Annotated in this window: 51 protein-coding genes and 3 tRNA genes (1 of these 54 cut by a window edge); 13 read left to right on the top strand and 41 right to left on the bottom strand. The window is 73.9% G+C overall.

Annotated features, from left to right (window positions below):
• The 6 genes from proS to ACFYVJ_RS20645 form a co-directional block, all read right to left on the bottom strand.
• A protein-coding gene (proS, locus tag ACFYVJ_RS20670) for a proline--tRNA ligase (RefSeq protein ID WP_388893399.1) crosses the window boundary here: on the bottom strand, positions 1–39 show its 5' end (the start). Its footprint begins 1389 nt before the window's first position; only the first 39 of its 1428 coding nucleotides appear in the window; its start codon is at positions 37–39; its stop codon lies off the left edge, out of view.
• Between the two features lie 77 nt (positions 40–116).
• On the bottom strand, positions 117–1661 hold the full coding sequence (ffh, locus tag ACFYVJ_RS20665; RefSeq protein WP_388893397.1) for a signal recognition particle protein: 1545 nt from the start codon (positions 1659–1661) through the stop codon (positions 117–119).
• 100 nt (positions 1662–1761) lie between these two features.
• Complete coding sequence (locus ACFYVJ_RS20660) at positions 1762–4794, bottom strand: [protein-PII] uridylyltransferase (RefSeq protein ID WP_388893395.1); 3033 nt, start codon at positions 4792–4794, stop codon at positions 1762–1764.
• Positions 4795–4818: 24 nt separating this feature from the next.
• Entirely contained in the window at positions 4819–5157 is a 339-nt protein-coding gene (locus ACFYVJ_RS20655) for a P-II family nitrogen regulator (RefSeq protein WP_027771544.1), read from the bottom strand.
• Positions 5154–6488: an ammonium transporter gene (locus ACFYVJ_RS20650; protein ID WP_388893393.1), complete on the bottom strand. Its 1335-nt coding sequence runs from the start codon at positions 6486–6488 to the stop codon at positions 5154–5156. Before ACFYVJ_RS20650 ends, ACFYVJ_RS20655 begins: the two co-directional genes overlap by 4 nt.
• A gap of 254 nt (positions 6489–6742) precedes the next feature.
• Positions 6743–8263 (bottom strand): hypothetical protein, encoded by a 1521-nt coding sequence (locus ACFYVJ_RS20645; RefSeq protein ID WP_388893391.1) that lies wholly within the window; start codon positions 8261–8263, stop codon positions 6743–6745.
• Positions 8264–8666: 403 nt separating this feature from the next.
• On the opposite strand from ACFYVJ_RS20645, the gene ACFYVJ_RS20640 reads away from it, so the two are divergent.
• A complete protein-coding gene (locus ACFYVJ_RS20640) occupies positions 8667–9356 on the top strand; it encodes a bifunctional DNA primase/polymerase (RefSeq protein WP_388893389.1) in 690 nt (229 codons plus the stop codon).
• Positions 9357–9468: 112 nt separating this feature from the next.
• On the opposite strand, the gene ftsY is transcribed toward ACFYVJ_RS20640, so the two are convergent.
• From ftsY to ACFYVJ_RS20620, 4 genes are all read right to left on the bottom strand, one after another.
• A complete protein-coding gene (ftsY, locus tag ACFYVJ_RS20635) occupies positions 9469–10677 on the bottom strand; it encodes a signal recognition particle-docking protein FtsY (RefSeq protein ID WP_388893387.1) in 1209 nt (402 codons plus the stop codon).
• Between the two features lie 82 nt (positions 10678–10759).
• Complete coding sequence (gene smc / locus ACFYVJ_RS20630; RefSeq protein WP_388893385.1) at positions 10760–14332, bottom strand: chromosome segregation protein SMC; 3573 nt, start codon at positions 14330–14332, stop codon at positions 10760–10762.
• A 243-nt stretch (positions 14333–14575) separates the two neighbouring features.
• Positions 14576–14776, bottom strand: coding sequence for a hypothetical protein (locus ACFYVJ_RS20625; protein WP_018839639.1), 201 nt, complete (start codon positions 14774–14776; stop codon positions 14576–14578).
• 288 nt (positions 14777–15064) lie between these two features.
• A complete protein-coding gene (locus ACFYVJ_RS20620) occupies positions 15065–15346 on the bottom strand; it encodes an acylphosphatase (RefSeq protein WP_388893382.1) in 282 nt (93 codons plus the stop codon).
• A 145-nt stretch (positions 15347–15491) separates the two neighbouring features.
• Between ACFYVJ_RS20620 and ACFYVJ_RS20615 the strand changes: the two genes are divergently transcribed.
• The gene (locus ACFYVJ_RS20615) at positions 15492–16469 is read left to right on the top strand and encodes a CAP domain-containing protein (protein ID WP_388893380.1); all 978 of its coding nucleotides are present in this window, start codon (positions 15492–15494) and stop codon (positions 16467–16469) included.
• 28 nt (positions 16470–16497) lie between these two features.
• On the opposite strand, the gene mutM is transcribed toward ACFYVJ_RS20615, so the two are convergent.
• From mutM to recG, 8 genes are all read right to left on the bottom strand, one after another.
• On the bottom strand, positions 16498–17352 hold the full coding sequence (mutM, locus tag ACFYVJ_RS20610) for a bifunctional DNA-formamidopyrimidine glycosylase/DNA-(apurinic or apyrimidinic site) lyase (RefSeq protein WP_388893378.1): 855 nt from the start codon (positions 17350–17352) through the stop codon (positions 16498–16500).
• Between the two features lie 7 nt (positions 17353–17359).
• The gene (rnc, locus tag ACFYVJ_RS20605; protein WP_388893376.1) at positions 17360–18265 is read right to left on the bottom strand and encodes a ribonuclease III; all 906 of its coding nucleotides are present in this window, start codon (positions 18263–18265) and stop codon (positions 17360–17362) included.
• Between the two features lie 18 nt (positions 18266–18283).
• Positions 18284–18457 carry a 50S ribosomal protein L32 gene (gene rpmF / locus ACFYVJ_RS20600; RefSeq protein ID WP_018844671.1) on the bottom strand — a complete coding sequence of 58 codons (174 nt, stop codon included), beginning with the start codon at positions 18455–18457 and terminating at the stop codon, positions 18284–18286.
• A gap of 2 nt (positions 18458–18459) precedes the next feature.
• On the bottom strand, positions 18460–19140 hold the full coding sequence (locus ACFYVJ_RS20595) for a YceD family protein (protein WP_388893374.1): 681 nt from the start codon (positions 19138–19140) through the stop codon (positions 18460–18462).
• Between the two features lie 116 nt (positions 19141–19256).
• Positions 19257–20441 carry an ATP synthase F0 subunit B gene (locus ACFYVJ_RS20590; protein WP_388893372.1) on the bottom strand — a complete coding sequence of 395 codons (1185 nt, stop codon included), beginning with the start codon at positions 20439–20441 and terminating at the stop codon, positions 19257–19259.
• A gap of 24 nt (positions 20442–20465) precedes the next feature.
• Positions 20466–20945 carry a pantetheine-phosphate adenylyltransferase gene (gene coaD, locus ACFYVJ_RS20585; protein ID WP_388893585.1) on the bottom strand — a complete coding sequence of 160 codons (480 nt, stop codon included), beginning with the start codon at positions 20943–20945 and terminating at the stop codon, positions 20466–20468.
• A gap of 122 nt (positions 20946–21067) precedes the next feature.
• Entirely contained in the window at positions 21068–21643 is a 576-nt protein-coding gene (gene rsmD / locus ACFYVJ_RS20580) for a 16S rRNA (guanine(966)-N(2))-methyltransferase RsmD (protein ID WP_388893370.1), read from the bottom strand.
• Between the two features lie 150 nt (positions 21644–21793).
• Complete coding sequence (recG, locus tag ACFYVJ_RS20575; RefSeq protein WP_388893368.1) at positions 21794–24061, bottom strand: ATP-dependent DNA helicase RecG; 2268 nt, start codon at positions 24059–24061, stop codon at positions 21794–21796.
• Positions 24062–24225: 164 nt separating this feature from the next.
• Here recG and ACFYVJ_RS20570 point away from each other — a divergent pair, with 164 nt between their 5' ends.
• Both ACFYVJ_RS20570 and ACFYVJ_RS20565 read left to right on the top strand, forming a co-directional pair.
• On the top strand, positions 24226–26100 hold the full coding sequence (locus tag ACFYVJ_RS20570) for an HSP90 family protein (RefSeq protein WP_388893366.1): 1875 nt from the start codon (positions 24226–24228) through the stop codon (positions 26098–26100).
• Entirely contained in the window at positions 26097–29159 is a 3063-nt protein-coding gene (locus ACFYVJ_RS20565) for a tetratricopeptide repeat protein (protein WP_388893364.1), read from the top strand. The genes ACFYVJ_RS20570 and ACFYVJ_RS20565 overlap by 4 nt, the downstream gene beginning before the upstream one ends.
• Before the next feature lie 107 nt (positions 29160–29266).
• Here ACFYVJ_RS20565 and ACFYVJ_RS20560 read toward each other — a convergent pair whose 3' ends face one another.
• Positions 29267–30982 (bottom strand): DAK2 domain-containing protein, encoded by a 1716-nt coding sequence (locus ACFYVJ_RS20560; protein ID WP_388893362.1) that lies wholly within the window; start codon positions 30980–30982, stop codon positions 29267–29269.
• A 222-nt stretch (positions 30983–31204) separates the two neighbouring features.
• On the opposite strand from ACFYVJ_RS20560, the gene rpmB reads away from it, so the two are divergent.
• A complete protein-coding gene (gene rpmB, locus ACFYVJ_RS20555; protein ID WP_018839653.1) occupies positions 31205–31390 on the top strand; it encodes a 50S ribosomal protein L28 in 186 nt (61 codons plus the stop codon).
• 152 nt (positions 31391–31542) lie between these two features.
• Here rpmB and thiD read toward each other — a convergent pair whose 3' ends face one another.
• Both thiD and ACFYVJ_RS20545 read right to left on the bottom strand, forming a co-directional pair.
• Complete coding sequence (thiD, locus tag ACFYVJ_RS20550; protein ID WP_388893360.1) at positions 31543–32391, bottom strand: bifunctional hydroxymethylpyrimidine kinase/phosphomethylpyrimidine kinase; 849 nt, start codon at positions 32389–32391, stop codon at positions 31543–31545.
• On the bottom strand, positions 32384–33358 hold the full coding sequence (locus tag ACFYVJ_RS20545; RefSeq protein WP_388893358.1) for a thiamine-phosphate kinase: 975 nt from the start codon (positions 33356–33358) through the stop codon (positions 32384–32386). The genes thiD and ACFYVJ_RS20545 overlap by 8 nt, the downstream gene beginning before the upstream one ends.
• 137 nt (positions 33359–33495) lie before the next feature.
• Here ACFYVJ_RS20545 and ACFYVJ_RS20540 point away from each other — a divergent pair, with 137 nt between their 5' ends.
• Positions 33496–33729, top strand: coding sequence for an Lrp/AsnC family transcriptional regulator (locus ACFYVJ_RS20540; RefSeq protein ID WP_018839656.1), 234 nt, complete (start codon positions 33496–33498; stop codon positions 33727–33729).
• 23 nt (positions 33730–33752) lie between these two features.
• The gene (locus ACFYVJ_RS20535) at positions 33753–34340 is read left to right on the top strand and encodes a DUF3515 domain-containing protein (protein WP_388893356.1); all 588 of its coding nucleotides are present in this window, start codon (positions 33753–33755) and stop codon (positions 34338–34340) included.
• A 57-nt stretch (positions 34341–34397) separates the two neighbouring features.
• Here the strand turns inward: ACFYVJ_RS20535 and ACFYVJ_RS20530 are convergent, their stop codons facing one another.
• From ACFYVJ_RS20530 to ACFYVJ_RS20520, 3 genes are read right to left on the bottom strand one after another with little or no spacing between them, the layout of a single operon-like run.
• Positions 34398–35567: a D-alanine--D-alanine ligase family protein gene (locus ACFYVJ_RS20530; protein ID WP_388893354.1), complete on the bottom strand. Its 1170-nt coding sequence runs from the start codon at positions 35565–35567 to the stop codon at positions 34398–34400.
• A gap of 32 nt (positions 35568–35599) precedes the next feature.
• The gene (locus ACFYVJ_RS20525; protein ID WP_388893352.1) at positions 35600–36640 is read right to left on the bottom strand and encodes an NAD(P)H-dependent glycerol-3-phosphate dehydrogenase; all 1041 of its coding nucleotides are present in this window, start codon (positions 36638–36640) and stop codon (positions 35600–35602) included.
• Complete coding sequence (locus tag ACFYVJ_RS20520; RefSeq protein WP_388893350.1) at positions 36637–37383, bottom strand: lysophospholipid acyltransferase family protein; 747 nt, start codon at positions 37381–37383, stop codon at positions 36637–36639. Before ACFYVJ_RS20520 ends, ACFYVJ_RS20525 begins: the two co-directional genes overlap by 4 nt.
• Positions 37384–37539: 156 nt before the next feature.
• Here ACFYVJ_RS20520 and cofC point away from each other — a divergent pair, with 156 nt between their 5' ends.
• Both cofC and ACFYVJ_RS20510 read left to right on the top strand, forming a co-directional pair.
• A complete protein-coding gene (gene cofC / locus ACFYVJ_RS20515) occupies positions 37540–38319 on the top strand; it encodes a 2-phospho-L-lactate guanylyltransferase (RefSeq protein WP_388893348.1) in 780 nt (259 codons plus the stop codon).
• Positions 38320–38343: 24 nt separating this feature from the next.
• Complete coding sequence (locus ACFYVJ_RS20510) at positions 38344–38547, top strand: hypothetical protein (RefSeq protein ID WP_388893346.1); 204 nt, start codon at positions 38344–38346, stop codon at positions 38545–38547.
• A 204-nt stretch (positions 38548–38751) separates the two neighbouring features.
• Here the strand turns inward: ACFYVJ_RS20510 and ACFYVJ_RS20505 are convergent, their stop codons facing one another.
• From ACFYVJ_RS20505 to leuC, 4 genes are all read right to left on the bottom strand, one after another.
• Positions 38752–39408, bottom strand: coding sequence for an HU family DNA-binding protein (locus ACFYVJ_RS20505; RefSeq protein ID WP_388893344.1), 657 nt, complete (start codon positions 39406–39408; stop codon positions 38752–38754).
• Positions 39409–39535: 127 nt separating this feature from the next.
• Positions 39536–39748, bottom strand: coding sequence for a hypothetical protein (locus ACFYVJ_RS20500; RefSeq protein WP_388893342.1), 213 nt, complete (start codon positions 39746–39748; stop codon positions 39536–39538).
• Between the two features lie 126 nt (positions 39749–39874).
• Positions 39875–40486, bottom strand: a complete 612-nt coding sequence (leuD, locus tag ACFYVJ_RS20495; protein ID WP_388893340.1) for a 3-isopropylmalate dehydratase small subunit — start codon at positions 40484–40486, stop codon at positions 39875–39877.
• 3 nt (positions 40487–40489) lie between these two features.
• Positions 40490–41902, bottom strand: coding sequence for a 3-isopropylmalate dehydratase large subunit (gene leuC, locus ACFYVJ_RS20490; RefSeq protein WP_388893338.1), 1413 nt, complete (start codon positions 41900–41902; stop codon positions 40490–40492).
• Between the two features lie 167 nt (positions 41903–42069).
• Here leuC and ACFYVJ_RS20485 point away from each other — a divergent pair, with 167 nt between their 5' ends.
• On the top strand, positions 42070–42786 hold the full coding sequence (locus ACFYVJ_RS20485) for an IclR family transcriptional regulator (RefSeq protein ID WP_047018299.1): 717 nt from the start codon (positions 42070–42072) through the stop codon (positions 42784–42786).
• 83 nt (positions 42787–42869) lie between these two features.
• Here ACFYVJ_RS20485 and ACFYVJ_RS20480 read toward each other — a convergent pair.
• The 11 genes from ACFYVJ_RS20480 to ACFYVJ_RS20430 form a co-directional block, all read right to left on the bottom strand.
• A tRNA-Glu gene (locus ACFYVJ_RS20480) sits at positions 42870–42945 on the bottom strand.
• A gap of 37 nt (positions 42946–42982) precedes the next feature.
• Positions 42983–43055: transfer RNA gene (locus ACFYVJ_RS20475), tRNA-Glu, on the bottom strand.
• A 23-nt stretch (positions 43056–43078) separates the two neighbouring features.
• Positions 43079–43150: transfer RNA gene (locus ACFYVJ_RS20470), tRNA-Gln, on the bottom strand.
• A gap of 99 nt (positions 43151–43249) precedes the next feature.
• Positions 43250–43843 (bottom strand): ATP/GTP-binding protein, encoded by a 594-nt coding sequence (locus tag ACFYVJ_RS20465; RefSeq protein WP_101421250.1) that lies wholly within the window; start codon positions 43841–43843, stop codon positions 43250–43252.
• Positions 43824–44369, bottom strand: a complete 546-nt coding sequence (locus tag ACFYVJ_RS20460; protein ID WP_388893583.1) for a DUF742 domain-containing protein — start codon at positions 44367–44369, stop codon at positions 43824–43826. Before ACFYVJ_RS20460 ends, ACFYVJ_RS20465 begins: the two co-directional genes overlap by 20 nt.
• A gap of 167 nt (positions 44370–44536) precedes the next feature.
• Complete coding sequence (locus tag ACFYVJ_RS20455; protein WP_078524293.1) at positions 44537–44950, bottom strand: roadblock/LC7 domain-containing protein; 414 nt, start codon at positions 44948–44950, stop codon at positions 44537–44539.
• A 9-nt stretch (positions 44951–44959) separates the two neighbouring features.
• The gene (locus ACFYVJ_RS20450; protein ID WP_388893336.1) at positions 44960–47863 is read right to left on the bottom strand and encodes a nitrate- and nitrite sensing domain-containing protein; all 2904 of its coding nucleotides are present in this window, start codon (positions 47861–47863) and stop codon (positions 44960–44962) included.
• 315 nt (positions 47864–48178) lie between these two features.
• Positions 48179–48772, bottom strand: coding sequence for an ATP/GTP-binding protein (locus ACFYVJ_RS20445; protein ID WP_101421250.1), 594 nt, complete (start codon positions 48770–48772; stop codon positions 48179–48181).
• Positions 48753–49163, bottom strand: a complete 411-nt coding sequence (locus tag ACFYVJ_RS20440; protein WP_026276533.1) for a DUF742 domain-containing protein — start codon at positions 49161–49163, stop codon at positions 48753–48755. Before ACFYVJ_RS20440 ends, ACFYVJ_RS20445 begins: the two co-directional genes overlap by 20 nt.
• Before the next feature lie 73 nt (positions 49164–49236).
• A complete protein-coding gene (locus tag ACFYVJ_RS20435) occupies positions 49237–49659 on the bottom strand; it encodes a roadblock/LC7 domain-containing protein (protein ID WP_078524120.1) in 423 nt (140 codons plus the stop codon).
• Complete coding sequence (locus tag ACFYVJ_RS20430; RefSeq protein WP_388893333.1) at positions 49660–53442, bottom strand: nitrate- and nitrite sensing domain-containing protein; 3783 nt, start codon at positions 53440–53442, stop codon at positions 49660–49662.
• Positions 53443–54071: 629 nt separating this feature from the next.
• Here ACFYVJ_RS20430 and ACFYVJ_RS20425 point away from each other — a divergent pair.
• The 3 genes from ACFYVJ_RS20425 to gltX are packed head-to-tail and all read left to right on the top strand — an operon-like array spanning position 54072 to position 56613.
• Positions 54072–54266, top strand: coding sequence for a hypothetical protein (locus tag ACFYVJ_RS20425; protein ID WP_388893331.1), 195 nt, complete (start codon positions 54072–54074; stop codon positions 54264–54266).
• A gap of 45 nt (positions 54267–54311) precedes the next feature.
• Positions 54312–55124 carry a fumarylacetoacetate hydrolase family protein gene (locus ACFYVJ_RS20420; protein WP_388893329.1) on the top strand — a complete coding sequence of 271 codons (813 nt, stop codon included), beginning with the start codon at positions 54312–54314 and terminating at the stop codon, positions 55122–55124.
• A gap of 19 nt (positions 55125–55143) precedes the next feature.
• Positions 55144–56613 carry a glutamate--tRNA ligase gene (gene gltX, locus ACFYVJ_RS20415; RefSeq protein WP_388893581.1) on the top strand — a complete coding sequence of 490 codons (1470 nt, stop codon included), beginning with the start codon at positions 55144–55146 and terminating at the stop codon, positions 56611–56613.
• An 80-nt stretch (positions 56614–56693) separates the two neighbouring features.
• Here the strand turns inward: gltX and ACFYVJ_RS20410 are convergent, their stop codons facing one another.
• Together ACFYVJ_RS20410 and ACFYVJ_RS20405 are read right to left on the bottom strand one after the other, a co-directional pair.
• Positions 56694–56906, bottom strand: a complete 213-nt coding sequence (locus ACFYVJ_RS20410; protein WP_388893327.1) for an acyl-CoA carboxylase epsilon subunit — start codon at positions 56904–56906, stop codon at positions 56694–56696.
• Positions 56907–56971: 65 nt separating this feature from the next.
• The coding region (locus tag ACFYVJ_RS20405; protein WP_388893325.1) for a carboxyl transferase domain-containing protein at positions 56972–57163 on the bottom strand (192 nt) is incomplete at its 5' end.

Here is a 57163-nt window from a genome sequence, read left to right as displayed (position 1 = left end):
GTCGTCCGCCTGGGGGGTGAGCACGGGTGCCTTTGCCATGGCGGAGATCGTAGGGGCGGACCGCGGGCCGCGGATACTCGTTTACGAGGACGCCGGCGGCCCGCCGGCCGACGCCGTCACAGCAGCTTCTTGAACTCCTCCGGCAGCTCGAAGTCCTGCGGCGGCTGGTCCGCGGCGCCGCCGAACGGGCCGCCCGCGGCGGCCCGGCGCTCGGCCGCGGCCTGCTCGTCGGCCTTGCGCTTCATCGGATTGCCGCTGCGCTGGCGCCCCTTGGCCTTCTTCTGCTGCTTGCCCTTGCGCTTGCCGGCACCCGCGCCCGGCATCCCGGGCATGCCAGGCATCCCCGGCATGCCGCCGCCCTGGGCCATCTTCGACATCATCTTGCGGGCCTCGAAGAACCGCTCCACCAGGTTCTTCACGGCGCTGACCTCGACGCCGGAGCCGCGCGCGATCCGGGCCCTGCGGGAGCCGTTGATGATCAGGGGGTCGTGGCGCTCCCCCGGCGTCATCGACTTGATGATCGCCGCGGTGCGGTCCACGTCCCGCTCGTCGAGGTTGTTGATCTGCTCCTTCATCTGGCCCATGCCCGGCATCATGCCGAGCAGCTTGGAGATGGAGCCCATCTTGCGGACCTGCTCCATCTGCGCCAGGAAGTCGTCGAGCGTGAACTCCTTCGGCCCCTTCGCCAGCTTGGCCGCCATCTTCTCGGCCTCTTGCTGGCTGAAGGTCTGCTCCGCCTTCTCGATCAGCGACAGCATGTCGCCCATGCCGAGGATGCGGGACGCCATGCGGTCCGGGTGGAACGCGTCGAAGTCGTCCAGCTTCTCGCCGTTGGAGGCGAACATGATCTGCTTGCCGGTGACCTGCGCGATCGACAGCGCGGCACCGCCGCGGGCGTCGCCGTCGAGCTTGGAGAGCACCACGCCGTCGAAGCCGACGCCGTCGCGGAACGACTCGGCCGTGCCGACGGCGTCCTGGCCGATCATCGCGTCGACGACGAAGAGGATCTCGTCGGGGCCGACCGCGTCCCGGATGTCGGCGGCCTGCTGCATCATCTCGGCGTCGACGCCGAGGCGGCCGGCGGTGTCGACGATCACCACGTCGTACTGCTTGTCATGGGCGTGGGTGATCGAGTCCTTGGCGACCCGAACCGGGTCGCCGACGCCGTTGCCAGGCTCGGGGGCGAAGACGGCGACCGACGCGCGCTCGCCGACGACCTGCAACTGGTTGACGGCGTTGGGGCGCTGGAGGTCGGCGGCGACGAGCAGGGGCGTGTGCCCCTGGCCCGCCAGCCACTTGCCGAGCTTGCCCGCGAGGGTCGTCTTGCCCGCGCCCTGGAGGCCCGCGAGCATGATCACGGTCGGCGGGGTCTTGGCGAACCGGAGCCTGCGGGTCTCACCGCCGAGGATGCCGACGAGCTCCTCGTTGACGATCTTGATGACCTGCTGGGCGGGGTTGAGCGCCTGGGAGACCTCCGCGCCGAGCGCGCGCTCCTTGACCTGCTTGATGAAGGCCCGTACGACGGGCAGCGCGACATCCGCCTCCAGGAGGGCGACGCGGATCTCCCGCGCGGTGGCGTCGATGTCCGCCTCGGACAGCCGGCCTTTCCCCCGGAGGGTCTTGAAGGTCGCTGCTAGGCGGTCGGAGAGCGTATCGAACACGGCGTTCGCGATTCCTTGGCTCGGGTGGTCAGGCGGGTGTCGGCTCTCCAGGGTATCCGCCCGGCGGCGCGCGCGGACCGGCGGTGCGCGGCGGACCGGATCAGACCAGCGCCGCCTGGAGCCTCCCGGCCAGTTCGTCGGCGGCGCGGTCGGCGAGGGGGCGGCCGGCGGGGTCGGTGACGTAGAAGGCGTCGACGGCGTTGGCGCCGAGGGTGCTGACGTACGCGCCGCGCACCCGCACCCCGGCCGCCTCCAGCGCGCGGCCGATGCGGTGCAGCAGGCCGGGGGCGTCCTGGGCGCGGACCTCGATGACGGTCGCGTGCTGGGAGCTGCCGGGGGCGACGGTCACGCGGGGCGGCGGGCCGGGGGTGCCGCGGCGGCGGGGGCGGTACGCCTTCTCCCGCTCGGCGAGGCGGGCGGGCACGTCGAGAGTGCCGTCGAGGACGCGCAGGAGGTCGGCGCGGAGGCGGTCGGCGGCGGGGAGGGAGCCGAACTCGGCGGCGACGCGCCAGTTGAGGAGCAGGACGTGGGGGGTGGCGGGGTCTCCGGGGGTACCCGCGGGTTCGGGCCCGGTTGCGCCGGTGGCCCGGGTCCTTTCCGGCGCCGGGGCGGACCCCGGGTCGCCGGCCACGCCCGGGGGCAGCCGCAGGGGGCGCAGCTCCGCGGTGCGTACGGTCAGCCGGTGCAGCGCCAGGACGCCCGCGAGCGCGGCCAGGGCATCGGGGCGGTCGGGGAGGGCCACGAGCAGCTCCACGCCCAGCGGCAGGGCGCCGCTCCGCTCCGTACCCGCCGCGCCTTCCAGCTCCGCCTCCGCCGGCGGCGGCTCCTCGGTCCTGGCGCGCAGCGTCAGCGCCGGTGCACGTGTTCGCCACGCCTCCACCGCGAGCCGCTCCTCCGCCGCCCCGGGCGCCCGCCCGGCCCGCTCCTCCGCCGCCCCGGCGGGCTCGCCGGCCAGCGCGGCGCCGACCCGCCCGGCCAGGTCGGCGACGAGCGAGGCCCGCCAGGCGCTCCACGCCGCGGGTCCGGTGGCCAGCGCGTCGGCCTCGGTGAGCGCGTGCAGCAGCTCCAGCGTGCCGCGCCCGCCGACCGCGTCGGCCACGAGGCGTACGGTCGCGGGGTCGTCCAGGTCCCGCCGGGTGGCGGTCTCGACGAGCAGAAGATGGTGGCGTACGAGCGCGGCCACGACGGCGACGTCGGCGGGCGGGAAGCCGATGCGCCGGGCCATGTCGCGGGCGATGGTCTCGCCGGTGGCGCTGTGCCCGCCCGGGCCGTCGGGCCAGCCCTTGCCGATGTCGTGCAGCAGCGCGGCGACCAGCAGCAGGTCGGGGCGGCCGACGCGGCGGGTGAGCGCGGCGGCCCGTACCGCGGTCTCCACCAGGTGGCGGTCGACGGTCCAGCGGTGCACGGCGTTGCGCTGGGGGCGGCAGCGTACGCGCTCCCAGTCGGGCAGCAGCCGGGTGAGGAACCCCTCCGCCTCCAGGCTCTCCCACACCTGCACGGTGGCCTCGCCGGCGCCGAGCAGCGTCACCAGTTGCTCGCGCGCCTCGTCCGGCCACGGCACGGGCAGCGGCGGCGCCTGCGCGGCCAGCAGCCGTACGGCGTGCAGTGACAGCGGCAGCCCCGCCTGCGCGGCGGCGGCAGCGGCGCGCAGCGGCAGCACGGGGTCGCGGGCGGGGCGGGCGGTACGGGCGAGGACGACCTCGCCGTCCTGCTCGACTACGCCGTCGGCGAGGGGGGTGCGCTCGGCGGGGCCGCGCTGGCCGGAGCCGATGAGGTTCCGCAGCCTGGCGGCGCCGCGCCGGCCGCCGCGGGCGCGCAGGACGCGGTCGACCTCGCGCCAGGTGACGTCGGTGGCGTACGCGAGGGTGCGGGCGGCCTCGTAGACCTCGCGCAGCAGGGTGTCGGCGTCGAGCAGGCCGAGGGCCGCCGCGACCTGGTCCTGCTCCTGGAGCGCGAGCCGGTCGGTGGCGCGGCCCGTGGTCAGGTGCAGCGCGTCGCGGGTGTCGAGGAGGCGCGCGCGGGCGCGGTCCAGTCCTTCGCGGGGCGCGTCGGCGAGCCAGGAGGCGGCGACGGCGCGCAGGGCGGTGGCGTCGCGGAGGCCGCCGCGGGCCTCCTTGAGGTCGGGCTCCAGGAGGAACTGCAGCTCCCCGTGGCGCTCGGCCCGCTCCCGGCCCAGCTCGCGCAGCTCGGGGAGGCGGCGGGCGGCGCGGTTGCGCCAGTCGGCGAAGACGGCGGTGCGCAGCGCGGAGGTGAGCGCGGCGTCGCCGGCGACGTGGCGGGCGTCGAGCAGGCCGAGGGTGACCTTGAGGTCGTCGGCCGCGGTCTTGAGCGCTTCCGCGGGGGTGCGTACGGAGTGGTCGAGGGCCAGGCCCATGTCCCAGACGGGGTACCAGATCCGGTCGGCGAGGGCGGCGAGTCCGGCGGGCCGCAGGGAGCCGTCGTGGAGGAGGAGCAGATCGAGGTCGCTGCGGGGTGACAGCTCCCCGCGCCCGTAGCCCCCGACGGCGACGAGGGAGACGCCGCGGAGCCCGCGGGGCAAGCGGTCGCCGGAGGTGCCGCGGACGTCGCCGCGGTGCCCGTGACGCCCGTCGTGTGCGCGGGCGGCGCCTGGGCTCTGCGCCCCTTGGTCGCCGCCGCCGCCGGATCCGGGTTCGGCGCCGCCGGTCGCCCCGTGGAGCAGGCCGGCCAGCCACCGGTCGGTGGCCCGCGCCAGCGCGGCCCGCCGCGGCGCGCCGCCCTCGGCGTCGAGCAGCCGCACGCGGGCCGCGGCGTACGCCTCCTCGGCGAGCGGGGCGTCGGATTCACCGGATGCCGGTACGAAGTCCGCCGCGCCCCGCGCCGGTTGCGGGTCCTTCTCCCCGGCCGGCGGGCTGGTCACGACCGGTGACGCGGGGGCGCCGCCGGAGTGCGCCCGCTCCCCCGGCGCGCCGGGCGCGGGCCCGGCCGGGGAGGCCACCAGGCCGCCGCCGCCCGGCGGAGTCCCCCGCGAGGGCCCCCCGGCCCCCGGGGCCCCGGCCTCTCCCGGCTCCCCGCCCGTGTATCCCCCCGGCTGCTGCCGTCCGGTCTCCGTCACCCACGTACTCCCGCCAGTTGGTCCGCCCACGGCGGGCCCGCACCGTCGCGGGCCCGCCATGGGCGGGGGTCGCCGACCGCCAGGTCAGAGCGCGTCGGGGCCGCGCTCGCCGGTGCGGACCCGTACCGCCGTGTCCACCGGCACGCTCCACACCTTGCCGTCGCCGATCTTGCCCGTCCGTGCCGCCTTCACCACGACCTCCACCAACTGCTCGGCGTCGTCGTCCTCCACCAGTACCTCGATCCGCACCTTCGGCACGAGGTCCACCGTGTACTCCGCGCCCCGGTACACCTCGGTGTGGCCGCGCTGCCTGCCGTAGCCGCTGGCCTCGGTGACCGTCAGCCCCTGCACGCCGAACGCCTGGAGGGCCTCCTTCACCTCGTCCAGCCGGTGCGGCTTGATCACTGCCGTGATGAGCTTCACGCGTCCACCTTCTTGTCCGCGGCCGCGGCCGCCGTCGCCCTGTCCGTGCCCGGCGCCTGACCGCCCACGGACGCCGCCGCCGGCGCCGCGGCCACCGCCGCCGAGCCCACGCCGCTGAAGTCGTACGCGCTCTCCGCGTGCTGCGTCCGGTCCACGCCCGCGAGTTCCTCGTCCTCGCCGACCCGGAAGCCCACCAGCCGGTCGATGCCCTTGGCAAGCAGCCAGGTGACGGCGAACGTGTACACGAGCACCACGCCCGCGCCCGCCGCCTGCCGGCCGAGCTGCTCAAGACCGCCGCCGTAGAAGAGGCCGATGTCGTCGATGGCGAAGAAGCCGATCGCGAGGGTGCCGACGATCCCGCCGACCAGGTGGACGCCGACGACGTCGAGCGAGTCGTCGTAGCCCAGCTTGTACTTCAGGCCCACGGCCCAGGCGCAGACGGCCCCGGCGATGATGCCCACCGCCAGCGCGCCCACGGCGTTCACGGACGCGCCGGACGGGGTGATCGCCACCAGTCCCGCGATGGCGCCGGACGCGGCGCCGAGCATCGTGACCGAGCCGTGCCGCCACTTCTCGTAGACCAGCCAGCCGACGACGGCGGCGCCGGTGGCGACCTGGGTGTTGAGGAGCATCGTCGCGGCGACGCCGTCGGCGGCCAGTTCGGATCCGGCGTTGAAGCCGAACCAGCCGAACCACAGCAGCGCGGCGCCCAGCAGCACGAAGGGGAGGTTGTGCGGCCGCATCGGGTCCTTCTTGAAGCCGATGCGCTTCCCTACGACGAGCACGGCGGCCAGCGCCGCGATGCCGGCGTTGATGTGCACGGCGGTGCCGCCCGCGAAGTCGATGGCCTTGATGTCGCCGTTCAGGCCGATGAAGCCGTCCGGCCCCCAGACCCAGTGCGCGACGGGGAAGTAGACGACCGTGACCCACAGGGCGATGAACAGCGCCCAGGCGGTGAACTTCACCCGGTCCGCGAGGGCACCGCTGATGAGTGCGGGGGTGATGATGGCGAACATCAGTTGGAAGGCGGCGAACGCCAGCACCGGGATGCCCTCGTCGCCCCCCGTCAGCGTCTCGGGGGTGATCCCGGCCATGCCGACGTGGTCGAGGTCGCCGAGGACGCCGCCGCCGATGTCGTCGCCGAAGGTGAGGCTGTAGCCGTAGAGCACCCACAGAATGCTGACGATCCCGAGCGAGATGAAGCTCATCATCAGCATGTTCAAGGTGCTTTTGACCCGCACCATGCCCCCGTAGAAGAAGGCAAGACCGGGCGTCATCAACATGACCAGCGCCGCGCTGATCAGTACGAATGCGGTATCGGCGCCATTCAACGTCGCGTCTCCTCCTCGTGCGGCCCGTGCGGGCAGAAGTGGTGCGGGCCGGAATGCGCACGAGGCTGGCGCAGCGGGGTTTCCGCCACCGCCCCCCGGTGTTTCGGGAGCGTGACGAAGGCCACGGAGGTGTTACGGGGTGATGAACTTCCCGCGGGCGCGAGCGGGCGGGGTTACTCTCGCACGCACCACGGGGGCGGCCCGTCCGGGGGACGGGCCAGGGTGGCCGGGTGCCGGGGAGCCGCGGGTTCGAATCAGCCGGCGGCTTCCACGGTCTCGGGCAGCTCGCGCGCGAGCCGGTCGGCGAGGTCGGCGACCTCGCCGACGGCGCCGTACCGGCGCACGGCGCTGTCGACCGTCTTGCGCAGACGGGTGTTGACCCGCTCGGAGCGCACCTGGCGGGCGATCGTCAGCGCCTCGCCCGCGCACAGGGCGCACTGCCGGGGATCCTCCTCCAGCAGGTGGACGGTGGCGAGGCCGACGAGGTTCAGCGCGTACGAGCGGCGCCGCTCGGCGTCGGCGGCGAACAGCTCGACGGCGCGCGCCATGACGGGCCGGGCGAGGGCGGCGTAGGTGGGGCTGCGGCCCGCGACGTAGGCGAGGTCGCGGTAGGAGTGGGCGTTCTCGCTGTTGAGTTCGGCCTCGGAGAAGAAGCGGATCCAGTCGGGATCCGGGCGGCCGGGGTCGATCTCCTCGAAGCAGTCCTCGGCCATGCGGACGGCCCGGTGGCAGCGGTCCGGGCGGCCGAGGTTGGCGTACGCGCGCGCCTCCATCGCATACAGCATCGACTGCGTACGGGACGTGGCGCTGTCCCGGCTGCCGTACTGGGCGAGGTGGATCAGCTCCAGGGCGTCGTCGGCGCGGCCCAGGTGGATCATCTGGCGGGCCATGCTGGACAGCACGTACGCGCCGAGCGGCCGGTCACCGGCCTCCTTGGCGGCGTGCAGGGCGAGGACGAAGTACTTCTGGGCGGTGGGCTGGAGGCCCACGTCGTAGCTCATCCAGCCGGCGAGCTGGGAGAGTTCGGCGGTGATACGGAACAGCCGCTCGGCGACCGCGGGCGGATGCGGCTCCTGGAGCAGGTCGGTGATCTCGTGCAACTGCCCGACGACGGCCTTGCGGCGCAGCCCGCCGCCGCACTGGGCGTCCCACTGGCGGAACTTGGCGGTGGTCGTCTCCAGCAGCGCCAGCTCGGGCCCGGAGAGGGCGTAGGACGGGGCGGCGGGGGCGGCGGAGGCGGCGGCCGGGGCGGGCACCGGGGCCGGGGGCCCGCCGGGGGCGGGCGGCTGCGCCAGCCAGCGCTGCATGGGCTCCACCAGGACGGGGCCCGCGGCGATGTTCAGCGAGGCGCCGAGGAAGCCGCGGCGGGCGAGCATGAGGTCGCTGCGCGAGAACTCGCTGATGTGCTCGACGGTTTCGGCGGCGTTCCACGGCAGGTCGACGCCGGAGACGGCGGGGCGGGGGCGGGCGGCGTGCAGTCCGAGCTGGTCGACGCCGACGACGCAGCCGAAGCGCTCGGAGAACAGGTCGGAGAGGATCCGCGGGATCGGCTCGCGCGGCTGCTCGCCGTCGAGCCAGCGGCGCACGCGGGAGGTGTCGGTGCTGATGTGGTGCGCGCCGAGCTGGCGGGCCCGGCGGTTGACCTGCCTGGCCAGCTCGCCCTTGGACCACCCGCTGCGCAGGAACCACGAAGTGAGTTCCGTGTTGGGGCCCTTGCCCGCGCCGGTGGCACCGGTCCGGCTGCCGCCCGTGCCGTCCAACTCCAACGCCCCCATCCCGCCTCGGCCGTCGTGGTACGCCCCGGATTATCCCCGGAACCGAAGCCCCCGAAGCCCGGTGGGAATTCCTGCCGTTGGCATATCCACCTGTCGCATGCCGCCGCCGCTGGCACCGAAAGTAATCCTACGATCACCGTTTCGCGAGCGCGATCCCGGAAACGCCACCATTCGCCACCCCTACGAGTGAACACGGCGCCGCTCACACGCGGTTGACTTGACGAGGGACGGCACCGCAGCGGGCGAGGTGACGCCCGGCAGGGCGCGCGCCGCGGGCCACGCTACCCCCTGGCGCGCCATCACACCCCGGATACACCTCCCCGACAACACAGTGTTACCAGCAAACTGCTGTGAGTGAGGCGTGCGGAGTGACCGACCGCACCGGCGAGCAGTTGGAGGGGGCATGGGTTTCCCGATCGGCGGCATCCGCGGCCGACGCGACATCGGATCCGTCCGGCGCGCCCGTACGTCCGCCGGACACACGGCGACGGCGGTGGCGGAGTACACCGGGCTGTGGGGCTGGGACGTGCTGCCCGGCGCGCCGCTGGAGCGCGGCCCCGGGGGCGGGCGCGTCTGCTCGTGCGCGCGGGGCGCCGGCTGCCCCGCCCCAGGCGAGCACCCGCTGCCGGACGCCCGCGCCGTCCCGGCGGGCACCCCGCTGGACGAGGTGACGGACGCCTGGGCGGGCACGCCGGGCGCGGCGGTGCTGCTGCCCGTGGGCCTGTCGTTCGACGCCCTGGAGGTCAGCGCCGTCGCCGGGCGGCGGGCGCTGCCCCGGCTGGAGCGTTTGGGGCTGCCGCTCGGCCCGGTCTGCGCGACCCCGGACGGGCGGGCGCACTTCTTCGTCGCCCCCGGCGCCGCCGCCGAGCTGCCCCGGCTGCTGTACCGGATGGGCTGGGACGGCGCCCGGCTCGACCTGCGCTGCCTCGGCCGGGGCGACCATCTGCTCGCCCCGCCCTGCGATCTGCGCGGCCTCGGCCCGGTGCGCTGGCTGCGCCCGCCGACGCTGGACACGGCGGGCGGCCCGCCGCCGGCCAGGCTGCTGCTGGGCACGCTGGCGTACGCGCAGAGCGCCTGGCTGCGCGCGGGCTGACACCGGCGCGCACGGAGGACGGACGCGCCCGCGCACGGGCGGACGCCGGTGGCGTACGGCCGATCGGCCGCTCCGATCAGCCGACCCGGCCGGCCGGGTCGGCTGATCCGGCTCAGTCGCCGATCAGCGCGTCCACGAACGCCTCGGGCTCGAACGGCGCCAGGTCGTCCGCGCCCTCGCCCAGGCCCACCAGCTTGACCGGCACGCCCAGCTCCCGCTGCACGGCGATCACGATGCCGCCCTTGGCCGTGCCGTCCAGCTTCGTCAGCACCAGCCCGGTGATGTCCACGACCTCCGCGAAGACCCGCGCCTGCACCAGCCCGTTCTGCCCGGTCGTGGCGTCCAGCACGAGCAGCACCTCGCCGACCGGCCCGTGCTTCTCCACCACCCGCTTGACCTTGCCCAGCTCGTCCATGAGCCCGGTCTTGGTGTGCAGCCGCCCGGCGGTGTCGATGAGCGCCACGTCGGCGCCCTCGTCGATGGCCTCCTTCACCGCGTCGAAGGCGACGGACGCCGGATCGCCGCCCTCGGGACCGCGTACGGTACGGGCGCCGACCCGCTCGCCCCACGTCTGGAGCTGGTCCGCGGCGGCGGCCCTGAAGGTGTCCGCGGCGCCCAGCACCACGGACTTGCCGTCGGCGACCAGCACCCGGGCGAGCTTGCCGGTGGTCGTGGTCTTGCCGGTGCCGTTCACGCCGACGACCAGCACGACGCCCGGCACCTCGCCGCCCTCGGGGCCGACGGACTCGGCGGTGTTCAGCGACCGGTCGGCCTCCGTGCCGACGAGTGCCAGCAGCTCCTCGCGCAGCAGCGCGCGCAGCTCGTCGGGCGTGCGCGTACCGAGGACCCGGACTCGCTCGCGCAGCCGCTCCACCAGCTCCTGCGTCGGCTGCACGCCGACGTCGGCGGTCAGCAGCGTGTCCTCGATCTCCTCCCAGGTGTCCTCGTCGAGGTGTTCGCGGGAGAGGAGGCCGAGGAGGCCCTTGCCGAGGGAGTTCTGCGAGCGGGCCAGCCGGGCGCGCAGCCGGACGAGGCGGCCCGCCGACGGCGCGGGGACCTCCAGCTCCGGCGCGGGAGCCGGCGGCTCGGCGACGACGGTGCCGGTGCCTCCGCCGGGCAGGTCCACCTCCTCGATGGTCCTGCGCTGCTCCTCGCCGGGCTCCCCCGCCTCCTCGCCGACCTGCGGCTCGGCGGGGGTCCTGGCACCGGGCGACGGCGGCTGCGGGGGTACCTGCTTCCGGCGGCGGGAGCCGACGACCAGGCCGCCCGCGACGAGGACTGCGACGACGGCGATGGCGATGACGATGAGGATGATGTCCATAACGCCCACCAGTATCGCCCGCCCGGGAGGTGTGCGCGGCACCCCGCCCACTTCCGTCCCGCGGGGCGCACGGGCGGGCGGCTCAGTTGAGCCGCTGGCTGATCACCTTGGAGACGCCGTCCCCCTGCATCGAGACGCCGTAGAGCACGTCGGCGACCTCCATCGTGCGCTTCTGGTGCGTGATCACGATGAGCTGCGAGGTGCGCTGCAGCTCCTGCATCAGCCGCACCAGCCGCTGCAGGTTGGTGTCGTCCAGGGCGGCCTCGACCTCGTCCATCACGTAGAACGGGCTCGGCCTGGCCATGAAGATCGCGACCAGCATCGCCACCGCCGTCAGCGACCGCTCGCCGCCGGACAGCAGCGAGAGCCGCTTGACCTTCTTGCCCGGCGGCCGCGCCTCCACCTCGACGCCGGTGTTCAGCATGTCGTCCGGGTCGGTGAGGATCAGCCGGCCCTCGCCGCCGGGGAAGAGGCGGGAGAAGACGCCCTCGAACTCGCGGGCGGTGTCGTGGAAGGCGTCGGTGAAGACCTGCTCGACCCGCTCGTCGACCTCCTTGACCACCTGGAGCAGGTCGGCGCGGGTGCGCTTGAGGTCGTCGAGCTGCTCGGTGAGGAACTTGTGCCGCTCCTCCAGCGCCGCGAACTCCTCCAGCGCCAGCGGGTTGACCTTGCCGAGCCTGGTGTACGCGCGCTCCGCGGCCTTCAGCCGCTTCTCCTGCTCGGCGCGCACGTACGGCCGGGGCCGGTTGCGCGGGTGCTCCGGATCCTCGGGCAGTTCCTCACCCTCGGCGGGCAGCGACGGCGGTACGAGCTGGTCGGGGCCGTACTCCGCCACCAGATCGGCGGGCTCGACGCCCAGCTCCTCCAGCGCCCGGCCCTCCAACTGCTCGATGCGCAGCCGCTTCTCCGCGCCCAGCACCTCGCCGCGGTGGACGGAGTCCGTCAGCTTGTCCAGCTCGCCGGCCAGCTCGCGGGAGAGCCGGCGCTGCCGGCCCAGCTCCTGCTCGCGCTCCGCGCGGGCCCGCTCCGCGGCGGCGCGCTCCTCCTCGGCGCGGGCGAGGGAGACCTCGACGTGCGCGAGGAGCTGCCGGGCACCCGCGGCGACCGCGGTGGCGACGGCCGCCTCGTGCCGCAGCCGGGCGCGGCGGCGCTCGGCGCGGGTGCGCGCCTCGCGCTCGGCGCGGGCGGCGCGGTCGAGCCCGTCGGCGCGGCCCGCGAGCCCCTTGACCCGCTCCTCGTGGGTACGGACCTGGAGCCTGGCCTCCATCTCGGTCTGCCGGGCGTTGGCGCCGTCGGCGGCGAGCCGGTCGCGTACGGAGGTGTCGGAGCCGTCGTCGCCGTCCTCGGCGGCGCCGGCCTCCTCCTCCGCGGTCTCCAACTGGGCCGCCAGCTCCTCCGCCTCCGCTCCCGCGCGGGCCAGCGCCTCTTCCGCGCGGGAGGCCGCGGCGGCGCTGCGCTCGGCCTCCCCGGCGGCGGCGCGGGCCTGACCACCGAGCCGGCCCAACTCGCCGGCGACGCGGGACCGCTCCCGGTCCGCGGCGCTGCGCCGGCCGCCCAGCTCCTCGACGAGCGCGGCGCACTCGGCCCGCCGGGCGACGGCGGCCTCCTGCCGGTCGTGGAGCAGCAGGCAGCGGGCGTCCAGCTCGGTCAGCTCGGCCGCCGCCTCGTCGACGGACGCCTGCACCTCCAGCAGGCTGGGGGCGCCGGCGGAGCCGCCGTGGGCGAAGTGGCCGCCGAAGACGTCGCCTTCCGCGGTGACGGCGGTCAGCTCGGGCCGGACGGAGACGAGGTCTTCCGCGTCCTCCAGCGTGGCGACGCAGACGGTACGGGCCAGCAGCCGGCGCACGGCGGGCAGCAGTTGGTCGGGGCCCGCGACCAGCGCGGCGAGGTGGCGGGCGCCGGGCGGGAGTTCGCCGTCGGGGTGCGGCTCGTACGGGGCGTCGCCCAGGAGCAGCGCGGCGCGCCCGGCGTCGTGCTTGCGCAGCAGCCGCAGCGCGTCGGCCGCGGCGGCGGGTCCCGAGACGGCGAGGGCGTCGGCGGCGGCGCCGAGCGCGGCGGCGACGGGGACCTCGTACCCGGGGGCGACGGTGAGCAGTTCGGCGGCGGGGCCGAGCACGCCGGTCAGCTTGTCGCGGGCCTGGAGCAGGGTGCCGGTGCCGTCCTTGCGGCGCAGGCCGAGGGCGAGCGCGTCGCGGCGGGCGGTGGTGGCGGCGCGGGCCCGCTCGGCCTCGGCGGTCTCGTCGCGGGCGGCGGTCAGCTCGGCCTCGGCGGCCTGGAGGGCGGCCTTCGCCGCCTCCTGCTCCGCGGCCAGCTCGCCGTCGTCCCCGGCCAGCCCGTCGACCTCGGCCTTCAGCGTCTCGTACGCCTCCTGCGCGGCGGCGGCGCGCTCCTGTGCCTCGTCGCGCGCGGTGGCCAGCCGGTCGATCTCGGCCTGCGCGGAGGCGGCGCGGCCGCGGGCGGCGGTGACCTTGCCGCTGAGCCGGGCGAGCCGTTCGCGGCGGTCGGCGACGGCGCGGGCGGCGTCCTTCAGCCGCCGCTCCTCGGCGGCGAGTTCACGCTCCAGCTCGGCGCGGTGGGCGACGGTGTCCTCCAGCGCCCGCTCGGCGGCGTCCAGGGCGGCTTCCAGCTCGGCCTCCTGCTGGCGGATGCGCTGCGCCTCGCGCTCCAGGTCCTCCGGGTCACGGCCGCGGCGCTCCTCCTCGGGGGCGGCGGTGGCGTGCTTGGCGCGGGCGTCGGCGAGGCTGACGGTGCCGCGGACCCGCTCGGCGAGCTGGCCGAGTTCGTGCCAGGCGCCCTGCGCCTCGGTGAGCCGCGGGGTGAGGGCCCGTACCTGCTCCTCCAGGGCCGATTCCCGCGCGCGGGCGGCGGTCAGCTCGGCCTCGGTGGCTTCCTTGCGCTCCTTCAGCGCCGCTTCGTCGGCGATCTCGGCGGAGAGGGCCGCGCGCAGGGTGACGAGGTCGTCGGCGAGCAGCCGGAGCCGCGCGTCGCGCAGGTCGGCCTGGATGACGGCGGCGCGGCGGGCGACGGCGGCCTGCCGGCCGAGCGGCTTGAGCTGGCGGCGCAGTTCGTCGCTGAGGTCCTGGACGCGGGCGAGGTTGGCCTGCATCGCGTCCAGCTTGCGCAGCGCCTTCTCCTTGCGCTTGCGGTGCTTGAGGACGCCGGCGGCCTCCTCGATGAAGGCGCGGCGGCCCGAGGGGTCGGCGTGCAGGACGGAGTCGAGCTGGCCCTGGCCGACGATGACGTGCATTTCGCGGCCGATGCCGGAGTCGGAGAGCAGTTCCTGGATGTCGAGAAGGCGGCAGGTGTCGCCGTTGAGCTGGTATTCGCTGCCGCCGCTGCGGAACATCGTCCGGGTGATGGTCACTTCGGAGTAGTCGATGGGCAGTGCGCCGTCGGAGTTGTCGATCGTCAGCGAGACCTCGGCGCGGCCGAGGGGCGGCCGGCCGGTGGTCCCGGCAAAGATGACGTCCTCCATCTTGCCGCCCCTGAGGGACTTCGCCCCCTGCTCCCCCATCACCCAGGACAGCGCGTCCACCACGTTGGACTTTCCCGAACCGTTCGGGCCGACGACACAGGTGATACCCGGCCCGAAACGGAGGGTGGTGGCGGAGGCGAAGGACTTGAACCCCCGGAGCGTGAGGCCCTTCAAGTGCACTGGCGAGCTCTCCTCCGGCGACGAAACATGTGCCGGAGACTCTATCGCGCAAGCCGGTTTCACTGGGTAACCGCCGGGGCACATCAATTACGGAGCATCACCCCCCGGGGTGCCGGCTCCGGGGCGGGTTCCCTGCCGGGGGATCCGTAAGAGAGCGGAGAAACGACGAAGGGACGCGGTTAAGCGTCCCTTGACAGTTATCTCAAGCGGTTGGGTGCAGACCTGACGGTTCTCGCATGATTGTCAGGTAAGCGCAGGCTCCGCCTGGGATACGTCGAGCAGTGACTCGCTGTTGTGAGCAGCGGCGGCGGCGAGCATGTCGTTCTCGGCCTGGACGCGGACGAGCTCCGACTCCAGGTCCTGGACACGCTGCTGCAGCCGTCGCATCTCGGCGAGGAGTCGCGGGTCTGTACCGCCGACGTAACCGAGAAGCGCCTTTGCCATGATTGCAGGTCCTCCACACTGAGTGACCGACCGAGCGGTGTGGGTCGTGAGGGATTCGCACCCGCGATGTCTGCCCATGGCACAAACAGCAAGGGTGCGCGGGGCTTCAAGCGTCTCACCAAATAGTTTGACGGTCAACACGATCACACCCCGTATCGGGCGCGGCACGTGCAATTGCAGGCCGCGGGGGGTGGCAGGACCCGTCTGGTGTGAGAGCTTTGCACGCGCGGCAGCCGTTGGCAACCCGCTGGTCATCCCTGCCGGACCAGCCCTTATGGCGGAGCGTGCTCAGCGGATGGCAAATGAGTGATATCCGCCGCGCGGCTCGTCCCAGATCTCCGTCACACCCGAGACGCGGCCCGGCGTGTCGGCGGACCGCAACCACTCCAGCAACTCCTGACACTGCGCTCGCGGACCCTCGGCGACGATCTGGACCCGGCCGTCCCCGAGGTTGGCGGCGAAGCCGCTGAGGCCGCCGATCTCCAGCGCGCGGGCGCGGGTGAACCAGCGAAAGCCGACGCCCTGGACCACGCCGCGCACCCATGCCGTCATGCGGACGTCTGTACTCATGTGACGCACGTTATCCGGACGATGTGGCCGCGGGCACGTCCGGTCGGGGGGGCATGGCGTACAGTCTGCCGACAGCAATATCACTCGTGTGTGCGAGTGGCGTGTGTGCAGGAGAAGTTGTCGTCGGACGTGAGGGGTCAGCCGGATGGGCCGCCACAGACGCTCGGAGCCGCAGCCCCCGACAGGCGACCGCGGGTACACGCCCGCCGCGTACGGCTCGTACGACTCCTACGGCGACCGCGAGGCGCACGGCGCCGGCCGGTCGCGGGGGCAGCACCGCAAGCAGAGCCCGGCCAGGGCCGGGATGCTCGGTACGTCGGCGGCGCTGGCCGTGGGCGCGGTGGCGATGGCCTCCGGGGTCCTCGGCAGCGGCTTCGACCTCGACCGCGGCAGCGGCGGTCCCGCCGGGCACGTCCAGGCGGGCGACCCGCCGGCGCCCAGTACGCAGGGCTCCTCCGACCTGCCGACGCTGGAGGCGTCGCCGTCCGCGAGCGACGACTCGGAGCGGCCGGAGAGCAGGACCCCGGAGACGAAGAAGACCGGCGGCAAGGACTCCCGGGACGGCAGGGAGTCGAAGAGCGCTTCGCCGTCCACCTCGGCGCCCGAGCGCGAGAAGCCGGAGTCCGCGGACCCGTCGTCGAAGTCCCCGGGCCCGTCCCGTACGGAGTCGGCGTCCCCCTCCCCCACGAAGTCGGAGACCTCCGAGCCCACCCGCTCGGCGAAGCCCACCGCCACCGCCGACGCCACCACCGCCGCGGAGGCGGAGGTGCTGCGGCTGGTCAACCAGGAGCGCGCGCAGGCGGGCTGCCGCCCGCTGACGAACGACCCGGAGCTGGCGAAGCTCGCCGGCGACTACAGCCAGGACATGGCGGCGCGCGGCTTCTTCGACCACACCGACCCCGACGGCAACGACCCGTGGGAGCGCGCGCAGGACTACGGCATAGCCGACCTCGGCGGCGAGAACATAGCCCGCGGCCAGGCCAACGCGCAGTCGGTGATGGACGCCTGGATGAACAGCGAAGGCCACCGCGCGAACATACTGAACTGCGACTTCCGCACCCTGGGCGTCGGCGCCCACTTCGCCGACGGCGGCCCCTGGTGGACACAGAACTTCGGCTTCTGAGGCGCGCCTTGCGGGCGGGCCGGCCGGGTCAGGGGCGCGGCGGGCGCTGGCAGCGCGGGCAGAAGTAGCTGGAGCGGTTCATCCACGGGCGGCGGCGGATCGGGGTGCCGCAGCGGCGGCAGGGTTCGTCCTCGCGGCCGTACGCGTCGAGCGAGCGGGAGAAGTAGCCGGACTCGCCGTTGACGTTGACGTACAGGCTGTCGAAGCTCGTGCCGCCGACGTCGAGCGCGGCGTTCAGCACCGCGCGGACGTGCCCCAGGAGTTCCGCCGTACGGGGGCGGGTGAGGCCGGCGGTGGGGCGCTCGTAGTGGAGGCGGGCACGCCACAGGGCCTCGTCCGCGTAGATGTTGCCGACGCCGCTGATCAGCGACTGGTTCAGCAGCGCCCGCTTGATCGTGGTCCGGCTGCGGCGCAGTGCCGCGTGGAACGCCGCGTCGTCGAACTCCGGGTCCAGCGGGTCCCTGGCGATGTGCGCGATGACGTCGGGCAGTCCCCCGGCCGCGTTCGGGTGCAGCGAAAGGCCGCCGAACGTGCGCTGGTCGACGAAGCGCAGCTCCGTGTCCGTCTCGTCCGCGAAGCGGACCCGGATCCGCAGGTGCTTCTCGTCCGGCGCGGCCTCCGGCTGGACCAGCAACTGGCCGCTCATGCCCAGGTGCGCGAGCACCGACTCGGGGCCGTCGGCCAGCGGCAGCCACAGGTACTTGCCGCGCCGCCGCGGCTCCCCCAGCGGGTGCCCCGTGAGCCGGGCGGCGAAGTCGGCGGCGCCCGCGGGGTGCCGGCGTACGGACCTGGGGTGCAGCACCTCGACGGAGCCGACGGTGCGGCCCGCGACCCACTTCGCCAGGCCGCGGCGCACCACCTCGACCTCCGGCAGCTCCGGCATCGCCGCGCTACCGGTCGGCGGCCTGCGCCGCCCCGGCGGAGCCCGCGGCGGCGTCACCGTCCGCGGAGTCCGGTAGGTCCGCGGGCGCACCCGCGGACGCGGGCGCGCCGTCGGACGCGCCGGCCGGCGCGGGCTCCGGTGCCGCGGAGCCGTTGCTCCCCGCCGCGCCCTTGCCCGCCTCGCCGTCCGCCCCTGCCGCGCTGATCGCGCGCCAGGCGGTGTCCGCCGCCTGCTGCTCCGCTTCCTTCTTGCTGCGGCCGGTGCCGGTGCCGTACGTGACACCACCGACGCGGGCGGCAGCCGTGAAGGTCTTCTCGTGATCCGGGCCGGTCTCGCTGACCAGGTACTCCGGCACGCCCAGTCCCCTGGCGGCCGTCAGCTCCTGCAGCGACGTCTTCCAGTCCAGCCCCGCCCCGAGGTTCGAGGACTTCTCGATCAGCGGGTCGAACAGCCGGTGCACCAGCTCCGACGCCGCCTCCAGTCCCTTGTCCAGGTAGACCGCGCCGATCACGGCCTCCAGCGTGTCCGCGAGGATCGACGCCTTGTCCCGGCCGCCCGTGCCCTCCTCGCCCCGGCCGAGCCGGATGAACGCGCCCAGGTCCAGCCCGCGGCTGACCTCGGCGAGCGCACGCGAGTTGACCACCGCGGCCCGCAGCTTGGCCAACTGGCCCTCGGGCAGGTCGGGGTGGCCCCGGAACAGCGTGTCGGTGACCACCAGGCCGAGCACCGAGTCCCCGAGGAACTCGAGCCGCTCATTGGTGGGCAGACCGCCGTTCTCGTACGCGAACGAGCGGTGGGTGAGGGCGCGCACCAGAAGGGCGGGCTCGAGTTCGTACTCGAGCCGCCCTTCCAGGATCTTGGGGGACGAGGCTGTGTCGGCCGGCGCCTTCCGCGGCGTAGTGGCATCTGACATGAGCCTTCTCCCCGTCGCTCAGACCTCGAGGACCTGGCGGCGGTTGTACGTGCCGCAGTTCGGGCATGCGATGTGCTGCTGCTTCGGCTCGTGGCAGCGCTCGCATGCCACCAGGTGCGGGACCGCAGCCTTCCACTGCGACCGGCGGTGGCGCGTGTTGCTGCGCGACATCTTCCGCTTCGGAACGGCCACGGCTACTTCTCCTGCTTCTCGCCGGCGCCGTCGTCAGCGCCGCTCGTATCGTTCTTCTCGCCGTCCGAGACGGTCTCGGCGAGTCCCTGCAACGCCGCCCACCGGGCGTCGACGACGTCGTGCCGGTGGTCCGGGTCGTCCGCGAGCCGCGCCCCGCAGTCGGGGCACAGGCCCGGGCAGTCCTCCCGGCACACGGGCTGCAGCGGCAGTGTGAGCACCACCGCGTCGCGCAGCTCCGGTTCGAGGTCGAACATGTCGTCCTCGAGGTACAGCGTCCCCTCCTCCGCGTCCGCCTCCTCGGCGTCCGCGCCTGAGCCGCCGCCGCGGGCCACGCGGCCCCTGGCGTCGGTCTCCGGATAGGAGTACAACTCCTGGATGTCCACTCGGAGCTCCAGCCCGAGCGGCTCCAGACACCTTACGCACTCGCCCGTCGCCCGTGCCCGGGCGGTACCCGTGACGAGCACGCCCTCCATCACCGACTCGAGCCGCAGCTCGAGCTCGACGGGGTCGCCCTCCGGCACGCCCACCACCTCGTTGCCGAGGTCCTTGGGCGCCGGCACGGTGCGGGTGAGCCGCTTGAGCGTACCGGGACGGCGGCCCAGGTCCCGTGTGTCGAACACGAGAGGGGCGCGGTGGTCCGGATGGGCTTTCAGGGCTTTCCTGCTTTCGTGCACCCTGCGCATGACGGGCAGGGACGGGCGCGGCGCGATACGGCGAGGGTCCAGAATACTTGAGACCCGGCCCAAGACCCAATCCGGGCGTCCGTCCGCGGCCGGGCCCCCGGGTGCTCCCCGGCGGCTCAGCGGCCGCGGTCGTCGTACTGCCTGAGCTGCTCCAGGTCGATCATGCTGGTGTCGAAGAGGCTCGTCTCGTCCAGCGCGGCCGGCGCCGGGGTGTAGCCGCCCTGCTGCGGCAGGTGCGCGCCGCCCTGGCCGTACGGCATCTGCTGCCCGGCGTCCTGGTACGCACCGGCCGCGGGCTGCTCCTGCTGCCCGGCCTGCTGCGCCCAGCCGTAGCCGGGCTCCGGCTGCTCGTAGCCCTGCTGGTAGCCCTGGCCGTAGCCCTGCGGGTAGTCCGGCTGCTCCGGCTGCGGGTAGCCGGCCTGGCCGTAGCCCTGCGCGGCGGTGGCGTCGTAGTACGCGGCGGCCGGCTGCGGGACGGCGTGCGGGGGCTGCTGCGCGGGCGGCGGCGGCATCGCGGGGTCCTGCGGGGCGCCGGGGGCGTGCGCCGGGCCCGGGGGCGGGTCGGCCAGCTCGGCCAGCTCCGCGAGGTAGCTCTCGTCCGTCGTGCCCGTGTGCCCCATGCCCGGCTGCCCGAAGGTCTCGCCGAGCTGGTCCGTGGGCCGCGCGCCCTGGAGCTTCTGCCGGCCGCGGCCGACCGCCTCCAGGGTCTTGGTCAGCACCGACTGGAACGCCTGGAACTGCGCCTCGACGTACGTGTCCGCGCGCCTGCGCTGCTCCTGCGGGTCGGCGCTGCGCTCGGGCGCCTCGCCCGCCGGGTCCTGGCCGGCGTCGAAGCCCTGCGGGTCGTCGTACCCGGGGGCGCGGCCCAGCAGCTTGTCCCGGCCGCGGTCGACGGAGCCGATGGTCTTGGTGAGGACGACCTCGAAGTTGGCGAGCTTGCTGTCGACGTAGTCGTCGGCCTCGGCGCTGATCTGCTCGGCCTCCTGGCGGGCCTCGCCCAGGATCCGGTCGGCCTCGGCCTGGGCGTGCCGGGCGACCTCGGTGCCGGAGATCAGCGCGGTGCGCCGGTTCTGCGCCTCGTCGAGGATCTGCTCGGCCTCGCGGCGTGCCTCCTCGACCAGTTGCTCGCGCCCGCCGAGCAACTGCTGCGCCTGGGCCAGCGACCCGGGCAGGGCCTCGCGCACCTCGTTCAGCATGCCGAGCAGCTCGGCGCGGTTGACCACGCACGACGCCGACATGGGCATGGACCGCGCGCCCTGGAGGGCCTCCGCGATCTCGTCGAGCTTTCTCTGCACGTCCATGGGGAAAGACTCTACGGCGCCCGGCTAGGAATGCGTGAGGCGTTCGTCAAGTGCCCGGTTGACAACGGGGGGTACGAGGTGGGATACGTCGCCGCCCCAGGTGGCCACCTCTTTGACCAGGCTGGAGGAGAGGAAGCTGTAGGTCGGGTTGGTGGGGACGAAGAGGGTCTCCACGCCCGACAGGCCGTTGTTCATCTGGGCCATCTGCAGCTCGTAGTCGAAGTCGCTGACGGCGCGCAGCCCCTTGACGATGGCGGGGATGTCGCGCTCCTTGCAGTAGTCCACGAGGAGGCCGTGGAAGCTCTCGACCTCCACGTTGCCGTACTCCGCCGTGCACTGGCGGATGAGGTCCATCCGCTCCTCGACGGTGAACATGCCTTTCTTCGACTTGTTGATCATCACGGCGACGTGCACGACGTCGTAGAGCTTCGAGGCCCGGGCGATGATGTCGAGATGCCCGTTGGTGATGGGGTCGAAGGACCCCGGACAGACGGCGCGGCGCAACGGAGGTTCCTCGCTCTCGGTTCCGGTCGTGAGGGTCATGAGGGTTTCGGTGACGGTCGAGGGGTCGGAGTCGGAGTCGGGGGACGCGGCGGGACGAGCGGGGCGGGGACGGGGACGGGCGGTCATGGGGCCGGTGGGGCGGCGCGACCGTACCAGAGCGTGCCTTCGCCGTAGCGCCTGGCCCGCAGCCCCACGAACCCGTCGGGCCAGGGGAATTCGCCGCCTCGGGTGCTGCGCTCCACGGTGGCGAGCGCGCCCGGGGACAGCCAGTCGTGGGCACGGAGTGTGACGAGTATCTCGCCCACGGCCGCGTCCGCCACCTCGTACGGCGGGTCGAGGAAGACCACGTCGTACGGGTCGGGGGGCGGCGGCCCGGCGACGACCTGCTCGGCGCGGGCGGCGCGCACTTCGGCGCCCGGCAGGCCGAGGGCGCGGACGTTCTGCCGGATGACGCGGGCGGCGCGGGCGTCGGCCTCGACGAGCAGCGCGTGCGCCGCGCCGCGGGAGAGCGCCTCCAGGCCGACGGCGCCGGAGCCGCCGTACAGGTCGAGGACGCGCAACCCGTCGAGCGGGCCGACGAGGGTCTGCCAGGTGGAGAAGAGACCCTCGCGGGCGCGGTCGGACGTGGGCCGGGTGCCGGTGCCGGGCGGCACGGCCAGGCGCCGCCCGCCGGCGGTGCCGGCGATCACGCGGGTCATGGCTGCTGGGTGTCCTTGTCCTCACGGGCGCGGTCCGTCCCACGATATGCCTCCCGGGTGACGGGCGCGGTGCCGCCCGGTGGCGCGCGGGCGGCGGGACACCCGTGCGTCCCGCCGCGGGGCCGGTCACGGCCCCGCGGCCGGGCCCGCTCAGCCCTTGTCGAGGAACTGCTCCCGCTCGTCGTCCAGCAGGCTCGCCAGCGCGCCGCGCAGCTCCGGGTACGCGGCCAGCCCGGGGTCCTCGGCCACGATCGCCGCGGCGGCGTCCCGGGCCTCGGCGATGACGTCCTCGTCGTCGATGACCGTGAGCATCCTGAGGCTGGAGCGGGCCCCGGACTGCGCCTGCCCCAGCACGTCGCCCTCGCGGCGCTGCTCCAGGTCGATACGGGAGAGCCGGAAGCCGTCCTGCGTGGCCGCGACCGCGTCCAGCCGGGTCCTGGCAGGCGTGCCCTCGGGCATCTCGGTGACCAGCAGGCAGAGCCCGGCGGCCGAACCGCGGCCGACCCGGCCGCGCAACTGGTGCAACTGGGAGACGCCGAAGCGGTCGGCGTCCATGATGACCATGGCCGTGGCGTTGGGGACGTTGACGCCGACCTCGATGACGGTCGTGGCGACCAGCACGTCCACCTCGCCGGCGGCGAACCGGCGCATCACGTCGTCCTTGGCGTCCGGCTGCATCCGCCCGTGCAGCACCTCGGTCCTCAGCCCGGCCAGCGGCGCCCCGGGGGCGGCGGAGAGCTGCGCGGCGACGTCGAGGACCGCCAGCGGCGGCCGCTTCTCCGCCTCGTCCTCCGGCGACGGCGCCTCCTTCGCGCCCTTCCCGCCCTTCCCGCTGCCGCTCCTGCCGCCCTTGGGCTCCGCCTCCTCCGCGGGGTCGCCGATGCGCGGGCAGACGACGTACGCCTGGTGGCCGCCCTCGACCTCCTCGCGCACCCGCTCCCAGGCGCGGGAGAGGAAGTGCGGCTTGTCGGCCGCCGGCACGACGTGGCTGGCGATCGGCGAGCGGCCGGCCGGGAGCTGGTCTAGCACGGAGGTCTCCAGGTCGCCGAAGACCGTCATGGCGACCGTGCGCGGGATGGGCGTAGCGGTCATGACCAGCAGGTGCGGCGTGCGCTTGTCGTCCCCGCGGTTGCCCTTCGCGCGCAGCGCATCCCGCTGCTCGACGCCGAAGCGGTGCTGCTCGTCGACCACGACCAGGCCCAGGTCGTGGAACTGCACCTTGTCCTCGATCAGCGCGTGCGTCCCGACGACGATCCCGGCCTCGCCGGTGGCCAGGTCGAGCAGCGCCCTGCGGCGGGCCGCCGCGCCGGAGGAGCCGGTGAGCAACTCGACCTTCGTACCGTGCTCGGCGCCGCCGAGGAGGCCGGCCTCGGCCAGCTCGCCCATCATCTCGGTGATCGAGCGGTGGTGCTGCTGCGCCAGCACCTCGGTCGGCGCGAGCATCGCCGCCTGCCCGCCCGCGTCCACCACGGCGAGCATCGCGCGCAGCGCCACCAGCGTCTTGCCCGAGCCCACCTCGCCCTGGAGCAGCCGGTGCATGGGGTGGTCGGTGGCCAGGTCGGCGAAGACGTCGGCGGAGACCCGCCGCTGGCCCTCGGTGAGGGTGAACGGCAGCCGGGCGTCGAAGTCCGCGAGCAGCCCCTCGGCGGGCGCCACCCGCGGCACCGCGGGCAACTGCCCGTCGGCGTGCCGCCGCCGGGCCAGGGCGATCTGGAGGACGAACGCCTCGTCCCACTTCAGCCGGTCCCGCGCCGCCCACAGGTCTGCCTTGGTCTTCGGCCGGTGCACCTTCAGCAGCGCCTCGCGCAGCGGTACGAGGCCGCGCTCGTCCCGCAGCGCCGCGGGCAGCGGGTCGGCGACGCCCTCCCATTCCGTGGCCTCCAGCCCGTCCAGCACCGTGTCGACGGCCTGCTGGAGCTGCCAGGAGGCGAGCTGCCGGCAGGCCGGGTAGAGCGGGAGGAGCTTGCCCGCCCACTCGTCGGCCTCGGCGTCGGCGCCCGCGCCGTCCGGGCCGGACAGCGGCTTGTAGTCGGGGTGAGCGAGCTGGCGCTTGCGGTTGAAGACGGTGACCTTGCCGGCGAAGAGGGCGCGCCGGCCCGGCAGCAGCTCCTTCTGCGGGTGGTACGCGCCGCGCCCGAAGAAGACGAGGGTGAGCCGGCCGCTGCCGTCGGTGATGACCACTTCGAGCCGGCGCCCCCGGCCCGTACCGAGCATGGCGGCCTTCTCCACCTGCGCGACGACCGTGACGTGCTCGTCGGTCTCCAGGTCGGCCAGCCGCGTCAGCTCGCCCCGCTCGGCGTACCGCCGGGGGTAGTGGTGCAGCAGGTCTCCGACGGTGTGCAGATCCAGGTGCTCCGCCATGGCCTTGGCGGTCCGGTCGCCGACGGACGTCTTCAGGGGCTCTTCCAGCACGGACACGCGTCCATTGCACACCATCGGGCCGACAGAGCGTGGAAACCCCTGGTAACCCGGGCCCGCGCGGTCCTACGATGGTCCGCCTCGAACTCCCCTTCGCGATCACCGACGCCGATCGGGATCGCCCGACCCGCGCCGCCCTCCCACCCCCCGCCGGCGCTCCCGTGATGACATCTGAGAACGCTGCGCCCGCCTCGTCCCACACCTTCCAGGTCGACCTGCGCGGTCTGGTGGACCTGCTCTCCCACCACCTCTACTCCAGCCCGCGGGTCTATCTGCGCGAACTGCTGCAGAACGCCGTCGACGCGGTCACCGCCAGGCGCGCGGACGACCCCGGCGCGCCGGACCGCATCCGGCTGTACCCGGAGCCCGGCGGCGGCGACGGTGCCGGGCTGCGCGTCGAGGACAGCGGGGTGGGGCTCACCGAGGCGGAGGTGCACGAGCTGCTCGCCACCATCGGCCGCAGCTCCAAGCGCGCCGGGGGCCTGGAGTCCGTGCGGGCCGGGTTCCTGGGCCGGTTCGGCATCGGGCTGCTGGCCTGCTTCCTGGTCGCGGAGCGGATCCGGGTGGTCAGCAGGTCGGCGCGGGAGCCCGGGGCGCCGCCGGTGGAGTGGACGGCCGCCGGCGACGGTTCGTACACGGTACGGACCCTGCCCCCGGCGGCCCGCCCGGAGCCCGGCACCACCGTGCACCTGACGCCGCGGCCCGGCTGCGCCGAGTGGTTCGAACCGGCCCGCGTCGCCGACCTCGCCCGCGACTTCGGCTCGCTGCTGCCGTACGACGTGCGCGTCGGCGAGACGCCGGTCACCGAGCTGCCCGCGGTCTGGGACCGCCCGTACCCGAGCCCGGCCGCCCGCCGGGTGGCGCTCGCGGCCCACTGCCGGGACGTCTTCGGCTTCACCCCGCTCGACGCCGTGGAGCTGGACGTGCCCCTCGCGGGCGTGCGCGGGGTCGCGTACGTGCTGCCGTCCGCCGTCAGCCCCGCGCAGCGCGCCGGGCACCGGGTGCACCTGAAGGGGATGCTGCTCACCGCGCGCGCCGAAGGGCTGCTGCCGGACTGGGCGTTCTTCGTCCGCTGCGTCGTCGACACCGACACCCTGCGCCCGACCGCCTCGCGGGAGGCGCTGTACGAGGACGAGACGCTCCTCGCCGTACGGGAGGCGCTCGGCGGCGCCGTACGCGACTGGCTGGCCTCGCTGGCCACCGGCGACCCGGAGCGGCTCACGCAGTTCCTCTCCGTGCACCATCTGGGCGTGAAGTCGCTGGCCCGGCATGACGAGGAGATGCTGCGCACGATGCTGCCGTGGCTGCCGTTCGAGACCACCGACGGGCAGGTGTCGCTGGCGGAGTTCGCGCAGCGCCACCCGGTGGTGCACTTCACCCGCAGCGTGGAGGAGTTCCGGCAGGTCGCGCCGATCGCCTCCGCGCAGGGCATCGGCGTCGTCAACGGCGGCTACACCTACGACGCGGAGCTGGTCGAGCTGCTGCCGCGGGTACGCCCCGGGACCGCGGTCGCCGAGCTGGACCCGGACACCGTGACCGCCCACCTGGACGGCGTCGAGCCGGCCGAGGAGCTGGCCCTGTCCGGCTTCCTCGGCGTCGCCCGCGCCCGCCTCGACCCGCTCGCCTGCGACGTGGTGCTCCGCGCCTTCCACCCGCTGACCGTGCCCGCGCTCCACCTCGACGACCGCGCCGCCCGGCACGAACGGGCCCGCGCGGACGAGGAGGAGCAGGCCGACGAGCTGTGGGCGGGCATCCTCGGCAGCCTGCGCGGCGGCGCCCCGCGCGCCCGGCTCGTCCTCAACCACCGCAGCCCGCTGGTGCGCCGGATCAGCACGCTGGGCGCCCCCGAGCTGGTCGGCAGCGCGGTCGAGGCGCTGTACGGGCAGGCGCTGCTGATGGCGCAGCGCCCGCTGCGGCCCGCCGACTCGGCGCTGCTGAACCGGGCGTTCGCCGGCCTGCTGGAGTGGGCGACGCACCCGCCGGGGGCCGCGGACCCCGCGGCCGGCGCGCACGGCGGCGGCGAGGAGGACGACCGATGAGCACGGATGCCCCCGCCCCCTCCCCCGCGGGGCCGCCCGCCGACATCTTCGCCTTCCGCCAGGCGATGCACGACAACGCGCAGGAGCCGGAGGGCCCCGGCCGCAACGCGGGCGCGGAGCGGCTGCTCGCCGAGGCGGAGCTGTCGGGCCAGGCCGCGTTCGTCGTCGAGGGCCTGATCCACCTGCTGCAGACGTACAACTTCAGCTCCGAGCAGGACAAGATGTTCGTCCCCTTCGCGCGGCTGCTGCGCATGTGGGACGAGCGTCCGGAGGACTTCGACGAGGAGGACACCCACCGCCTGTTCTGGATGTTCAAGTGGGTCTCCTCCGGGATGACCGACCAGCCGCACATCCCGCTGGCGGCGATGGAGAAGTGGCTCGCCGAGATGGAGCGCCGCTACCGCCTCGCGGGCCACAGCGAACGCGCCGTGCGGCAGGCCGAGTACCACATCGCCGAGCACGTCGGCGACGACGCGCGCGCCGCCCGAGCGTACGCCGCCTGGCGCGCCGCGGAGCGCGACGCCACGAGCGACTGCCACGCCTGCGAGCTGCGCGGCCAGGGCAGCTGGGAGGCCGGGCACGGGGACGACGCCGCCGCGCTCGAGCTGTGGGCACCGGTGCTCGGCGGCGTGCACACCTGCGCGCACGAGCCGCACGCCACGCTCGCGGAGTCGCTGCTGCCGCTGCTGCGGCTGGGCCGCGCCGACGAGGCGCGGGCCAACCATCTGCGCGGGCACCGGATGGTGCGGCGGATGGAGAGCATGCGGTTCGCGTTCGCGCGGCACGTGGAGTTCTGCGCGCTGACGGGCAACGAGGCGCGGGGTCTTGAGCTGCTGGCGGAGCGGCCCGCGTATCTGGCCGACCGGGGCGAGCCGTCGAGCCTGATGGCGTACCTCGCGGTCACGGCCCTGCTGACGCGGCGGCTGGCGGAGCTCGGCCTGGGCGCGGACCCGGTGGTGGGCCCGCCGGGGGCCGGGGCCGCCGGCCGGGAGTGGACGGTCGCGGAGCTGGCGGCGTACGCGGAGCGCGAGGCGCTGGCGCTCGCGGGCCGCTTCGACGCGCGCAACGGCACGGCGGCGGTGTCGGCGGGCGTACGCGAGCGGATGGCGCGCGAGCCGCTGGCGGAGCGGCTGCCGCTGGGGCTGCGCGTGGGCCGGCCGGTGCGGCGGTCGGCGGCGCCCGCGGCCGGTGCCGCGGCGCCGCCCGCCGCGGGGACACCGGCGGCGCGGCCCGGGGTGGCGGAGCTGCTGGCGGCGGCCAGGGAGCTGACGGAGGCCCGCCGCCCCGACGCGGTACGGGCCTGGGCGGACGCGGCGCGCGCGGCGGCGGAGGCGGGCACCGAACTGCCCGTACGCGACCGCGCGGAGGTCGCCGCCCACCGCGCGATGCACCCGGACACGGCGGCCGGCGAGGTCGCGGGCCTCTTCGGGACGGCGGCCGGGCTCTTCGAGGCCGCGGGCGACCCGGGCCAGGCCGAGGTGGCGCGCGCCCGCGCGGCCTTCGCCCTCGCCCGCGAGGGCCGTACGGACGACGCCCTGGCGGCGGTCGCCGAGCCCTGCGCGCGGGCGCTGGCGCTGCACGCGGAGGGCCGCGCCACGGCCGCCGAGGCGGCGACGGCGCTGGTCTGCCGGGCCCGTATCCACACGATGCGCGGCGACGGCGCTTCGGGCCCGGCGGACTCCGCCGCCGAGGCGGTGGCCGCGGTGGCGGACTTCGCCGCGCCGTACGCGGACGATCCGCGCGTCGCCGGCCGGGTCGCCGAGGCGCACGAGCTCCGGGCGGAACTCGCCGCCCGCCGCGGAGAGATGGAGCCCGCCGCGGCGCTCTACGAGCAGGCGGCCGACGGCTACGCCGCCGCGGGCGTCCCCTGGTATGCGGTACGGGCCCAGTCCGCGCTGGCCGGCATCGCCTCCCGGCTCGGCGACCGCGCAACCGCGGAGCGCGCCGTGCGCGGGGCCCTGGAGCACAGCGCCGTGCACGGCCGGCCCGCCGGGCAGGCGGGCCTGCACCTGCAACTGGCGGACATCCTCTGCAACACCGGCCGCGACGGCGAGGGCGCCGAGCACCTGCTCGAAGCCGCCCTCTGGGCCGACGAGGCCGGCGACGCCGCGGACACCGGCGCCTGGGCCCGCCACCACCTCGGCGGCGCCCTGCTCCGCCTCGGCCGCGCCGCGGAGGCCGCGGCGGTGCTGGAGGACGCGCTCGCGGACCTGGACGCGGACGTGCACGGCGAAGGCGCCGTGGTGCAGACGCGCTGGTGGCTGGGCGACGCCCAGGGGCGGCTCGGGGAACACATGCAGGCGGCCGAGCAGTACGTGCTGGCCGCGGAGATCGCCGCGACCTGGCCCCGCGACGGCGCCCGCGACCACGCGATGCTGGCGACGCTGGCCGCGCAGTCGCTGAGCGCGGCGGAACTCGACACCCAGGCGGCCCGCGCGTACGAGCGCGCGGGTGCGCTCTGGCGCGACCTGGGCGACGTGCCCGCCCTGATCCGCACGCTCAGGGCCCGCGCCTGGCTGGCGCTCCGGCCGGAGCAGGCGGGCGGGGCGGCGGGCCGGGCGCTGATGGCGGACGCGGAGCGGGAGCTGACGACGGCCCTGGCGACGACGGAGGCGCCCGGCGGCCTGGACGCGGCCGAGACCGGCGGCACCCGGGTCCGGGGAGGGCGCCGCGACGTCCTGCTCGCCGAACTCGCCGCCACGCACCGGCAGACCGGCGACCTGATCACCGCCGCCGTCGGCGGCACGCCGCACGACCCGGACGAGTCCGGGGCGGCGGCCGCCCGTGCCGCGTACGAAGAGGGCCTGACCCACGTCGTACGCGCCGTGGCCGGCTTCGCCGAGCTGGGCCCCGACTGCCGCGACGAGTACACCGGCGCCCAACTGCTCGCCGCCTGGCTGGAGGCCGACCTCGGCCGCCCCGGGGAGGCGGCGCGGCGCGCCCGGGCGGTGCTCGCCGCGTACCCGGACGACGACACCGCCACCGGGACCGTCGAGTCCCGCCGCGACGAGGCCCGGGCCCTGCTGAACTACGCGGGGGCCGAGGCCGCCGGGTCCTGATCGCCGCAGCGCCCCGCGGCGCGCCCCGCGCCGCACCGCCGCCACCGGCGGGTGCGGCCGGGCTCCGCGGCGCCGCCGACGACCGCGCAGCGCCCGGCGCTGCCCGGCTACTCCACCCCGATCAGCAGCGGTGCCGACTGGCTGCCGCCCTCGTACACCACCGTGTCCACCGCCAGGTGCCCGCCCCGAACGTGCGCCTCCAGGCGGGCGCCGAAGCCCGGGGGCAGGTCCGGGCCCAGCACCAGCGTGACCAGCTCGCCGCCGCCCGCCAGCATCCGGTCGAGCACCGCCTCCGCGGTCTCCGCGAGGTCGGTGCCGACCACCGCCACGTCGCCCTCCACCACCCCGAGCACGTCGCCCGGGCGGCAGATCCCCGCCGTCGTCCACGCGTCCTGCTCCGCGACCGCCAGCTCCGCGTGCCGCGTGGCACCCGCGGCGGCCGTCATCGAGACCACGTCCTCGTCGAACCGCCGCCCCGGGTCGTGCACCGCGAGCGCCGCCAGGCCCTGCACCGCCGCGCGCGTGGGGATGAGGGCCGCGCGTACGCCGGACGCCCGCGCCTCCGCCACCGCCACCGCCGCGGCGTGCCGCAACTCCGCGTCGTTCGGCAGCAGTACGACCTCCCGCGCGCCCGTCCGCCGCATCGCCTCCGCCAGTTCCCCGCTCGCGGGCGGCTCCCCCTCCCGTACGGTCACCACGCCCGCGCCCGCCTCCGCGCACAGCGCCGCCAGCCCGTCGCCCGGCACCACGGCGACGACCGCCCGGCCCCCGGGCCCCCCGCCGGAGTCGCCGCGCGGGGGTGCGGCGGCGGCGTCGGCCGGGAGGTGGGCGATCTGGATGCGGTACGGGCGGCCGGCCTCGACGCCGGCCTCGACGGCGGCACCGGCGTCGTCGACGTGCACGTGCACCCGCCACAGCCCGTCGCCGCCGACGACGACGAGGGAGTCGCCGAGCGCGTCGAGCCGCGGCCGGAGCCGGGTGACGGCGTCTTCCCCGGCCTCCAGCAGGTAGATCACCTCGTACGCGGGCCCGCCCCCGGCCGGCACCGGACAGGCACCGCCGTCGCCGCCGTCGTGGCGGGCGGCCGTCCTGCGGGCGCCCGTACCTCGGCCGGCCGGTCCTTCGAGCCCCAGCTCCGTGGGGCGCGCGGCACCGCTCAGCGCGTCGGCGAGCGTGCCCAGCACCGCCACCAGACCCAGCCCCCCGGCGTCCACGACGCCGGCCCGGCGCAGCACCTCCAACTGCCCGGTCGTCGCGGCCAGTGCCTCCCGGGCGCCGTCGTACGCGGCCCTCGCCACCCGCGCCGCGTCGCCCGCGCCGGACCGCCCGGCCGCGGCCGCGGCGGCGTCGGCGACCGTCAGCATGGTGCCCTCGACCGGGTGCTCCACCGCCGCCCGCGCCGCGTCCGCGCCCCGCCGCAGCGCGCCGGCCAGCAGCCCTCCGGAACCAGAACCGGCATCGGCACCGGCACCGGTGTCCCCGTCCGGCGCCACCACCGCGCCCGTCAGCCCCCGCAGCAGCTCCGCCAGGATCGTCCCCGAGTTGCCCCGCGCCCCGATCAGCGCCCCGTGCGCCATCGCCCGCAGCACGTCCGCCACCGCGGGCTCCACGCCGCCGCTGCCCGCGCCGTCCGCCGCGAACGCCCCGTACACCGCGTCCACCGCCTGCGCCGCCGACTCCACCGTCAGGTACAGGTTCGTCCCGGTGTCGCCGTCGGCGACCGGGAACACGTTGACCGCGTCGATCTCCTCCCGGCCGCGGCCCAGCGCCTCCAGGGCCAGGGCGCACCAGGCCCGCACGGAAGAGGCGTCGAGCACCTGCACAACCCCCTCGGTACGGACGACGGCACGGCCGGGTACGGTGTAGCGGCAGCGTAGCCGCTGGACCGGTGATTTCCTCCGCCGGGAAGCGCCGTAGTATGCTGCACAGGTTGCCCGGTCCCGTACCGGGCCTTCCTCCCCCGGCACGGCCGACCTGCTCCTTCCCAGGAGAAGGGCGCGCTGCCGGGATCCGACCGTACGTGCATCAGAAGCTTGGAGTGACCCGTGGCTGCCAACTGCGACGTCTGTGGCAAGGGGCCGGGCTTCGGCAACAACATCTCCCACTCGCACCGCCGCACCCGCCGCCGCTGGAACCCCAACATCCAGCGGGTGCGCGCCGTGGTCGGGGGGACGCCGAAGCGCCTCAACGCCTGCACCTCGTGCATCAAGGCGGGCAAGGTCTCGCGCTGACGTAGCGCAGCCGCCCACGCACAGCGAGCCGGTCCACCGCAGGGTGGGCCGGCTCTCTCGCGTCCGCGGGGTCCCACCGGGCCGTGCCCCGAAGGGAGTTCCCGCCGGTACGCGGCGCGCCCCGCCCCGCAGGCGATGGAGTCCCCGAGGCCCTACGCCCCGCGCCACCGCCACCCGTGGTCCACGGGGCCGGTCCCCTCCCCCAGCGGGAACCCCGCCGCTATCGCCCCCGTGACGTACTCCTTCGCCGCCGCCACCGCCTCCGGCACCGCCCGGCCCCGCGCGAGATGCGCGGCGGCGGCGCTCGCCAGCGTGCAGCCCGTGCCGTGGGTGTGCCGCACGGGAATCCGGGGCGCGCGCAGCCAGTGCTCCTCGGCGCCGTCCGTCACCAGGTCCACGGCGCCCTCGTCCGCCGGCAGATGGCCGCCCTTGACCAGGACCCAGCGCGGCCCGTACGCGAGCAGCGCCGCCGCCGCCCGCCGCATGTCCGCCTCACCGGCCACCCGGATCCCGGTCAGCCACGCCACCTCGGCCAGGTTCGGGGTGACGACGGTGGCGACCGGCAGCAGCCGCGTCCGTACCGTGTCCAGCGCCTCGGCCGCCAGCAGCCGGTCGCCGTGGGTCGAGACCCCCACGGGGTCGACCACCACCGGCGCGGGCGTCCCCGCCAGCAGCTCCGCGACCGCCGCCACCGTCTCGGCGCCCGCGAGCATGCCGGTCTTGACGGCCTGGACCCCGATGTCGTCGACGACGCTGCGGAACTGGCCGCGCACCGCGGCCACCGGCAGCGTCCAACTGTCCTGCACCCCGAGCGAGTTCTGCGCGGTCACGGCGGTGACGACGCTCATGCCGTGCACGCCGAGCGCGAGCATCGTCTTCAGGTCGGCCTGGATGCCCGCGCCGCCACCGGAGTCGGAGCCGGCGACGGTCAGCACCCGCGGCGGCGCACTCGCGCCGGCCCCGCCGTCCGCGGCGCCCTCCGCTCCCGCCGGCTCAGCCACCGAAGTGGTCCCAGCCGGCCGCGCCCCGCCACGGCTCGCCGTCCACCGTCACCTGGGCCACCGCCGACGGCGCCTGCACCTCGCCCACGACCCGCCACCGGGCGGGCAGCTTCACCTGCGGCGGGAACGTCGCCACGATCGCGTGGTCCTCGCCGCCCGTCAGCACCCACTGCAGCGGGTCCACGCCCACCGCCTTGCCGATGTCCGCCATCTGGCCGGGCACGTCGAGCGCCGCGGTGCGGATGTCGATACGGACCTTCCCCGCCGCCGCGACGTGCCCGAGGTCGGCCAGCAGCCCGTCGCTGACGTCCGTCATCGACGTGGCGCCGAGCGCGGCCGCCGCCGGGCCCGCCTGGTACGGCGGTTCGGGGCGGCGGTGGGCCTCGACGAAGGCGCGGGGCGAGCGGAAACCGCGGGCCAGCACCGCGTGGCCGGCGGCGGACCAGCCGAGCCAGCCGGTCACCGCCACCACGTCGCCGGGGCGGGCGCCGGCGCGGGTGACCGGCTCGTGGCCCTGCATGTCGCCGAGCGCGGTGATCGCGAGGGTGATGGCGTCGCCCCGTACGACATCGCCGCCGACGACGGCGGCGCCGGCGACCTGGCACTCGTCGCGCAGCCCGTCCATCAGCTCCGCGGGCCAGGTGACGAGCAGGTCGGCGGGGACGACGAGGCCGAGGAGCAGGGCGGTGGGAACGGCGCCCATGGCGGCGATGTCGGCGAGGTTCTGGGCGGCGGACTTGCGGCCCACGTCGTACGCCGTCGACCAGTCGCGGCGGAAGTGCCGGCCCTCGATGAGCACGTCCGTGCTGGCCACGACCCGGCGGTCGGGGGCGCTGATGACCGCGGCGTCGTCCCCGGGCCCGATCCGGACCGCGGGCGTCGTGGTCAGCCGGGAGGTCAGCTCCCGGATGAGCCCGAACTCGCCCAGCTCCCCCACGGTGCCCTGGCCCTGCCCGTGGCCCCTCATCGGATCGCTCCTTCCGTCAACCCGGCGCCCGCGGTCTCGCCCGTCATGGCCGTTCCCGACCCTCCCGCACCGGCCGGACTACGCGATACGGTTGCGTCTCTCCCCCCATGATCCTCGAAGCCGCCCCTGGAGGTTCCGTGGTACAGGCTTACATCCTGATCCAGACCGAGGTCGGCAAGGCGTCGGCCGTCGCCGAAGTCATCGCCAAGATCCCCGGAGTGATCCAGGCCGAGGACGTGACCGGTCCCTACGACGTGATCGTGCGCGCACAGGCGGACACCGTCGACGAGCTGGGCCGGCTCGTGGTCGCCAGAGTCCAGCAGGTGTCCGGGATCACCCGGACCCTGACCTGTCCGGTCGTCCATCTCTAGGCCCCCCGTATGCTCGGCCGGTGATGAGCACACCGTCCCGGCCGTCCCGCACCCCCCGGCGCCCCGGCGCCACGCACCGCAGCGCGCGGAGCGAACGCCCCACCCTGCACTTCCGCCCCACCCGGCCATACCGCTCCGCTCTCCGCCTGACCGCCGCACTGCTGCTGCTCGCCGCCCCGCTCGCCTGTTCCGGTGGCGGCGGCGGCGCGCCGCAGGTGGCCGTGCCGACCCCCGAGGGGAAGGCCGTGGACCACTGCCGCGCGCTCGCCGACCGGCTGCCCGGCACCGTCGACGGCCAGAAGCGCCGCGAGACCGATCCGGTCTCGGCGCTGACCGCCGGGTGGGGTGACCCGGCCGTCGAGCTGCGCTGCGGCGTGCCCAGGCCGGAGGTGCTCACGCCCGGGAGTGAACACTACAACCCCACCAGCGACGCGGTGAGCGTGAACGGGGTCGACTGGCTGTACGAGGAGCTGGACGACGGGGCCCGCTTCACCACCACGCAGCGCACGGCGTTCGTGGAGGTCACCGTGCCCGGCGCGTACGCGCCCGAGGTGAACGCGCTGACGGACCTGGCGGCAGCGGTGGACAAGGCCGTGCCCGGCACGCTCTGACGCCCGCGCGGGCCCGGGTCCGGTCGCAGGCAACGGACCGCGGGCCGCGGAGGGCCGCTAGCGCAGCCCGGTCGAGCGGCGCAGCGCCGCCTGGATGAGCCGGTCGACCAGCTCCGGGTAACTCACGCCGGACTCCTGCCACATCCGCGGGTACATCGAGATGGGCGTGAAGCCGGGCATGGTGTTGATCTCGTTGATCACGAACCCGCCGTCGTCGGTGCGGAAGAAGTCCGCACGCACCAGGCCCTCGCAGGAGCACGCCTCGAACGCGGCGACCGCCAGCCGCTGCACCTCGGCGGTCTCCTCCGCGGTCAGCGGCGCCGGCACGATCCCGGCGGCGGAGTCGATGTACTTGGCCTCGAAGTCGTAGAAGTCGTGGCTGGTGGTCGGCGGGATCTCGGCGGGCACGCTGGCCCGCGGCCCCTCCTCGAACTCCAGCACGCCGCACTCGATCTCGCGCCCGCTGACCGCCGCCTCCACGATGATCTTCGGGTCGTGCCGGCGCGCCTCGGCGATCGCGTCCTCCAGCGCGGCGAGTTCGCCGACCTTCGTGATGCCGATGGAGGAACCGGCCCGCGCGGGCTTCACGAACACCGGCCAGCCGTGGTCGGCGGCGAAGTCCACGATCTTCTTGCGGGCCGCCGCGCCCTCCTGGCCAGGGGCGCCCTGGTCCCACTCGCGCGGCCGGATCACGACGTACGGGCCGACCGGCAGCCCGTACGAGACGAAGACCCGCTTCATGTACTCCTTGTCCATGCCGACCGCGGAGGCCAGCACCCCGGAGCCCACGTACGGCACGCCGGACAGGTCGAGCATGCCCTGCAGCGTGCCGTCCTCGCCGTACGGGCCGTGCAGCATCGGGAAGACGACGTCCACCTCGCCGAGCGCCTTGGGCACCTGCCCGGGCTCGGCGTAGACGACCTCGCGGCTGCCCGGGTCGGCGGAGAGCACGACGGCGCCGTCCTCGGCCTCCTCGTCGACCAGTTCCTCCACGCGCGGCACCTGGCGGTCGGCGATGGCCATCCGCGCGGGGTCGTCCGCGGTGAGGGCCCAGCGGCCGTCGGCGGTGATGCCGATGGGCAGCACCTCGTACTTGTTCCGGTCGATGGCGCCCATGACGGCGCCCGCGGTGACGACGGAGATGCCGTGCTCGGAGCTGCGCCCGCCGAAAACGACGGCGACGCGCGGCTTGCGGCCCTGGCGTTCGTAGGAGTGCTCGCTGCTCATCGCTCGCACACTACCCGCTGCGTCGGGCGGCGTCAGTGTCCCTCCGCCTTGGCGCTGCGCGACATCAGCTCCTTCAGCGCCACGAGCGGCGGCTTCCCGTCGTGCACGATGCTCACCACGGTCTCCGTGATGGGCATGTCGACGGCGTGTCTGCGGGCCAGATCGAGCACCGACTCACAGGACTTGACGCCCTCGGCGGTCTGCTTGGTGGCGGCGATGGTCTCGGCGAGCGTCATGCCGCGGCCGAGGTTGGTGCCGAAGGTGTGGTTGCGGGAGAGCGGCGAGGAGCAGGTGGCGACCAGGTCTCCCATGCCGGCCAGGCCCGCGAAGGTGCGCGGGTCGGCGCCGAGCACGCTGCCCAGGCGGGCGGTCTCGGCGAGGCCGCGGGTGATGAGCGACGCCTTGGCGTTGTCGCCGAGGCCCATGCCGTCGGCGATGCCGACGGCCAGCCCGATGACGTTCTTGACGGCGCCGCCGAGTTCGCAGCCGACGACGTCGGTGTTGGTGTACGGGCGGAAGTACGGGGTGTGGCAGGCGGTCTGCAGCCGGCGGGCCACCTCCTCGTCGGCGCAGGCGACGACGGCGGCGGCGGGCTGCCGGGCGGCGATCTCGCGGGCGAGGTTGGGTCCGGTGAGCACCGCGACCCGGCCGCGTACGCCGTCGGGACCGCCCGCGGGGCCCGCGCCGGCGCCCTCCTTGGCGACGACCTCCTCGATGACCTCGCTCATACGCTTGGCGGTGCCCAGCTCGACGCCCTTCATCAGGCTGACGAGCACGGTGCCCGGGTCGAGCAGCGGCGCCCAGCGCTCCAGGTTGCCCCGGAGGGTCTGCGACGGCACGGCGAGCACGGTGAACTCGGCGCCCCGGGCGGCCTCGGCGGCGTCCGCGGTCGCGGTGACCGCGTCGGGGAGGCGCACGCCCGGGAGGTAGTCGGGGTTCTCGCGGGTGGCGTTGAGGGTGTCGACGAGCGCGGCTCTGCGGCCCCACATCGTCACCCGGCAGCCGGCGTCGGCCAGCACCATCGAGAAGGCCGTGCCCCACGACCCGGTGCCGAAGACGGCGCAGCGCGTCACGAGTTCTCCTTACGGTCCGCGGAGCGGCGGCGCTGTTCGGCGCGTACGGTCTTCGGATCGAAGCGCTCCGCGGGCGCCTGCTCGCCGCGCAGCTCCTCCAGCAGGCGGGTGACGGCGTCCATGATGACCTCGGTGACCTCCGCGAGCACCTGCGGGGTGGGCTCCTTGCCGTAGAACTCCGACAGGTCCACCGGCGGCCCGGCGAGGAGGTGGAAGGTCTTGCGCGGGAAGGGCCGGGGCTTGCCGTACGGCGGCAGCAGCTCGTTGGCGCCCCAGTGGGCGACGGGGATGACGGGCGCCCTGGTGACGAGGGCGACCCGGGCGGCGCCGGTCTTGCCCTTCATCGGCCACTGGTCGGGGTCGCGGGTGAGCGTCCCCTCGGGGTAGAACGCGACGCACTCGCCGTCCTCGACGGCTTTGACCGCGGCCCGGAATGCTTTGGAGGCGTCGGTCGACTCGCGGTAGACGGGAATCTGCCCGGTGCCGCGCATCACGGTGCCGACGACGCCCTTCTTGAACAGTCCGTCCTTCGCCAGGAACCGCGGCACACGGCCGGTGTTGTACTGGAAGTGGGCATAGAAGAACGGGTCGAGATACGAGTTGTGGTTGACGGCGGTGATGAATCCGCCGTCGGCCGGAATGTGCTCCGCGCCACGCCAGTCCCGCTTGACGAGCAGCCGCAGCGGCGGCTTGCAGATGGCCGCGACCAGCCGGTACCAGAAGCCGATCCTCCGCCGTGACACGGTCCTTTTCACCTTCCCGGATTTTCCTCGGTGCGCGTTTCGTGGCCGAAACAGTCTCGCCCCGGGTCTCACGTCTGTCGAGAACACCGTACGCCCATGTGACCGGCCCGCCCCGCCGCGCGCGGCACGGTCAGGTGACAATGGGGCGTAACGACGATGACGAAACGCACGGCACCAGCGCAGACCGAACTCCCCGGCCGACCGGACCGGCGGCTGTGGCATGTCGTCGTACCCCTGAAGCCGCTGGCGCTGGCGAAGTCCCGGCTGGGCCCGGCGGCGGGCGAGCCGGGACGGGGCCGGCTGGCGCTGGCGTTCGCGCTCGACACGGTGGGCGCGGCGCTCGACTGCCCGGCGGTGGCCTCCGTCACGGTCGTCACCGACGACGCCGAGGCGGCGGGGCAACTGGCGGCGGCGGGGGCGCGGGTCGTACCGGATGCCCCGCGGGCGGGACTGAACGCCGCGCTGGCGCACGGGGAGCAGTGGATACGGGCGGCGGAGCCCGGCGCCGCCGTCGCGGCGCTGAACGCGGATCTGCCGGCCCTGCGCCCCGCGGAGCTGGCCCGGGTACTCACGGCGGCGGGCAGCGGCCGGGCGTTCCTGGCCGACGCCCCGGGCGTGGGCACGACGCTGCTGGCGGCGGATGCGGGAGCGGCGCTGGCGCCGGGGTTCGGGGTCGCGTCGCGGGCCCGGCACCTGGCGTCGGGGGCGCGGGAGATCGGGCTGCGCGGGGTGGACTCCGTGCGGCAGGACGTCGATACGGGCGCCGACCTGCGGGCGGCGCTGGCGCTGGGGGTGGGGCGGCACACGGCGGCGGCGCTGGACCGCCTGGCGGTGCGCGGGCGGCAGGCCGGCGGCCGGGACGGCGGGACGGCCCGGTGCCCGTCCCCGGGGCCCGCCCCGGATACGCGGGCGGCGTCCGACGGCGTGTGCGGCTGAGCCCCGGCCGGTAGCCTGCGGCGCATGCAGGCCACAGCGTTCACGTACGACCCGCAGACCCGCAGCGGCAGCGTGCTCCTCGACGACGGCACGCCGCTGCCCTTCGACGGCGCCGCGTTCGCGGCGGGCGGCCTGCGGCTGCTCAGGCCGGGGCAGCGGGTGCGGATCGAGACCGAGGGCGCGGACGAGGAGCGCAGGATCGTCCTGGTGACGCTGCAGACCTTCTGAGGCGGCGGACCGGCCTGCGGGACGGGCCGTGGAACGGCCTGCGGGACGGGCCGTGGAACGGCTCGGGGACCCGGTTGCGGACCGGGGCGGGGGCCGGGGCCCGGGCTCCGGCCCGTACGGCGGGGCGCGGCCGGGTCCTGACATGCCGCGGGCCGGTCTCCCCGAGGGGAGCCGGCCCCGCTTGCGGACCCTGCGCCGGGTCCGTCATCGCTTCCTGGCAGTGGTCTTCTTCGCGGTGGTCCGCCGGCCGGCGGCCTTGCGGGCCGGCGCCTTCTTGGCGGTCGCCTTCTTCGCCGGGGCCTTCTTGGCCGACTTCTTGGCGGCCGTCTTCTTGGCGCTGGCCTTCTTCGCCGACGACTTCTTGGCCGTCGTCTTCTTCGCGGAGGACTTCTTGGCGGTGGTCCTCTTCGCCGGCGCCTTCTTGGCCGCGGTCTTCTTGGCCGTGGCCTTCTTCGCGATGGCCTTCTTGGCGGTGGCCGCCTTCTTGGTGGCCTTCTTGGCGGCGGCCTTGGCGGTGGTCTTGGTGCCGCCGGTCAGGCTGCCCTTCGGGGCCTTCTTCACGGCCGTGTCGTTCTTCGGCAGCCGCTTGGTGCCCGAGACGAGGTCCTTGAAGCCCTGGCCCGCGCGGAACCGCGGCACGGAGGTCTTCTTGACCCGGACGCGCTCGCCGGTCTGCGGGTTGCGGGCGTAGCGCGCCGGGCGCTCCACCTTCTCGAAAGAGCCGAAGCCCGTGACCGATACGCGCTCGCCGGAGACGACCGCACGAATGATCGCGTCGAGGACGGCGTCCACGGCGTCGGAGGCCTGCTGGCGGCCACCCATCTTGTCGGTAATAGCTTCAACGAGCTGGGCCTTGTTCACGTCTTCCCCTTCTGAGGCATTGATTGCCGGAACGAAATGTTCAAGCTTTTTCGCACGTTAGGCAGATATATACCGCAAATCAAAGGCAAAACGTCTCTCATCACCCTTGTGTCGCAACGGACTACCGCTACGAGCGCGCGTCCAGCTCCCGCCGCAGCCGCTCCAGCCGCCTTGCGGCTCCGGCGAGATCGTGCTTCGCGGCACCCGTGATGGCGAGCAGGCGCCTTGTCAGCTCTGCCCGTTCGGCGTCCGTCGCGGCCACCTCGCGCACCTGGCGGTGGGCCTCCTTCAGCCCGGCGGCGACGGCATCGTAGAGCGCGAGTTGGCCGTCGGAATCCATGCGCCGATTGTGTCATCTGCGGTGAGTTGTCGCCTGTCGGCATGCCAACGCACGGGCGCGCAAAGCCCCGCGCCCGCCACCGGTCGGTGGCGGGCGCGGGGCCTCGGCTGGGGCGGAAACCGCCGGTCAGCCCTGTACGGTCTGCGGCTTGAACGCCGGCCGGGCCGCCTCGAAAGCGGCGATGTCGGCTTCGTACCGAAGGGTGATGCTGATGTCGTCGAGACCGTTCAGCAGCCGCCAGCGGGCGTTCTCGTCCAGCTCGAACGGGGCGGCGAACGCGGGCTCCCCCGCCGTACCGCCGGCGCGTACCTCCAGGGCCCGGAGGTCGACCGTCACCTCGGTCCGCGGGTCGGCCTCGGCCAGCTCCCACAGCCGCTCCACGTCCGCCTGCGGCAGCACGACGGTCAGCAGCCCGTTCTTGAGCGAGTTGCCGCGGAAGATGTCGGCGAAGCGGGACGAGACCACGGCCTTGAAGCCGTAGTTCTGCAGCGCCCACACGGCGTGTTCGCGGGACGAGCCGGTGCCGAAGTCCGGGCCGGCCAGCAGGACGGTGCCGCCCCGGTACGCCGCGCTGTTCAGCACGAACTCCGGGTCCTTGCGCCACGCCTCGAAGAGGCCGTCCTCGAAGCCGTCCCTGGTGACCTTCTTCAGCCAGTGGGCCGGGATGATCTGGTCGGTGTCGACGTTGCTGCGGCGCAGCGGCACGGCGCGCCCGGTGTGGGTGGTGAAGGCTTCCATGGATCAGACCTCCGCGGTGATCAGGTCGGCCGGGGAGGACAGCCGGCCGGTCACGGCGGTGGCCGCGGCGACCTGCGGGGAGACCAGGTGCGTACGGCCGCCCTTGCCCTGCCTGCCCTCGAAGTTGCGGTTGGAGGTGGACGCCGAGCGCTCGCCGGGGGCGAGCTGGTCGGGGTTCATACCCAGGCACATCGAGCAACCCGCGTGCCGCCATTCGGCCCCCGCGGCGGTGAACACCTTGTCGAGCCCCTCCTCGACGGCCTGCAGCGCGACCCGTACGGAGCCGGGCACGACCAGCATCCGTACGCCGTCGGCGACCTGCCGGCCGTTCACCACCTCGGCGGCGGAGCGCAGGTCCTCGATCCGGCCGTTGGTGCAGGAGCCGACGAACACGGTGTCGACCGCGATCTCGCGCAGCGGCTGCCCCGCGGTCAGCCCCATGTACTCCAGCGCCTTCTCCGCCGCCTGCCGCTCGCTGGCGTCGTCGAACGAGGCCGGGTCGGGCACCTGCGCCGACAGCGGCGCGCCCTGCCCGGGGTTGGTGCCCCAGGTGACGAACGGGGCCAGCTCGGCGGCCTCGATGACGACCTCCCGGTCGAAGACCGCGTCGTCGTCGGTGCGCAGCGTGCGCCAGTACTCGACGGCCGCGTCCCAGCCGGAGCCCTCCGGGGCGTGCGGGCGGCCCTTCAGGTACGCGAACGTGGTCTCGTCCGGCGCGACCATCCCGGCGCGGGCGCCGGCCTCGATGGACATGTTGCAGATCGTCATCCGCGCCTCCATCGAGAGCTTCTCGACGGCCTCGCCGCGGTACTCGATCACGTAGCCCTGCCCGCCGCCGGTGCCGATGCGGGCGATGATCGCGAGGATCAGGTCCTTGGCGGTGACACCGTCGGGCAGCTCGCCGTTGACGGTCACGGCCATGGTCCTGAACGGGGCCATCGGCAGCGTCTGGGTGGCGAGCACGTGCTCGACCTGGCTGGTGCCGATGCCGAACGCCAGCGCGCCGAACGCGCCGTGCGTGGAGGTGTGGCTGTCGCCGCAGACCACGGTGGTGCCCGGCTGGGTGAGCCCGAGCTGCGGGCCGACGACGTGCACGACGCCCTGCTCGACGTCGCCGAGCGGGTGCAGCCGGACGCCGAAGTCGGCGCAGTTCTTGCGCAGGGTCTCCAGTTGCGTACGCGAGACCGGGTCGGCGATGGGCTTGTCGATGTCGAGGGTGGGGGTGTTGTGGTCCTCGGTGGCGATGGTGAGGTCGGTCCTGCGCACCGGCCGGCCCGCCTTGCGCAGGCCGTCGAACGCCTGCGGGCTGGTCACCTCGTGCAGCAGGTGCAGATCGATGAAGAGAAGGTCGGGCTCGCCCTCCGCGCGCCGGACGACATGGTCGTCCCAGACCTTCTCCGCGAGTGTCCTTCCCATCGCATTCCCATCGTCGTTGATTGCGAACTGCGTGTGCGCATGTCCGTGCCGGTGCCCGCCGGCACCGTCCGCTCCCCTCGCGCCGGACGGGGCCCGGTCCCCCAGGGTGACGCGTTCACCGGAAAATTGAACTTGCGTTTCACAGTGTGAGACGCGAGTATCGTTGCATGGACAACTCTAGCGGCGTCGGCGTACTCGACAAGGCGGCTGTGGTACTGAGCGCGCTGGAGTCCGGTCCGGCCACCCTCGCCGGGCTGGTCTCCGCGACCGGTCTCGCCCGCCCCACGGCCCACCGCCTCGCGGTGGCGCTGGAACACCACCGGATGGTGGCCCGGGACATGCAGGGCAGGTTCATCCTCGGCCCCCGGCTCGCCGAGCTGGCGGCGGCGGCCGGCGAGGACCGGCTGCTGGCCGCGGCCGGCCCGGTGCTCACGCACCTGCGGGACGTCACCGGCGAGAGCGCCCAGCTCTACCGGCGCCAGGGCGACATGCGCATCTGCGTCGCGGCCGCCGAGCGGCTCTCGGGACTGCGCGACACCGTCCCGGTGGGCTCCACGCTGCCGATGAAGGCCGGCTCCGCGGCGCAGGTGCTGCTCGCGTGGGAGGAGCCGGAGCGGCTGCACCGGGGGCTGCAGGGCGCCCGGTTCACGGCCACGGCGCTGTCGGGCGTACGGCGCCGGGCGTGGGCCCAGTCCGTCGGGGAGCGGGAGCCGGGGGTGGCCTCCGTCTCGGCGCCCGTGCGCGGCCCGTCGAACCGCGTGGTGGCCGCCGTCTCGGTCTCCGGGCCGATCGAGCGGCTGACCCGGCACCCGGGGCGGATGCACGCCCAGGCGGTCGTGGACGCCGCCGCGCGGCTCACGGACGCGCTGCGCAGGACGGGCTGAGGTCCCGTACCCGCAGGACTGAGGTCCCGTACCCGTACGGGAAAGGGCCCCCCGCGCCGCGGGAGGCCCTTCGAAGTCTGCGCTGGTACCCCCGACCGGATTCGAACCGGCGCTACCGCCTTGAGAGGGCGGCGTGCTAGGCCGCTACACAACGGGGGCCTTTGGACGATCCTCTCCTCGCGATGGAGAGGACCTGTACCCCCGACCGGATTCGAACCGGCGCTACTGCCTTGAGAGGGCAGCGTGCTAGGCCGCTACACAACGGGGGCGAGACATATGCAACTGCGTTGCGCTGGGGTACCAGGACTCGAACCTAGACTAACGGAACCAGAATCCGTCGTGCTGCCAATTACACCATACCCCACCAAAACACAACCCCCGTCGCGGGGGCTCTGTTCCGGTGGCCGCCGTTCCCGGCGACGGACAGAACATTACCCGATCGCGGACCGCACTCCAAAACGGGTTACCGGAGCCGGGCCATGAGGGCGTGCTCGACCAGCGTGATCAGCGTGGACTTGGACTCGGAGCGCTGCCGGGCGTCCGTCCGCAGGATCGGCGTCTCCGGCCCGATCTGCAGCGCCTCACGCACCTCGTCCGGCGAGTACGGCTGATGACCGTCGAACCCGTTCAACGCGATCACGAACGGCAACCCCGAGTTCTCGAAGTAATCCACCGCAGGGAAACAATCCGCCAACCGCCGCGTATCCACCAGCACCACCGCACCGATCGCACCACGCACCAGATCGTCCCACATGAACCAAAAACGATCCTGACCAGGCGTCCCAAACAGATACAGGATCAAATCCTGATCCAACGTGATACGACCAAAATCCATCGCCACCGTCGTCGTGGTCTTCCCCGACACCTGCGACAGATCATCGATCCCCGCAGACGCCGACGTCATCACCGCCTCGGTACGCAACGGATTGATCTCCGACACCGAACCGACGAACGTGGTCTTCCCCACCCCGAAACCACCCGCCACCACGATCTTCGCCGACGTGGTCGCACGAGCCGGAGAAGAACCGGCCACACCACTAGAGCTTGCGAAGTCCACTGAGCACCCTTTCGAGCAAAGTCACATCTGGCTGTCCCCCCGCGGCTTCGCCGCCGCCCGGCTGGTGGATCGTGACCAGGCCGGCTTCCGCGAGGTCGGCCACGAGGATGCGCGCGACGCCCAGCGGGAGGGTCAGCAACGCGGAGACCTCCGCGACCGACTTGAGTTCATAGCACAGTCGGCAGATGCGCTGATGCTCGGGGAGCTGGGAAGTGAGGCGGGAGGGGTCGGCAGTGGTCTGCACCAATGCCTCGATGGCGAGCTGGTAACGCGGCCGGGTCCGGCCGCCGGTCACGGCGTACGGGCGCACCAGCCGCGACTGCGGGCTGCGGGCCGCGCGGGCGGCACCGCGGGCCGCGGCCGACTGGGGCTGCGGCGCGGGACCGCCGCGGTGCTGCGCCGGGCCGCCGCCGTACGGAGACGGCGACGGGTACTGCGGCTGCCCCGGGGACGGGGGCACGCCGGGGGCGGCGTACGGTACGCCCGGAGCGCCGTGCTGCGGGGGCATCCCGTGCTGCGGCGGCATGCCCGGCCGGTCGGACTGCGGGCCGTAGCCGTATCGCCAGTCCTCACCGCCGTGAGGTACCTCTTGGTGCGCTGCCACTGCGTTCCCCTTCCCCGACGGCGTGCCGGAGCGTCACTGCACTCGACGCACCATAGCCCGGCGAGCGTGCAACGTGCATCGGTTGTCGGCTAGTTCAGCAGGCTGCCCTGCAGCTCCGCGCGCAGGTCGGGGGTGAGCACGGCGCCCGCCCGGTCGACCAGCAGGGCCATCTCGTAGCCCACCAGACCGATGTCGCACTCCGGGTGTGCCAGCACGGCGAGGGCCGAGCCGTCGGAGATCGACATGATGAAGAGGAAGCCGCGCTCCATCTCCACCACCGTCTGGTTGACGTAGCCGCCCTCGAAGATCCGCGAGGCGCCGGCCGTCAGCGACGTCAGTCCGGATGCCACCGCCGCCAGTTGGTCGGCACGGTCGCGGGGGAAGCCGTCGGACATCGCGAGGAGGAGTCCGTCGGCGGAGACCACCACCGTGTGCGACACCCCCGGGGTGTTGTCCACGAAATTGGTGATCAACCAGTTCAGGTTCTGCGCCGCCTGGCTCATCGGGCTCACCTAACGCTCCTGATCGTATGTGCCGGGGCCCACGCCCGGTCCGTCGTTCCGCTGCGGCCCCCGCTCGCGGCCCTGCTGGACGCCGCGGCGCAGATTGCTCAGCCTGCCGCGTACGTCCTCCGGGGCCCGGGAGACCTGTGGGCCTCCCAGCGGCGCCTGCTCCGCGGTGCCCTCCACCAGATTCTGGCGGGGCACCCGCCGGGGAAGGCCCGCGGGGGTGACCCCGCCCGCCTTCGGTTCGCGCACCTGCTCGGCGCGCTCCCAGCGTTCGTCGTTCGCCGACCTCCACTCGTCGTCGGCCGGCGCCGGCTCCGGTTCGCCGAAGCCGAAGCCCCCGCGGCCGGTGCCGAGCTGTGCCGTGGATTCCGCTTCCGGTACTGCCGGGCTGTCGTACGCGCCCTGCCCCGTCCAGTGGTTCGACGCGGGGCCGGGCTCTACTTGGCCGTAGGTATCGTACGCGGGGTCCGGCGAGATACCCCCGGGCGTGAAGCCATCCGTACCGGCGGCCTCCGCTTCCGGGTCGTGGAAGCCGGGCGCGCGGTCCTGCGCGGCCGCCTCCAGCGCGGCCCTGCGCTCCTCGCGCAGCAGCGAGCGCTGGATGGGGTCGAAGACCCCCTCCTGCCCGCCGAGCGCCGGCATGGCCGGACGGGGCGGCTCGACCTGCGGATACGGAGAGTCGTCGAAGCCCAGCTCGGCCGCGCTGCGCGGCCGGCCGGCGGCGAAGCCGTTCCCGGCGGGCTGGAAGGACGGCCGGTCCGCGACGATCCGGGAGACGGTGAACTCGTCGTGCTGCTCGGGCGCCTCGGTGGCGCCGCCGAAGGCGATCGCCTCCGGGAGCATCACCAGCGAGGTGGTGCCCGACTGCTCGCCGGACGGGCGCAACTGCACGCGGATGCCGTGCCGGTCGGCGAGCCTGCCGACCACGAACAGGCCCATGCGCTGCGAGATGGCGACGTCCACGGTGGGCGGGTTGGCGAGCCGGTGGTTGATGTCCGCGAAGTCCTCGGCCGTCAGGCCGATGCCCTTGTCGTGGATCTCGACCATCACCCGGCGGTCCGGCAGCCGGGTGGCGGTGACCCGGACCTTGGTGTGCGGCGAGGAGAACGTGGTGGCGTTCTCCAGCAGCTCGGCGAGGAGGTGCACGAGGTCGGTGACGGCGCTGCCGTGGATCTCGCTGTCGGGCACGCCCTCCAGCTCGATGCGCTCGTACGACTCGACCTCCGAGGTCGCCGCGCGTAGCACGTCGACGAGCGGGACCGCCTCGTCCATGTGCCGGCCGGTGTCCTCGCCCGCGAGCACCAGCAGGTTCTCGCCGTTGCGGCGCATGCGGGTGGCGAGGTGGTCCATGTGGAACAGGTTCTCCAACTGCTCCGGGTCCGCCTCGTGGTCCTCAAGGCCGGAGATCAGCTCGAGCTGGCGCTCGATGAGGCCCTGGTTGCGCCGGGAGAGGTTGGTGAAGATCGCGTTGAGGTTGCCCCGCAGCAGCGCCTGCTCGGCGGCCAGCCGGACGGCCTCGCGGTGCACCTGGTCGAAGGCGCGGGCCACCTCGCCGATCTCGTCCCTGCTGTGCAGCGGGATCGGCTGGACGCGGGTGTCGACCCGGCCGGGGTCGGTGCGGGAGAGCTGGTCGACCAGCATGGGCAGCCGCTGCTCGGCGATGCCGAACGCGGAGTTGCGCAGCAGCCGCATGCTGCGGCCCATGGAACGGGCCATCATCGCGGCGATGACGAAGCCGATGAGCAGCGCGCCGACCGCGATGGCGGCGCCGACGACGGTGTCGCGCTTGGCGGACTCGACGATCTCGTGGGCGTCGGCCACGGCGCGGTCGGCGAACTCGATCTCGACGGTGCGGTACGCGGCGATGGGCACGCTCGTGGCCGCGTACCAGGTCTGCGGGGTGATGCCCTGGTCGGCGAGGTCCGCGGGCGTGACGTCCCCGCCGATGCTCGCGACACCGGCGAGCATCGCGGCGGGCTCCGGCGGCGCGGTGAACTCGCCACCGCCGCCCTCGGCCTCGCGCTGCGCCTCGGCGAGCCGCTGCTTGGCCTCTTCTTCCTGGTCGGCCAGCGCGTCCTTGAGCATGCGGTTGTCGGCGGCGGTGCTGCCGGTCCTGAACTCGTCGAGGGCGATGGGCTCCAGATAGGCGAAGGAGGCGAGCGCGGTCTTCTCCTCGGCCAGCACCTCGGCCTTCTCCGGCGGGCTGACGAGCAGCTCGGTGCCGATGGAGCGGACCAGGGAGGCGGAGGACTTGGCGAGCGAGATCGCGTACATCGCGCGGCCGTAGGTGGTGATGTTGGTGGTGCCCAGGCCGACCTCGTTGGCGAAGGTCATCAGCGGGCGGTACATCTGCGCGTACCCGAGGTGGGTGTCGGTGCCGGCCGCCCGGGGCGTGAACGCCGCCTGCCGCATCTGCTCCAGGTTCTTCTCCTGGTCCCGGAAGGCGTCCAGCCGGCGCTGCAGACCGGGCTTGTCCGGCATGTCCTCGACCTGGCGGTCGAACTCGGCGGCGGCGGCGTCGGTGGCCTTGCGAGCCTCGGTCACCCGGCTCGCCTCGCGGTCGCCGTGCAGCAGGGGCTGGACGGAGACGTCGCGCTCGGCCATGAGACGCTCTGCGTAGTCGCCGGCGGCCTTGGCGACCTTGGCGGTGTTCTCCGCGTCCTGGGCCTCCTGCCAGGTGTCGACGGAGTTGTTCACCTGGAAGCCCGCGAAGACGATGGCCACGAGCACCGGGATCAGCAGGATCGCGTTGAGCCGCGTCGCCACCCGCCAGTTGCGGGGCGAGAACCGGCTGCCGCTGGGCGGCGGGGCCGGCTGTGCCCCCGCAGGGGGCGGCACCGCCGCGTGCGACGGCGGGCTGAAGTTGCCCCGCGCCTCCTGTGCGGGACCCTTGCTGCTGCGCCTCACCGGACCAACAACCTCTCGGCCTACTCTCGGGTCAGTTCCTCGAATTCCAGCACGCCGCGCGGCACATTCCAAACGCCTGGGGAGGACTTCGTACGATCACGCAGGCACCGTCAAATAGGACGTAAGCGGCGCCAACCGACAAAGTGCAACCGTGGCATCAGCGGAACGGAGTCGACCGCCTGCGTCCTGTGCAACGCACCCCCTCAATCTGCTTCCAAACGTTATCAACGCCTCAGGGGCAGGTTGCACCGTACGGTGCAACCTGCCCCTGGCGAAGTCCCCGGCCGCGGCGCACGGTCCGGCCGGCCGGCGCGGTCAGCGCAGCCGCGCCATCAGCGCGTGCTCGACCAGTGTGATCAAGGTCGACTTGGACTCGGAGCGCTGCCGGGCGTCCGTCCGCAGGATCGGCGTCTCCGGCCCGATCTGCAGCGCCTCACGCACCTCGTCCGGCGAGTACGGCTGATGACCGTCGAACCCGTTCAACGCGATCACGAACGGCAACCCCGAGTTCTCGAAGTAATCCACCGCAGGGAAACAATCCGCCAACCGCCGCGTATCCACCAGCACCACCGCACCGATCGCACCACGCACCAGATCGTCCCACATGAACCAAAAACGATCCTGACCAGGCGTCCCAAACAGATACAGGATCAAATCCTGATCCAACGTGATACGACCAAAATCCATCGCCACCGTCGTCGTGGTCTTCCCCGACACCTGCGACAGATCATCGATCCCCGCAGACGCCGACGTCATCACCGCCTCGGTACGCAACGGATTGATCTCCGACACCGAACCGACGAACGTGGTCTTCCCCACCCCGAAACCACCCGCCACCACGATCTTCGCCGACGTGGTCGCACGAGCCGGAGAAGAACCGGCCACACCACTAGAGCTTGCGAAGTCCACTGAGCACCCTTTCGAGCAAAGTCACATCGGGGGTTCCGTCGGCATCCGTGCCGCCGCCGGGCTGGTGAATGGCCACGAGACCGGCCTCGGCCAGGTCGGCGACCAGAATGCGCGCGACGCCCAGCGGCAGGGTCAGCAGCGCGGAGACCTCGGCGACCGATTTCACCTCGCGGCACAGGTGGCAGATCCGCTGGTGCTCCGGAAGCAGCCCCTGCAGCCGCATCGGGTCGGCCGACGTGCTCACCAGGGCCTCGATGGCGAGCTGATAACGGGGCCGGGTCCGGCCGCCGGTCATGGCATAGGGCCGGACCAGCGGCTGATCGCCTTCACCTTCGTAGGGCTGATGCTGGGCACCACCGTACGAGTCGGGTGAGGCGGGTGGCGGGGTCATGGATCCTCCGGGCGGGAACATGGCCGATGGGGAAGGTCTGATAAAAGCGGACGGCCGGGCGGCCGACCGTGGTTCAGTGCAGCAGGCTGCCCTGCAGTTCCGCGCGCAGATCGGGGGTGAGCACCGCGCCCGCCCGGTCGACCAGCAGCGCCATCTCGTAACCAACCAGGCCGATATCGCACTCCGGGTGCGCCAGCACGGCGAGCGAGGAACCGTCGGAGACGGACATGATGAAGAGGAAGCCGCGCTCCATCTCCACCACCGTCTGGTTCACGCTGCCGCCTTCGAAAATACGGGAGGCACCGGCCGTCAGCGATGTCAGTCCTGACGCCACCGCCGCCAGTTGGTCGGCACGGTCCCGCGGAAAGCCGTCGGACATCGCCAGCAGCAGTCCGTCGGCGGAGACCACCACCGTGTGCGACACCCCCGGGGTGTTGTCCACGAAATTGGTGATCAACCAGTTCAGATTCTGCGCCGCCTGGCTCAATGGACTCAACTAACGCTCCTGCTGATAGGTGGGACCAAAGCCGTTGCCGCCGAGGGTCTCACCGGTGCCGCCGGCCTGGCGGCCCCGCTGGATGCCCCGGCGCAGGCTCTGCAGCCTGCCGCGCACATCGTCGGGCGCGCGCGAGACCTGGGTCCCGCTGGCGTTCGAGGACTGCTGCGCGGTGCCCGCCACGAGGTTGGCGCGCGGCACCCGCCGCGGCAGCCCCGACGTGGTGACGCCGCCCGCCTGCGGGGTACGCAACTGCTCGGCTCGGCGCCAGCGGTCGTCGTTGGGAGAGGGGCGCCAGGCCGGCGCGGGGGTGGCCGTGGCCGGCTGCGGCGCGGGAGCGGAGGGTGCGGCCGCGGCGTCCTGGTCCGGCTGCGCGTCGTCGGGCGCGTCGGCCGGGGGCTGCGCGGCGGTGGGGGCCACGGGGGTCTGCCCGCGGCCGCGGGTCTCGCGGAACCAGTTCGACTCCATCGACTCGAAGATCGGCGTGGGTTCGTCGCCGCGGGTGGGTACGGGGCCGCCGTCGAGCAGACCGTCGTCCAGGGGCGATTCGGCCCGCTGTGCGGGTACGGCCGCGGGGTACTCGCCGGTGTCGTGCGGTGCCGGGCGCTGCCCGGGGACCGCGTACTCACCGGTGTCGCCGGGGCCGGGGCGCTGCCCGGGCATCGCGTACTCACCGGTGTCGCCGGGGCCGGGGCGCTGCCCGGGCATCGCGTACTCACCGGTGTCGCCGGGGCCCGGACGCTGGCCCGGCATCGCGTACTCGCCCGTGTCACCGGGACCGGGCCGCCGGCCCGGCATCGCGTACTCACCGGTGTCACCAGGGCCCGGACGCGCCACCGGGTGCTCGCCCGTGTCGTACGACGCGGGGGCCGCCGGGGGCAGCGCGTGGGTGCCGGTGTCCTGCGGGGCGCCGCCGGGGCGGGCCACGGGGTGCGCGCCGGTGTCGCCAGGACCGGGCTGCGGGCGGCGCTGCAGCGGCGGCGCCGGGTGCTCGCCGGTGTCCTGCGGGGCACCGTACGCGGCCGCCTCACCGGGTACGGGCGACTGCGGCGAGCGCGGCGGCGGCACCGAGCCGAACGCCGGGATCCCCGCGGCCCCGCCGGGCGGCGGGCCCGAGGTGTCGGGGCGGGAGAACTGGGTGGTGTCGGCGTCGTCGTGCTGCCGCGGGCCCTCGTGCCGGTCGCGGCCGGAGTCGCGCAGCCCGGCGCCGGTGTGCTGGGCCTCCGCGGGCTCGCGGGCACCGGAGTCGGCGCCCGGCCGGCCGGGCAGCCCGGGGCGTCCGGGGCCGGCGCCGAGGCCGTTACCCGAATTGGAGTTCGCACCCGGTGCGGCACCGAAGGCCGAACCGCCCGGGAAGGCGGAGCCCGTACCGGAGCCGGGCGAGCGGCCGAAGGCCGAACCGGCGCCCGCCGGTTCGCGCCCGGGCAGCCCGGGCCGCTGGCCGGGGCCACCAGGACCACCGGGACCGCCCGTACCGCCGGGCCCGCCCGAGCCGCCGACGTCGCGGCTGGGCAGCGCGGGCCGGCCGGGCCCGGCGCCCGCGCCCACCTGGCCGCGCTGCTGCGCGGCGCCGAGCCTGCTCATCGCGCCCCCGCGGGCCGCGGCACCGCCGCGCGCCGGGGCACCGTTGCCGGCGCCGCCCGTGCCCGCGCCGGGCGCACCGGCCGCGGCGCCCGCCGGCTGCTTGCCGCCCGCGCCGCCGCCGTTCTGCGTGACGTCGACGGGGAGCATGACCAGCGCGGTGGTGCCGCCGGAGTCGGAGGGGCGCAACTGGATGCGGATGCCGTGCCGCAGGGACAGCCGGCCGACCACGAACAGGCCCATGCGGCGGGAGACGGAGACGTCGACCGTGGGCGGGTTGGCCAGCCGCTCGTTGATCGCCCCGAGGTCCTCGGGCGACAGGCCGATGCCGGTGTCGTGGATCTCCACGAGCACCCGGCCGTCGGGCAGCGCGTGGCCGGTGACCTTGACCTTGGTCTGCGGCGAGGAGAACGACGTGGCGTTCTCCAGCAGCTCGGCGAGCAGGTGCACGAGGTCGTTGACGACGCGGCCGGCGACCTGGGTGGCGGGCACGGCGGAGAGTTCGATGCGCTCGTACTGCTCCACCTCGGAGGCGGCGGCGCGCAGCACGTCGACCAGCGGGACCGGGCGGGTCCACCGGCGGCCCGGCTCCTCGCCCGCGAGGACGAGGAGGTTCTCGCCGTTGCGGCGCATGCGGGTCGCGAGGTGGTCGAGCTTGAAGAGGTTCTCGAGCTGGTCCGGGTCCGCCTCGCGGGACTCCAGTTCGGATATGAGTGAGAGCTGACGCTGGATGAGGCCCTGGCTCCGGCGCGAGAGGTTGGTGAACATCGCGTTCACGTTGCCCCGCAGCAGCGCCTGCTCGGCGGCCAGCCGGACCGCCTCGCGGTGCACGTCGTCGAACGCGGACGCCACCTTGCCGATCTCGTCCCGGCTGCGGATGCCCACGGCCTCGACGGAGGTGTCGACGTCCTGCGGGTCGGCGTCGGAGAGCTGCCTGACCAGCTCGGGCAGCCGCTTCTGGGCGACGGTCTGCGCCGTGTCCTGCAGCCGGCGCAGCGAACGGACCATGGAGCGGGCGACGACGAAGGCGCCGGCGAGCGAGATGAGCAGGACCATGAGGATCAGCACGCCGTTGAAGATCGCGTCGTTCTGGGCCTCGGACCGCAGATCGCGCGCAGTCTGCTCCATCTCCTGGAGCAGGTGCTGCTCGATCTTCTTCATCTCTTCGATCTTGACGCTGTCCAGCTCGTACCAGTGCCGGTAGCTCATGTCGGCGTTCTTGATGCTGTCCGGGTTGTTCACCAGGTTCTTGGCGAACGTGTCGGCCTGCTGCACGGAGGCGTTGCCGCCGTCCAGCGAGCGCATCAGATCCGTCAGACCGATCCGGCCCGAGTACAGGTGGGCGAAGAGCTTGAGCGAGGAGCTCTCGGCCTCCTGGGCGGAGGCCGCTTCCAGCCGGTCGGCCTCGGCGAACTCGTCGCGCGGCTCCTCGGCGAGGGCGGCGCTGATGATCGCCTGCTGGACGGAGGCGTACTCCTTGGCGGAGGAGAAGGTGGCCAGCGCCCGGGTCTTGGCGATCATGTCCGGGTTGCTCGTCGCCAGGGCCATGTCCTGGGAGAGCGAGACCAGGGAGTCGACGAGTTCGCCGTACGCCTTGACCGTCTGGGCGGCACCGCCGGTGTCGTCCGAATAGGCCGTCTTGCGAATGGTGTTGATCTTGTTGAGCTTCTCGATGACGCTCGTGAGCGAGTTGTTGACCCCGGCGAGGTCTTCGTCATCGGTGGTGTCGATCTCGTCCGCGGACCGGGTGAAGGCGATCAGGGCCTTGTCGGTCTCGTCGCGGGCGTCGGTGATGTCCGGGTGCTTCGGGTTGCCGTCGACGATGAGGCCGGCCGACTTGTCGCGCTCCTGCTGGAGCATGTCGGCGAGTTCGGTGGCCTCTTCCGTCATGTCCGTCAGCAGCTTCATGTTCTCGAGCTGCTGCAGGTTCTGCCAGGAGTCCTCGATGCGGAAAGCTCCCAGCGTGGTCGCGGCGACCACGGGGAGCGCGAGGAGCGAGACAAGTCTGGTGCTGATGCGCCAGTTGCGCAGCAGGATCCGGGAGCCCGGCCCCTTGGAGCCCTTGGGCTGCTGCATGTTGGCGAAGTCGCCGGCCTCGGGCGCGGGTATTCGGGCGCCACCGCGGTCGGCGTTCCGGTCGGGCGAGGAGCTCGCGCTCTGGCCGTACCGAAGGGAGGCTGCGCGGTCGGTCTTCCCACGCACCTCAGGCTCGCCCGGAACGCTGCCGTCAGTCTTCAATCGTCCCTGCACTAGCGTCGCAACCTCTAGGACCGGCTCCGGCGCATGCACCGGAGCGTTGTCTGGTCGTGCGGGAGCTTAGGCCCCCGCCCGCCGTGAACCAACCGGCGCACGCTCCCCGCACAGTCCCCCGCGTGGCGCCCCGTTGCGCCCTCTGCGTCGACTGCACTCCAGCGACGGTCCGTGGAATTCCAGCACAGTGCCGGGATCTCCAACAAGGCCCGGGGGTAACAGCTCGACCGCAACTACGCACCGTGCAAGACACATTACATGTGGTTGACGCGACGGGTGGGGATAACGGACATTTTCCTACGAGGTGCATGGCGCGGGCCCGTGTCCCGGGTCGCGCCCATCGGTTGGGAAATGTCGCCCCTGTAGGGAGATCGTCCGTTTCAGCCCGACGTCGGGGCCGACGATATTTGGCTTTCGTCACCGGCGAGGTGAGGAAAGTCACAATCCCGTACGGGATGGGTCCCGGCGGCGGGGGGAATAGCGGCGCTTTACCCTTCCCTTGACACAGCGAATCATTCCGTAAAGCTCGGTCTCGTCGGCCCGACAGCGGGCCCCGGCACGTAAAGGCGCGCGTAACCCTCATGATCCTCCGCACCATAGCCAACCCGCGGCGCACCACCCTCGCCCACCTCGACGACGCCGGGGACCTGCTGCTTCCCGAGCCGCCCGAGGCCGTCGCCGCCCGGATCGCCGCCGCGGCCCCGGCCGCCCAGCCGCCGGAGCGCACCGCGAACCCGCGCCGTACGGTGCTGGAGGAGATCCCGTCCGGCGCCTGACCCGCGCGGCACGGCGCCCGGGGGCGGGGCGATAACCTGGGCCCCGTGCGTATCGCCAGGTTCTCCGTCGACGGCAGCGTCGCGTTCGGTGTGGTCGAAGGCTCCGACGGCTTCGACGGGGCCGGCGCCCCGCGGGGCGAGGTCACGCTCGACGTGATCAAGGGCCACCCCTTCGCCGAGTTCGAGCGGTCGGGCCGCAAGCTCCCGCTGGACAAGGTGCGGTTGCTGCCCCCCGTCCTGCCCAACAAGGTCGTCGCGATCGGCCGCAACTACGCCGAGCACGCCGCGGAGCTGGGCAACGAGGTGCCGGACGTGCCGGTCACCTTCTTCAAGCCGTCCACCTCGGTGATCGGGCCCGGCGACCCCATCGCGTACCCCTCCTTCTCCGAGGACCTGCAGCACGAGGCGGAGCTGGCCGTCGTCATCGGCCGGCTCTGCCGCGACGTGCCGCTGGAGCGGGCCCAGGAAGTGATCCTCGGCTACACCTGTGCGAACGACGTGACCGCGCGGGACGTCCAGCGGCGCGAGCAGCAGTGGGCCCGGGCCAAGGGCTTCGACACCTCCTGCCCGCTCGGCCCCTGGGTCGAGACGGAGCTGGACCCGGCCCGGATCACCGAGGGCATCGCCATCCAGTGCACCGTCAACGGCGCGCAGCGCCAGCTCGGCAGCACCACGGACCTGGTCCGCTCGATCCCGGAGCTGATCGTGCACGTCACCGAGGCGATGACGCTGCTGCCCGGTGACGTCATCCTCACCGGGACCCCCGCGGGCGTCGGCCCGCTCCACGACGGCGACGAGGTCGCCGTCACCATCGAAGGCATCGGCACTCTCGCCAACAAGGTGATCAAGCGTGGCTAGCGCAGCCCCCCCGGCCCCCCTGCGGGTCCGCTTCTGTCCCTCCCCCACCGGCAACCCCCATGTGGGCCTGGTGCGCACCGCCCTGTTCAACTGGGCGTACGCCCGCCACACCGGCGGCTCGCTGGTCTTCCGGATCGAGGACACCGACGCGGCCCGCGACTCCGAGGAGTCGTACGGGCAACTGCTCGACTCCTTCCGCTGGCTCGGCATCGACTGGGACGAGGGCCCCGAGGCCGGCGGCCCGCACGCGCCGTACCGGCAGTCGCAGCGCATGGACATCTACGCCGACGTGGCCGGCCGCCTCCAGGACGCCGGGCACGCCTACCGCTGCTACTGCACCGCGGCGGAGCTGGAAGAGCGCCGCGAGGCGGCGCGCGCGGCCGGGCGGCCCTCCGGGTACGACGGGCACTGCCGCGACCTGAGCGCCGGGCAGGTGGCCGCGTACGAGGCCGAGGGCCGCGCCTCGATCGTCCGCTTCCGGATGCCGGACGAGACGATCACCTTCACCGACCTGGTGCGCGGCGAGCTGACCTTCGCACCCGAGAACGTCACGGACTACGGCATCGTGCGCGCCAACGGCGCCCCGCTCTACACCCTGGTCAACCCCGTCGACGACGCGCTGATGGAGATCACGCACGTGCTGCGCGGCGAGGACCTGCTCTCCTCCACCCCGCGGCAGATCGCGCTCTACCGCGCGCTGATCGACCTCGGCGTCGCCAAGCGGGTGCCGGACTTCGGCCACCTGCCGTACGTCATGGGCGAGGGCAACAAGAAGCTCTCCAAGCGCGACCCGCAGGCGTCGCTCAACGTCTACCGCGAGCGCGGCTTCCTGCCCGAGGGGCTGATCAACTACCTCTCGCTGCTGGGCTGGTCGCTCTCCGCCGACCGGGACGTCTTCACCCGCGAGGAACTGGTCGCGGCCTTCGACATCGCCGACGTGGTGCCCAACCCCGCGCGCTTCGACCTGAAGAAGGCCGAGGCCATCAACGCGGACCACATCCGCATGCTCGACGTGAAGGACTTCGCCGAGCGCTGCGCGCCCTGGCTGCGGGCGCCGCACGCGCCGTGGCCGGCGGAGGCGTTCGACGCCGACGCCTTCGCGGCGGTGGCGCCGCTGGCGCAGACGCGGCTGACCGTGCTGTCCGACATCACGGCCAACGTCGACTTCCTCTTCCTCGACGAGCCGGTGTCCGACGAGAAGTCGTGGGACAAAGCCATGAAGCCGGGCGCGGCCGACCTGCTGCGTACGGCGCGCGGGAAGCTGGCGGCGGCCGAGTGGGCGGCGGAGCCGCTGAAGGAGGCGGTGCTCGCCGCGGGCGAGGAGCACGGCCTGAAGCTGGGCAAGGCGCAGGCGCCGGTACGGGTCGCGGTGACGGGGCGGACGGTGGGGCTGCCGCTGTTCGAGTCCCTGGAGGTGCTGGGCCGCGAGCGGACGCTGGCGCGCGTGGACGCGGCGCTGGCCCGGCTGGCGGCGGAGCCGCAGGGCTGAGACGGCGCAGACGCAGACGACGCGCGAAGGCCCCGCCTGTGGCGGGGCCTTCGGTGTGCTCGGGCCGGCGGGCGCCGGGGTCAGCGCTGCCAACTGTGCGGGGCGCGGAAGCCGTGCTGGCGCTCCAGCCGGCGCCAGCGGGCCGCGGAGCCGCCGTGCCCGCCGTGGCGGGGGTGGACCGGCTGCGGGGCGGCGGCGCGGGCGAGGAGCACCGCGGTGAGCGCGGCGAGCTCCTCCTCGCTGGCCTCGCCCTTCTCGACGCGGACGAGGTTCTCGGTGTGCTGCGTGGTCACGTGTGTGCTCCTGTGCTGTTCTGCGCGGTCGGCTGCGGGCTGCGGGGCGTGCGGAAGCGGCGGGGTCACTGCGGCGGGTTGCCGTGCTTGCGCGCCGGCAGGTCCGCGTGCTTCGTACGCAGCATCGCCAGGGACCGGATGAGGATCTGGCGGGTGTCCACGGGGTCGATGACGTCGTCGACGAGGCCGCGTTCGGCCGCGTAATAGGGGTGCATCAGCTCGGCCTTGTACTGCTTGACCATGTCGGTGCGCTTGGC

It is taken from the genome of Streptomyces sp. NPDC004134 (genome assembly GCF_042874195.1).
Classification (GTDB): domain Bacteria; phylum Actinomycetota; class Actinomycetes; order Streptomycetales; family Streptomycetaceae; genus Streptomyces.
The sequence above is the reverse complement of the archived record's forward strand: the minus strand, read 5'-3'. Positions and strand labels throughout refer to the sequence as shown.

Coding starts and splice junctions, on each gene's coding strand:
- rsmD (WP_388893370.1), bottom strand. CDS start 21,643: ATGACCCGCGTGATCGCCGGCACCGCCGGCGGGCGGCGCCTGGCCGTG.
- ACFYVJ_RS20440 (WP_026276533.1), bottom strand. CDS start 49,163: ATGACCCCGCCACCCGCCTCACCCGACTCGTACGGTGGTGCCCAGCAT.
- ACFYVJ_RS20615 (WP_388893380.1), top strand. CDS start 15,492: ATGGGCCGCCACAGACGCTCGGAGCCGCAGCCCCCGACAGGCGACCGC.
- ACFYVJ_RS20625 (WP_018839639.1), bottom strand. CDS start 14,776: ATGGCAAAGGCGCTTCTCGGTTACGTCGGCGGTACAGACCCGCGACTC.
- ACFYVJ_RS20535 (WP_388893356.1), top strand. CDS start 33,753: ATGAGCACACCGTCCCGGCCGTCCCGCACCCCCCGGCGCCCCGGCGCC.
- rnc (WP_388893376.1), bottom strand. CDS start 18,265: ATGTCAGATGCCACTACGCCGCGGAAGGCGCCGGCCGACACAGCCTCG.
- ACFYVJ_RS20500 (WP_388893342.1), bottom strand. CDS start 39,748: ATGGATTCCGACGGCCAACTCGCGCTCTACGATGCCGTCGCCGCCGGG.
- ACFYVJ_RS20565 (WP_388893364.1), top strand. CDS start 26,097: ATGAGCACGGATGCCCCCGCCCCCTCCCCCGCGGGGCCGCCCGCCGAC.
- ACFYVJ_RS20425 (WP_388893331.1), top strand. CDS start 54,072: ATGATCCTCCGCACCATAGCCAACCCGCGGCGCACCACCCTCGCCCAC.
- ACFYVJ_RS20530 (WP_388893354.1), bottom strand. CDS start 35,567: ATGAGCAGCGAGCACTCCTACGAACGCCAGGGCCGCAAGCCGCGCGTC.
- ACFYVJ_RS20510 (WP_388893346.1), top strand. CDS start 38,344: ATGCAGGCCACAGCGTTCACGTACGACCCGCAGACCCGCAGCGGCAGC.
- ACFYVJ_RS20645 (WP_388893391.1), bottom strand. CDS start 8,263: ATGGGGGCGTTGGAGTTGGACGGCACGGGCGGCAGCCGGACCGGTGCC.
- ACFYVJ_RS20660 (WP_388893395.1), bottom strand. CDS start 4,794: ATGGCGGGCCCGCGACGGTGCGGGCCCGCCGTGGGCGGACCAACTGGC.
- ACFYVJ_RS20545 (WP_388893358.1), bottom strand. CDS start 33,358: ATGAGGGGCCACGGGCAGGGCCAGGGCACCGTGGGGGAGCTGGGCGAG.
- ACFYVJ_RS20640 (WP_388893389.1), top strand. CDS start 8,667: ATGGGTTTCCCGATCGGCGGCATCCGCGGCCGACGCGACATCGGATCC.
- ACFYVJ_RS20455 (WP_078524293.1), bottom strand. CDS start 44,950: ATGAGCCAGGCGGCGCAGAACCTGAACTGGTTGATCACCAATTTCGTG.
- ftsY (WP_388893387.1), bottom strand. CDS start 10,677: ATGGACATCATCCTCATCGTCATCGCCATCGCCGTCGTCGCAGTCCTC.
- ACFYVJ_RS20460 (WP_388893583.1), bottom strand. CDS start 44,369: ATGCCGCCGCAGCACGGGATGCCCCCGCAGCACGGCGCTCCGGGCGTA.
- ACFYVJ_RS20595 (WP_388893374.1), bottom strand. CDS start 19,140: ATGCGCAGGGTGCACGAAAGCAGGAAAGCCCTGAAAGCCCATCCGGAC.
- leuC (WP_388893338.1), bottom strand. CDS start 41,902: ATGGGAAGGACACTCGCGGAGAAGGTCTGGGACGACCATGTCGTCCGG.
- cofC (WP_388893348.1), top strand. CDS start 37,540: ATGACGAAACGCACGGCACCAGCGCAGACCGAACTCCCCGGCCGACCG.
- leuD (WP_388893340.1), bottom strand. CDS start 40,486: ATGGAAGCCTTCACCACCCACACCGGGCGCGCCGTGCCGCTGCGCCGC.
- ACFYVJ_RS20570 (WP_388893366.1), top strand. CDS start 24,226: ATGACATCTGAGAACGCTGCGCCCGCCTCGTCCCACACCTTCCAGGTC.
- ACFYVJ_RS20590 (WP_388893372.1), bottom strand. CDS start 20,441: ATGGACGTGCAGAGAAAGCTCGACGAGATCGCGGAGGCCCTCCAGGGC.
- ACFYVJ_RS20485 (WP_047018299.1), top strand. CDS start 42,070: ATGGACAACTCTAGCGGCGTCGGCGTACTCGACAAGGCGGCTGTGGTA.
- ACFYVJ_RS20620 (WP_388893382.1), bottom strand. CDS start 15,346: ATGAGTACAGACGTCCGCATGACGGCATGGGTGCGCGGCGTGGTCCAG.
- mutM (WP_388893378.1), bottom strand. CDS start 17,352: ATGCCGGAGCTGCCGGAGGTCGAGGTGGTGCGCCGCGGCCTGGCGAAG.